This is a genomic window from Bartonella sp. AP150HLJHH (assembly GCF_042196385.1).
In the GTDB taxonomy this organism is placed as follows: domain Bacteria; phylum Pseudomonadota; class Alphaproteobacteria; order Rhizobiales; family Rhizobiaceae; genus Bartonella.
This window is the reverse complement of sequence record NZ_JBHIQC010000001.1, coordinates 288,358-346,028: the sequence shown is the minus strand read 5'-3', so window position 1 is coordinate 346,028 and position 57,671 is coordinate 288,358. Positions and strand designations below refer to the sequence as shown.

Below are 57,671 nucleotides of genomic sequence, written 5' to 3'. Positions count from 1 at the left end.
TTCTCATGACGCGCTACAAAGGCATCGGCTTCCTTGCTCCATAACAAAGAATCCTGTGCAACTCCTTCTGAGACTTCCTTAATCCGTGCATTCACATTTTTGATATTCTCATCAAGACCAGTAAATGCACTACCAACATTATCAAAAGAGCCATTTGTTATATTACCAGCTGTATCAACCTTGGATAACTTGTAGGTTGGTCCTGTAAACGTACCCTCAACAAATTTTGCATCGCCACCAAGGAATTTAGCTACATTCTGAGAAATCGTGTTGATCTGACTACCATTAATCGCATCATGTGAACTCTCACCAATGGCACCATCTTTTACATTATGAAGTGCAACTGGTCCTGCATCCTTACCTTTACCTAAAGTCACACTCGTGTAATCAATGCCGCCATTCTCACCCTCTTTTTTATCGTAATGAACAACAGCCGAGCCATCTGACTGAAGGCTGGTAGAAAGATCCTTCAAACCTTTATCAAGCTGACCTTTGTTAACAGCTTCATTATCCTTTGTTGCTTCACCAACACCTGAAAGTGTCCGATCCGTACCAGTCTTGTTGGCTATGTTGATTTCACTGCCTTCTACTTCTTTACCAATAGTGATAACTTTTGTCTTTTCATCCTGCTTGGCAAGGCTATCACTGACTACATTGGTCACATCATTGTGAACATTCGTAATAGAACTTGCAACACCTGCAAGTGCTTCCGCTACACTATTGTAAACCTTTTCATCACCAGTGCTACCATCATCATTGACAGTTTTAAGTTTGAATGTGGGTGCAACCCATTCTCCATTTTCATAGCCAGCACCTCCACCAAAATACGTCGCAACTGTTTGATTCATTGAATAAAGTTGGTTGCCAGTGATCGCTTCTGTTGAACCTTTAGAAATTTCTCCATCTAATAGAAACTTCAATTTGCTATTGTTTCCTTCCGTTCCATGCTTAGCTACAAATGCATTGGCTTTATTATTCCAATTCAAAGAATCCTGTGCGACTCCTTCAGAAACTTCCTTAATCCTCTGATTGACATTCTTGATATTTGTATCAAGTCCTTCAAAAGCTGAACCAACATTGGTAAAAGGTTTGGCTGTTATCTTACCATCTTTATCAATCTCCGATAAACTATAGGTCGGCCCTGTAAACGCACCATTATTAAAAGCTGCATTACCTCCTAAATAAGTAACAACCTTATCATTCGTTTCAAAAAGCTGACCACCCGTTACAGCATCCGTTGATTTAGCGCTAATCTCACCATTTGCAAGGAACGTAATTCTACTGTTTTCTTGTGTCCTTACAGCTCTGCCTTGTTCTTCTTGCTTCTTCTCATGACGCGCTACAAAGGCATTGGCTTCATCATTCCACAACAAAGCATTCTGCTCAATAGTCTGTGTAAGTTCATTGCTGTTCTTAGAAAGCTCATTATGAAGATCTGTCAGCGATGTATCAACACCGCTAAAGGCTGAACCAACATCATGATATGACTGACCACCAACAACATACGTCGGAAGATTGCCTACAAGCACATCAGCACCACCACCTAAATAGTTCGATGTATTTTTAGAAACACTGTCTAGATTAGTAGTCACTGTCGTAACATTTTTATTAGTCGCAAATAACTGAGAGCCATTTACAACTTCTGTCGATTCTGCTGAAAGTACTCCTGCCTTAACACCTGAAAGTATCCGGTCTTCTTTCTTACTGTTGGCAATATTGAGTTCTGTACCTTCTACTTCTTTACCAATAGTGATAACCTTCGTATTATCATCCTGCTTGGCAAGGCTATCACTGACTACATTGGTCACATCATTATGAACATTCGTGATAGAACTCGCAACTCCAGCAAATGCTTCCGATACACTATTGTAAACCTTTTCCTCACCAGCACTACCATCAGAATTGACAGTTTTAAGCTTGAAGGTAGGTGCAACCCATTCTCCCTTTTCATTATAACCTGCTCCTCCACCAAAATACGTCGCAAACTGTTTTTGCAGATCATAAATCTGTCCACCCGTAATCGCATCACTCGAGCCTGATACTATAGAGCCAGCTGCAAGTGATGTAAGCTTGCTGTTCTCTTTATTGTCCCCATGCGTCGCTACAAACGCACCTTTAGTCTTGCCCCATAACAATGCATCGCCTTGAACTGCTTGCGTAATATTACTTAGTTTTTCATCAAACTTTTTGACCTCATTAGACAGATGAGTGTTCACATTCTTGACACTCGTATCAAGACCCGCAAAGGCGCTACCAACATCGTTATGTGAATTAGTCGTTACTGTACCATCGTCAGAAACATTAGAGATTTTATAAGTCGGAACTGTAAAAACACCCTCTTTAAAGGATGCTTCTCCACCAAGAAACTTAGCTAAATCCTCACCGATTTTGTTAACCTGTCCACCCGTGATTGCATCACGTGAATCCTTGGCAATCTGACCATCAGCAACATTATGAAGACCAACAGCCGCCTTATCCTTACCTTTACCTAAAGTCACACTCGTGTAATCAATGCCGCCATTCTCACCCTCTTTTTTATCGTAGAGAACCACTGCTGAATCTTCTGACTGAAGACTGCTGGAAAGATCCTTCAGACTTGCATCAAGCTGCGCTTTATTGACTGCCTCGTCCCCATTTTGCGCTGCCTTAACACCAGAAAGAATTCGAGCATCACCATCCCGATTTAAAATATTGATTTTATTGCCGCCTCTTTCCGCACCAATAGTAATAAGACCCATCCTATCCTGCTTAACAAGGCTATCACTCACTACATTCGTAATCTCTTTGCTGATCTCATTTTTTACATTCGTAACAGAATTACCAACTCCAGCCAAAGCATCCGCCACATTGCTATAGTCTATCTCTTCAGATTTACCATCATCCTTAACTGTCTTAACCTTAAAACTTGGAGCTTTCCATTGTCCTTGCTCATCATAACCTGCACCTCCACCAAAATAGGTTGCAAGTTGTTCGTTCAGCGAATAAAGCTGTCCACCCGTGACAGCATCCGTTGAATCTTTAGAAACATCACCATCTAAAAGAAACGTAATTTTGCTGTTATCTTGAGTGGCTACAGCTCTGCCTTTTTCTTCTTTGCTCTTTTCATGACGTGCTACAAAGGCATTGGCTTCATCATTCCATAACAAAGCATCACCTTTAACTTGCTGAGTAATATTCGTTATGTTTTTAGTAAGTTCGTTAAACTTATTTGTTACATTATTATTGACATTCTTGATATTGCTATCAAGCTGGCTTTTGTTAACAGCGTCATTATTGTTCTTTGCTTCCCCAACACCAGAAATTATCCGATCCGCACCGCTTTCATTTGCAATATTGATTTCTGCGCCACCTACTTTTGCACCAATAGTGAGACGATGCGTTGTTTTGTCTTGCTGAACAAAGCTCTCGCTTTCCACTTTGGTAATCACATTATTAACCTGTTCAGTCAATTTATTCTGAACATTCGTGATAGAACTTCCAACACCGGCAAGTGCATCCGCTACATTCGTATAGTTCTTGTCAAAAGAAGTACCATCCTCACTAAACTGCTTGATCTTGAAATCCGGTTCTCTCCATATGCCCACTTCATCATATCCAGCACCTCCACCAAAATAGGTTGCAAGCGTGTTACCCATTGTATAGAGCTGACCACCATTTACTGCATCTGTTGAGTTTAGGGTAATCTCACCCTTTGCAAGGAACGTAATTCTACTGTTTTCTTGTGTTCTTACAGCTTTGCCTTTTTCTTCTTGCTTCTTCTCATGACGCGCTACAAAGGCATTGGCTTCATCATTCCATAACAAAGAATCCTGTGCCACTCCTTCAGAAACTTCTTTAATCCGTGCATTCACATTCTTGATATTTGTATCAAGACCAGTAAATGCACTACCAACATCTTTAAAAGAGCCCTCTGTTATATTACCCTTTGTATCAATCTTGGATAAGTTATAAGTTGGTCCCGTCATAGCAGAACCAGCAACTCCTGCACCTCCACCAAAATATTTTGATGTATTGGCCATAGCCGTTTCCAGATTTCTCGATGTGGACGAAAGACTCTCATTGGTTTTGCTTAACTGTGAAAAATTAACGGCATCGTTCGCTCCAGTGCCATCAGACACTCCTGTAATCTTTTTACCCCCTGCATCTATCCCAGAAATGATTATTTTCGGTCCACCTGTAATCACTAAGCCTGTTGCATCTAGGGTACTGCTTCCTGCAGTTACTTTATTGACTGCAATTTCCTTAGATAGATCAAATTTTACATTATTATCTTTATCGCCCTTTGTAACCGTGAGATTTGCACTTCCAGCGGAAAAATCTACCGCGCTGTCCATGATAACGGTCTTAGTATCCTTACCCCCAACAGATAGTTTCCAACCACCATTTCTTACGACACTTTCTAAGTCTTTTAACTGTACAACATTTACTGCATCAGTAAGTTCACTACCAGCTGCTACACCTGTAATCTGCCGCGTTATGCCCGTACTTTTATTACCAACACTAACCGCACCCTGCTTACTTTTCCATTGCGCTTCAGTGCTTTCTGTTGCCCCCTGCAGCGAAGAAGTATATCCTGAAACACCTGCAGCCCTATCAGCGATAGCATCACTTCCTATAGCAACACCTCCCGCAACCGTCACATTAGAGCTAGCGCCTATAGCAATTCCCTGCAACGCCTGCTCCTTTGCATATGCATTGTACCCCATAGCAATCGCTTCATTTGCATAACTATGTGCTTTACTACCGAAAGCTATTGAAAAATCACCAACTGAAACTGTTCTCTCTTTTTCATCATAACTATCGGTTAGAGAAGAGCCGATTGCAATGCTATTTTTAGTATTTCTACTACGACCAGCTAAAGCAGTTAAGCCGATAGCAATCCCTTGGTCAGCCTTCGTCTGCGCTACTTGCCCGTACACAATAGCATCATGAGATTTTCCCTCAGACCGTACACCATTGACAAGAGGATTACCCAACACCCCATCCCTAGTCATTTGACCGCCCGTTACAACTCCTGGAGTTAAAGCTGCTCTTGTTATTTTTTTACTTCCAGCATTCATATCAATTGAACGTATCGAATCGCTGGTTTTTGCCAAAACATTCACTATAGGACTATAATCACTTACACTAGTAAGAGTTTTGGTTAAAAAATTTGCATAGTCTTCAGAATCATTCAAACCAGCAAAAGAGAGAAGGCTTTGTGGATAAGACACACCGGCACTTTTTACACCTTCAAGAAACGTGTTTCTAAAATCAGGATTTGCTGAAAAAACAGGCGTAACATTCGATAAGAATGTAGCCGCTGTAGCCAACGAAAGAACTTTAACAAAAGAAAAACGAGAACGTTTTAATTCACTCGCAGCTTGTGGGGCATATAATTTTTTCATAACAAACTCTCCAATGAAAAAACTTAGAAACACCTCCAAAACATAAAAAAGACACATTTTAGCATTATCGATATCTTTGGAATTTAGAGTAGACGATCATTGCTTAGAGTGTGAACATTTTGAGTCTTTAGTCTTGTTTTGTTTGTGCTCTCTGTATTGAGACCTAAATGCTTGTCTTTTTGATTATGTTTTGTGGACATAAAGATGACACATTTAGAGTCTAATCGTTTTAGTGTGCTGTTTTTTTTAACTAAAAAGGGGCCTTGTATATTTAATATTACTTTTTACTTGGTAGTGATTACTATAAAATCCTTTGTACTAGGTTTTAGTATGTATTTTCCTAATTATAGACTTTATTTTTATTAGAAAGCATGGTTTTATTAATAATAAGTAAAGTAAAAAGAAATTGTAATATGTCCGGAATATAGTTTTCCTTGGATAACTGGCTTTTTAGTTGGATTTTTTCTTTTTAATATATCATATAATGATATATGTGTGGTCTCGTGATGTACCTTTTATCTTTACACATTACTTATCCTCCCCTTTGAAAGTTATTTTATCAAAATGAGTCTTACTAATATACAATTCCATATAGCTATAGACTGTTCAAGAAAATAGCAACATAAAAATATAGCTTTTTAGCAATATGGATTCTACTGTGATCTTTTTTCAACAAAAATATAGAAAAATCTTCTATAAAACCTCACAGTCTATAGCCTCATCAAATATTATGCTTATCTCTAGATAAATACTGTGCGTCTGTAAAAAAAATATCCACCCTTATTTCAATAAATAAGGGTGGATGTTTTGTTCTATTTTCGTTGTTCGTATTATTTTATTTTCAGAGTGATTGCACCACCTATGCCCCAATGACCACCAGCACTCGTGGCAGAGAGATTAGAGCGGATTTTTCCGTTTTCAGATGTATAACCAGCACCAAGAGCAAATGCGGATTGTCCACGCCATGTGCCGCTACCAAATGAGACACTCAAAGATCCTGGCTCGTCGAAGTAACGTAGGTTGGATACTGCTAGACCAACGGCGGCTGCTTGCCTTGCCTCTTTCCGTACGCTCTTAATATCATAACTTAAAATATTAAACTTCATATCTGTATATCGGTCAGACCGATCAACAGCATCATCAATGGCATTAATAACAATATTATCCACCCGACTATCCGTATATTTTTTTGCATCATCGAGAACAATTTTCATCTGTTGCTGAGTGTAATCATGCAGTTGACCACCATTCACCGCTTCTTTCGAGTCCTTCTCAATACGGCCATCCGCAACATTATCAATTAAAACAGGTTCACTGGAATCTCCACCCTCTAAAGTGATCCTATTAGTTTTGTTTCCTTCTCCATCTTTATCATAGTTAACCGCACCATCTGCGACTGAAATTTCAATATCTTGTATATGTTGATGGATATTATCTACTCTGTTTTCAATTGTGTCTACCCTGTTTTCAACTTCTGTGACCTTCTTGTTCGTCTCCCATAGCTGTCCTCCATTTACAACTTCTTTTGAGCCTTTTTCAACTTTACCATCAGATACATTATCAATCTTGCTCGCTTTACCTTTATGACTAGCGTCATACATTCCTTTCTGTTCATTCCAATTTAAACCATTGGACGAGACATTGTTTTCAACATTTTGAATGCGGTCGTTTATCTTAGACATACTCTCACTTACGCCGTCAAAAGCACTGGCAACGTTATGATAATTCTTCTTTTCACCAGAGCTCCCGTCAGCCTTGAATTGTACTATCTTAAAAGTAGGAGCAGTCCATTCTCCATTATTATAGCCAGCGCCACCACCAAAATACGCAGCCAATTGGTTGCTCATAAGATAAAGTTGCGAACCATTTATAGCATCGGTTGAATTTTCAGTAATATCTCCATTGGCAAGAAACTTAATTTTGCTATTGGTTCTTCCCTCTCCATGCTGTGCTACAAATGCCTGCTCATCACCGTTCCACAACAAGGCGTCCCCTTTAACTTCTTGAGTAATATTCGTGATTTTTTCATTGACATCGTTTACCACATTCGTCAGATGCGTATTCACACTCTTCACATTTGCATCAAGACCTGTCAAAGCTGAGCCAACGTCATAATAGTTGGCTTTTGCCATCTGACCATCTTCAACAATAACAGATAAACTATATTTTGGTCCTTTAAAGGCACCATTTTCGAATGAGGCATCACCACCAAAATAATTTGCTATATCTCCAGATATTTTATTAATTTGGTTCCCATTGATTGCATCATGCGATCCTTGCGCAATTATGCCATCTTTAACATTATGGAGAGCAACAGGGTCTTGGTTATCTACCCCACCTAAAGTTACGCTACCATAATTAATGGCACCGCTTTCTTTATCGTAGAGAACTGCAGCAGCACTTGTGAGATTAATATCATTAGAAATCATCTCTATACTTTTATCAAGCTGGGCTTTGTTAACAGCGTCATTAGCATTTACAGCTGCCTTCACACCAGAAATCGTCCTATCGTTGCCTGCATTATTTGCAACATTGATTTCTATACCACCTGTTGACTCACCAATGGTGATAGCACCTTCATTCTCTTCCTGCTTAACGAGGCTATTTTTTGTTGCATTCGTAATCTGATTTTGAATATTCGTGATAGAAGCATCAACAGCATTAAAAGTAGATTCAAAACCATTATGTGGCTTACCCTGAATAGTGTAAGTGGGAGCCTTACCGTTAGATACATCTGCACCACCACCAAAATATTGAGATGTATTTTGAGAAATTTTTGCTAGATTATTCGTAACAGTGGTAACATTCTGATTAGTAACAAAAAGTTGTGAACCATTTACCGCATCGGTTGAATTAGCAGAAATGTCTCCATTGGCAAGAAACTTAATTTTGCTATTGGTTCTTCCCTCTCCATGCTGTGCTACAAATGCCTGCTCATCACCGTTCCACAACAAGGCGTCCCCTTTAACTTCTTGAGTAATATTCGTGATTCTTTCATTAACATCGTTTACCACATTCGTCAGATGCGTATTCACACTCTTCACATTTGCATCAAGACCTGTCAAAGCTGACCCAACGTCATAATAGTTGGCTTTTGCCATCTGACCATCTGTATCAATAACAGATAAACTATATTTTGGTCCTTTAAAGGCACTATTCTTGAATGACGCACCACCACCAAAATAATTTGCTATATCTCCAGATATTTTATTAATTTGGTTCCCATTGATTGCATCATGCGATCCTTGCGCAATTATGCCATCTTTAACATTATGGAGAGCAACAGGGTCTTGGTTATCTACCCCACCTAAAGTTACGCTACCATAATTAATGGCACCGCTTTCTTTATCGTAGAGAACTGCAGCAGCACTTGTGAGATTAATATCATTAGAAATCATCTCTATACTTTTATCAAGCTGGGCTTTGTTAACAGCGTCATTAGCATTTACAGCTGCCTTCACACCAGAAATCGTCCTATCGTTGCCTGCATTATTTGCAACATTGATTTCTATACCACCTGTTGCCTTACCTATGGTGATAGTACCTTCATTCTCTTCTTGTTTAACGAGGCTGTTTTTTGTCGCATTCGTAATCTGATTTTGTATATTCGTGATAGAATTATCAACAGTACTAAAAGCAGATTCAAAATCATTATGTGGCTTACCCTGAATAGTGTAAGTGGGAGCCTTACCGTTAGATACGTCTGCACCACCACCAAAATACTTTGATATATTTTTAGCAATTGTTGTCAGATTATTTGTAACAGTGGTAACATTCTGATTAGTAACAAAAAGTTGTGAACCATTTACCGCATCGGTTGAATTAGCAGAAATGTCTCCATTGGCAAGAAATTTAATTTTGCTATTTTCTTTGTCTGCTCCATGCTGTGCTACAAATGCCTGCTCATTATTACTCCACAACAGAGAATCTTTAGAGACACCATCAATTTTCTGAGTAAACTCATTAGCTACATGTGTTAAGCGGCTATTCACATTGTTGATATTGTCATCAAGCCCTGTCAAAGCATCACCAACATTATTATGGTCCTTAGTTATTGCTACACCATCTTCAGAAATTTGCGATAAATGATAGTGCGGACCAAACAAAATACCTTCGCTAAATTCCGCATCACCACCAAAAATGACTGCTACATCTCGGGATATTTTTTCAATCTGGCTACCATTAATTGCATCATGCGATCCTTGCGCAATCATGCCATCTTTAACATTATGGAGAGCAACCGGTGCCGTAGTCTTATCACCACCCAAAGTCACGCTATTATAATTAATGGTGCCATCTGCATTTTTATCATAAAGAACCGCAAAGTTATTTGCTTCTTTAATGACCTTAATACTGTCCGTGATATCTGCAATTTCACCATCAAGTTGTTTTTTATTAACGGCTTCATCATCCTTAACTGCTTCTTTCACACCGGAAATTGCACGAGCATCACCTGATTTGTTTGCAATATTAATCTCTGTGCCTTCTATTTCCTTACCGATGATGATACGATTTGTCTCTTCTTCTCGCTTAACAAGGCTATTGCTTTTTATAGTGTCAACAACATCTGCAATCTGACCATCGAGCTGTTGTTTATTAACAGCGTCGTTATTGTTTACAGCAGCCTTCACACCGGAAATTATCCTATCTTCACCCGATTTGTTTGCAACATTGATTTCAGAACCACCTGTTTCTATACCAATGGTGATACGACCTTCTTCTCCACCATCTTGCTTAACAAGACTATTTGCTGCTATTTGATTTTTTATCTCTTGTAGCTGCGCAAAATTCACTGCATCATAAGCTTCTTCTCCAGCTGCAACTCCTGTAATCTTTTTATTGCCAGCATCAATACCATCCACAGTTATACGAGCGCCATCAGCAAACAGAATGCCGTCATCACTTATAGAGCTTCTCCCAGCGGTAACTCGCTCCACTGTAATATTGTTAGCTAGATCAAATTTTACATTATTATCTTCCGCACCTTTTGTAATCTTAAGGTTGTCACCTGCAGCCGACAAATCTACCGTGCTCGTTATACCAATCGTTGTGGCATTTTTACCCCCAATAGATAGCTGCCAACCTTCGTCTACGTAAGTTTTTAACGCTTTTAGCTGTGCAACATTAACGGCATCAGTAGAATAACTACCAGCAGCCACTCCTTCAAGCTGGCGTGTTACCTTATTGTTATAATCACCAATAGTCGCTGCATTTGCAGTACTTTTCCATATCTCATTGTTTTTATCGTTTTCGCTTAGCTCGATAGGACTGTAACCGCTAGCGCCAGCAAGCGATTTAGTCGCAGAACCCTCCCCAAGAACAACATTGTTATACGCCCGTGTTTCAACCGCACGCGTTTCAGCATTCTTATCTATAAAAATAGCTCCATTACCATCAGCCCTCACTCGTGAAGAATAAGCATTTACGAATGCATCCCTAATATCATCTTGATTATCATATACAGAACCTATCGCAATACCGTCTAGCCCTGAAGTGCGAGCCATAGAGTTTATGGCAAAACTTTTCTCTTTTGCCGTATATTTCTCTGGATCTAAAACAACAGCTTTTTTAGTCCTCTTATCCCTTTTTGAATCAGAAACGAGCGCACCATTCGCTGTGAAGATGTTTTGCGCATCTTCCCATGCAAATCTTCCATCGGCTGTTAAAACATTTATTACAGAATTATAACCATCTGTACCACTGTTATAATCATCATACGCAGAGATAATGCTTTGCGGATAAACCACGGCAGCATTCTTCACATTTTCAAGAGATGCTTTTGTTAAATCGAGATTTGCTGAAAAAACAGGAGAAGCATTCGATAAAAACAATGCCACCGCAGTTCCCAACGAAGCCACTTTAAACAATGATGATCGATGATGTGAACGAGAAAAACTCAAATCACGCAGATTTTGTGTAGTATATAATTTTTTCATAATACCCCCTTCATAATAACAGATCAAAAACACAAAAAAGGTATGCTCTAGAGCTTTCTTATTTCCCTTGCATGTTCCTGCTTTTGCAGCGTGTTTTAGAACATAAATAAAATTAAGACATAAGCTGTTATTGCTACAGCGCCTTTAAAGGGGTAATTAGGGGCAAGTTCGTGAAAGTCAATTTAAGGAAGGTAAAAACACTTAATATTAGAATTGATTTCATTTTTCTATCAAAGGTTGTGTGTCGTTTTTAGTTTTGACCTCTTTGAAAGAGGTATAATTTTTTGTGCCTATTGATCATCCGCTTAGGCATCAGTTTATTTTTCGTGAATAAGATTTTTTTATTTCATAAGAGGATTTATGAAAGCTTTTTACTAAAATGCCCCATCTATATCCTTACTAATAGTAATGTGTCTCGTTGCTGTATCCTGTTTTACAAAAATACTCACTGCTACTTGTTCTTTTATTCCCTTCAGTTGTGAAAAATTTACTGCATCAGTATTACTAGTTCCTTCTGCAATATTTGTTACTTTTTTACTTGCCGCATTAATACTACCGGTGGTTATTTGCAAACCATCAGTAATTACTAAGTCTGTTGCATCGACTGTTGTTTTCTCTCCTAATGTTATGCTTTTCAATGCTATATCATTAGCCAAACCAAATATGAGCTTATTTTCATCGTCCTTATCTCTTTTAACCCTGAAGTTACTTCCTCCCGATGAAAAATTCATTGTACTATCTAGCACCCATATCTTTAGCTGCCTCACCAGAAATAGACAGTTTCCACCCTTTTTTTCTTATGACTTCTTCTAAATCTTGCAACTGTCTCAGGTTCACTGCATCGGCAGATTTGCTATCAGCTGCTACGCCTATAATTTGTCGCGTTATGTTCTTACTAGGAACACCAATACTTACTGAAACTTTCGTACTTTTCCATTGAGATTAGGTGTTTTTAGCCAGTCCTTGCAGAACAGACGTATCCCCAAAAACGCCAGCAGTCCTACCAGACACAGAGCTGTTCCCGATAGCCCCCCATCAACCATCACTTTAGAATAGGAACCTAAAGCGATACTTCCAACCCCTTTTGCTTTTGAATAGAAGCCCATAGAAATAGCTTCTTGAGCAAATGCTTATGTACGGAGTGACCAAGAGCAATCGAACCATATTCTAAAGCTTTAGAAACAGCTCCTACTACTGTTGAATAATCACTCTTCGAAAGTTGTATAATCATTTTCCCCGTATTCGCTCTTCTTATTATATTCACTACCTATTGCGATACTGCTTTTCTCTAAAGCGTAAGCCATATTGCCTACAGAAACGCTCCATTATTTTTCCGTTTGCGCTCCACTACCCTAAAGCAATACTTGTGTTTGGAGTACGTTGCATATCTGTAGAGCGTTGCATTATAAAGCATACGTTTAAAACTATACGAAAATAAAAGCTAAAACTGTCTTCTTTTAATAAAGGGTATATTCGTATTTACATTTCTTGAAGCATTTTAATAAATCAAAATAATAGCAATCAATTTTTTAAATCTTTACCATTAAGGTCTTTTATTCTCAACAAAAGTTGTCATAGGCTTTTTATATTCGGATTTTATATAATTACGGGAGTTTTATACATTTAGAATAGCTTTAGAGAGTTCTGGAAGAAAGTAAAAAATTTGCCCTTTTCTTAAATAAGAAAAAGGCAAATCAATTTTATGGATTTAGTCGTTTATTAGTTGAGTATCACATTAACCCCTGTACTTATACCCCAGTGACCTCCAGAAGTGGTAATTGACAAGTTGGAACCAATATCACCGTTCTCTGAAGTATAACCTGCACCAAAAGCAAAAGCAGATTGACTACGCCATAAACCACTACCAAATGCGATTGTTAATTTTCCAGGAATATCACTATAGCGTAAACCAGCTACCGCTAAACCAACAGCTGCTGCTTGTCTTGCCTCTTTTCGAACATCCTCAACAGCATAACTTAATGTCGAAAACTTCATATCCGTATACGAATTAGCCTCACTAACTCCATCTTTTACAAGATGAGAAACTTGCTCATCCGTATACTTATTGGCATTTTCAAGCACAAAATCCATCTTATCTTTTAATTGACCGCCATTAACCGCTTCTTTCGAATCCTTTTCAATCTTTCCATCGGCTACATTGGCTATTAATACTGGAGAACTGTCATCTCCACCAACTAATGTAACTTTATTGGTCTTTTTGCCCGTTTTTTTATCTTTATCGTATTGTACAGATCCCTCCGTAACTTTATTTTCAATATCCTTGACCTGATCTGTAATCATTTGCTGAGTTTCCCAAAGCTGTCCTCCATTCACAGCTTCTTTTGAATCTCTGTCTACCTTGCCATCCTCTACATTGATAATCTTACTTGGACTCTTAACACCCTGAGCATCAACATGAGATGCATCATAGCTTCCTTTTTCTTCATTCCAATTCAGACTATTCGAAGAGGTACTCTTTTCAACTTCTTTTATACGATCGTTGATAGTGCTCATGCTGTCATTAACAACATCAAATGCTTCAGAGACATTATTACGCTCCTCTTTATCACCTTTCGTACCATCCTTATTAAAGACCTGAACGGTGAATTTTGGTCCTTGCCAGTTTCCTTCCTTATCATAACCAGCTCCTCCACCAAAATATGAGGCAAATGTCTGTTGAAGTGTATAAATCTGACCACCATTAATCGCATCAGTCGAATCTTCTGATATCTTTCCTTTCGCAAGGAACGTGATCTTGCTGTTTTCCTTTTTACCTTCTTTCTCATGCTGTGCTATAAACGCACCTGCATCATCACTCCACAACAACGCATTTTGCTCAATGTTGCCTGAAATCTCATTATGAAGATTCTTGAAAACCTTATTTACACCGGCAAACGCGGCTGCAATGCTATCATAATCCTTCTCTTCAAAACTTCCATCTTCTTGGAAAGTCATTATCTTGAAACCTGGAAGCGCCCAGCCATCACCATCATACTTAGCATCACCACCAAAATACTTTGCTAGCGACTGATTCAGATCATAAATCTGTCCACCATTAACCGCATCACTCGAGCCTGATACTATAGAGCCAGCCGCAAGTGATGTGATCTTGCTTGCTTTTCTGTCTTCACCTTCCCCATGCAGAGCTACAAAAGCTTTGTCACCATCGCTCCAAGATAAAGAATCTTGTGCAATTCCCTCTGAGACCTCCTTAATGCGAGCGTTCACATTCTTGATATTGTCATCAAGCCCTTTAAAGGCAGAACCAACATCGGTATGCGGTTTATCTGTTACTTCGCCACCTTTATCAATACTGGATAAATTATAAGTTGGCCCTTTAAAAGCACCATCCTTAAATTCAGCATCTCCACCCAACAATTTTGCTATATCCATTGAAAGGATGTGAACCTGCCCTCCATTGATAACATCCGTTGAGTTTTCCGCAATCGATCCGGCGGCTACATTATGGAGCGCAACAGGTGTAGCATCCTTCCCTTTCCCAAAAGTTACATTTGTATAATCAGTTTGATTATCTGTTGTTTTATCGTAAAGAACAACAGAAGAACTATCAGACAGAAGGGTATCAGAAAGATCCTTCAAACCTTTATCAAATTGTTCTTTGTTCACGGCTTCATTGTTTTTTTCTGCCGCCTTTACACCAGAAAGAGTTCGATCCTTACCACCCTTGTTTGCGATATTGATTTCACTACCTTCTACTCCTTTACCAATGTTAATAACATCTTCATTTTTCGTAACAAGCAAATTACTGATTACATCGCTGATCGCAGTTTGAACCTTTGTGAAAAGTTTACCCACACCTGAAAATGCATCTGATACATTCTTATAGCTTGATTCAGCTTCAGTGCCATCATCATTGATAATTTTGAGCTTAAAATCAGGAACTTTCAATTCCCCATCCTTATATTCAGCGTCATCAGAAAAATATTTTGCAACCTTATCGCCCAGTGAATAAAGTTGAGAACCATTTACGGCATCCATCGATTCTTTCGTAATATCTCCTACAGCAAGCGATGTGATTTTACTTGCCTTTCTGTCATCACCTTCCCCATGCTGGGCAACAAAAGCTTTGTCAGCATCGCTCCAAGATAAAGAATCTTGTGCAACTCCTTCTGAGACTTCCTTAATGCGAGCATTCACATTCTTGATATTGTCATCAAGTCCTTTAAAGGCAGAACCAACATCGGTATGCGGCTTATCTGTTACAACACCTTTTTCATCAATATTCGATAATTTATACTCTGGTACTTTAAAGTTTTTGCCATCAAAGGATACATCTCCACCTAAAATTTTTGATAAATCCTCAGTGATTGCATGAAGCTGATCGCCATTAATCGCATCACTCGAAGCTGATATTATAGAACCAGCGGCAAGTGATGTGATCTTGCTGTTTTCCTTTTCTCCATCTTTTTCCCCATGCTTGGCTACAAAGGATTGTTCTTTACCATCCCACAACAGAGCATCGCCTTGGACAGATTCTTTGATATTCGTGACTTTGTCATTAAAATCATTAACGATGTTCTGCACATTCTTATTCACACTCTGGAAATTCTTATCAATTCCGTCAAAGGCTTCCGCTACATTATTGTAGTTTTTTTCTTCAACTTCAATTTCATTGCTCTCTAAGTTGAAAACTTTGAGTTTGAAGGTTGGTTTGTTCAATATGCCATTCTCATACGTAGCATCGCCGCCAAAATATTCTGCAACTTTGTTGCCCAGTGCATAAAGCTGGGAACCTGTTATAGTTTCGTGCGAATCTTTCTCTACCTTACCATCAGCGACATTAACAATCTTGCTCGCATCCTTCTCACCATGAGCAGCATTGTAGGCACCATCATCACCTACACTGCCATCCCAATTTAAACTATTCGAAGAGATGTCCTTTTCAAACTCCTTAATACGAGCGTTCACATTCTTGATATTATCATCAAGTCCTTTAAAGGCAGAACCAACATCGGTATGCGGTTTATCTGTTACAACACCTTTTTCATCAATATTCGATAATTTATACTCTGGTACTTTAAAGTTTGTTCCATCAAAGGATACATCTCCACCTAAAATTTTTGATAAATCTCCAGTGATTGTATGAAGCTGGCCACCATTAACGGCATCTGTCGAATTTGTGCTAAGATCTCCACCCGCAAGACCTGTTATTTTTTTACCTGCAGCATCAATACCATCCGCTATTACTTTGGGACCATTTTCAATGGTTAATCCCGTTTTATCTAAAGTGACGTCTTTTAATTTTACACTGTTCAATGTGACATCTTGTGCCAAATCAAATGTTATTTTTTTGTCTTTATTTTCTGTTGTATCACTATTTTTAATCTCAAAGTTTTTGCTTCCAGAAACCAAATTTAATATATCACCCGGCTGAAAGTTTGAAACAGCCTTATCATTAAGAGAAAGTGTCCACCCTTGTGCTACAAATTCTCTTAATTTTTTCAGCTGTGCAATGTTGACGGCATCAGTGTCTGCATAACCCGCTGCTACACCTGTAAGCTGTCGTGTTATCTTATTCGGAGTATCACCAACACTAAAAGCTCCTTGAGTGCTCTTCCATATCACACCATCATCCGTTGACTGGCTCCCTATGGAAGGATCATAGCCAACTGCGGACACTGAGTTACGAGAAACAGATTTATAACCCACAGCAACACCACCCTCAGGAAGTACTTGTACATTTGAACCTAATGCAATACTATTTTTAGCTGTTGCAGCTGAAAGTCCACCTAATGCAATACTATTTTCACCAGATGCATTTGCAAAACCACCTAATGCAATACTATTTTCACCAGATACATTTGCAGAACCACCTAATGCAATACCATTGTTGGCAGTTGCACTTGAAAGCTTACCTATAGCAATACTTTCTTGCCCACCTTTTCCCTCACTGGCAGCAATTGTAATGCTCTCCGTTTCGGCATGCCATTTAAAGACACTATCATCGGTAGCTTTTTTAATCTCATTGTGAAGATTTACATAAGACTTACCCACACCTTCAAAGGCTTTGGCTACATTTGGAAAACTTTCTTCTTCAATCTCATTCGTCTCAGGATTTAAAGTTTTAATTTTGAACTCTGGATTATCCCATTGACCATTCGTAAATTTAACACCACCGCCTAAATATCCAGCTATATGGGTAGCTACAACATTCAACTGACTACCATTTACCACCTCTTGTGAATCTGCACTAAGATCACCAGATGTAACACCCGTTACCTTTTTATTTCCAGCATCAATACCACCGGTGGTTATTTTCGGACCATCAGTAATTACTAAGCCCGTGGCATCGAAGGTATTTGTACCTGTCTTTACGCTCTCCAGTGCAATGTCTTGCGCCAGATCAAATTTTACTTTATTGTCATCTTCGCCCTTTGTAATATTTAGGTTGCTACTTCTAGCGGAAAAATCTACCGCGCTATTCATAAGAACAGTGGTAGCATTTTTATCTCCAACAGAGAATTTCCAACCGTTTTGTCTTACAACTTGTTCTAAGTCCTGCAACTGTCTAAGGTTCACTGCATCGGTAACATTAGAACCAGCAGCTACGCCTGTAATTTGTCTGGTTATACCCTTACTATAATCACCAACACTAACTGAGCCCCGCGTACTTTTCCATTGCGCCTCGATGTTTGTTGCAGGACCCTGCAACAAAGAAGTGTAGCCAAACTCACCAGCAGCCCTATCGGATATAGAATCGCTTCCTAGAGCAACACCTCCCGCAACCGTCACATTAGAGCTAGCGCCTATAGCAATTCCCTGCGTCGCCTGCTCCTTTGCATATGCATTGTACCCCATAGCAATCGCTTCATTTGCATAACTATGTGCTTTACTACCGAAGGCTATTGAAAAATCACCAAATGAAACTGTTCTCTCTTTTTCATCAGAACTATCGGTTAGAGAAGAGCCGATTGCAATGCTATTTTTAGTATTTCTACTACTACCAGCTAAAGCAGTTAAGCCGATAGCAATCCCTTGGTCAGCCTTTGTCTGCGCTACTTGCCCGAAAACAATAGCATCATGCGCTTCTCCCTGAGCTCGTTCACCATAGACAAGAGGATTACCCAAATCATCCCTAGTTATCTGATCTCCCTTTACAACTCCTGGAGTTAAAGCTGCTCTTGTTATTTTTTTACTTCCAGCATTCATATCAATTGAACGTATCGAATCGCTGGTTTCTGCCAAAACATTCACTATAGGACTATAATTACTTACACCAGTAAGAGTTTTGGTTAAAAAATTTTCATAGTCATCAGCAGCACTTACCTTGAATGTCAAAGCAACATTCAGCGCTGTTAAATAATTTTCCTGTGATGAACTAGAAGAATCCAAATCATTCGAAAAAACAGGGGAAACACTGGCTAAAAGTGCCGCTATTGAAGTCAAGGATAGGACTTTAATAAAAGGAAAACGAGAAAATTTTAAATTGCTCCCTGCTAATTTTGTATATAATTTTTTCATAATGAACTCCCCAATGAAAGAAATAACTATAAACACAAAAAAGACACATTTAAACGCTATTAGGTCCTCCAAAATTGGTTTTTCTAAACGTATTCAAAAATTTAGTACCTGACTGAAAAGATAGAGACGTTGTGTTTTAGGTTTTATGGTTAATGCGTTTTGCTCTTTTACATTTCCTAAGAAAGTAAATTTTTTTGTGGTGATTGGTTTTTTTTAACCTTTAAACTTATTTGTTGTTTTTTGCAAGGGGTAGAGTTAATTTAGCGTATTGTTTTATAGCTTCTTCCAGTAAAGTTGAAATACATTTGAATGGAGATTTTTGTCTTAGTAGAAAGCTTTTTAATAGATTTGTAGAGAGCAAAAGGTTTTTTTATCTGTAGAGTGCTACAGATTTTTCAGATTTAAAAATTAAAGAAGAAAATAATAAACTTATAATTTATGAAAAAACTCATTATCTTATTTTGAAATAAGAAGTTCATTTTGTTGAAAGCGTCCGGTTTTTCTGTTTTTTAAACCTGTATTTATCGTTAGCGCTTATCAATTTATATATATATATTTACATACCTAACAACAATTCACCCCTGCCTCATGAGACAGGGGTGAGAAGGAGTTTTTATGTATTTTGTTTATTATCAATTCAATGTCATATTGAATCCCGCACCTACACCCCAGTGACCTCCAGAAGTTGTTGCGGATATGTTAGAGCGGTATTTTCCATTTTCTGAGGTGTAACCTGCACCAAAGGCAAATGCAGACTGACTACGCCATAAACCAGTACCAAATCCAACGCTTAATTTTCCAGGTGTATCATTGTAGCGTAAGTTAGACACCGCAAGACCAATAGCCGCTGCTTGTCTAGCCTCTTTTTTCACACTCTCAATACTATAGTTTAAGACATCAAACTTCATATCTGTATATTGCTTAGCCCGATCAACAGCATCATCAATCGCATCAATCACAATATTATTAACCCGTTGATCTGTATACTGCTTGGATTCATCAAGAATAATCTTCATCTGTTCTTTAGTATAATCATGAAGTTGACCACCATTTACAGCCTCTTTCGAGCCTTTTTCAATTTTACCATCAGCTACATTATCAATCAGAACAGGTTCACTGGCATCCCCCCCCGCTAATGTGATTTTATTGGTTTTTTTGCCGTTTTCATCTCTATCATAACGAACAGCATCCTCTTCAATGCCGTCAACTCTATTATTGATGTTATCAACTTTGGCATCAATATTGATAACTGTATCACCAATATCAGCAATCGTATTGGAAATGGTATCAACTCTGTTGGTAAGATGCTTCACATCTTTTTCGACACCAGTAACACGTTCATTGGTTTCCCAAAGTTGCCCACCATTGACGGCATCTTTCGAGCCTTTTTCAACTTTACCATCAGCTACATTGATAATTTTATTCGGCTTTCCATCGCGACCAGCATCATAGGCCTTTTCTTTATCATTCCACTTTAAAGCATCTGAATCGACCTTGTTGATGACATCATCAATACGGTTATTAATATTTGACATATTTTTATTGACGTCACCAAAAGCATCAGCGACATTATGGTGCTCTGTCTCAACAGTCGTACCATCAGCATTGACTTGAACAATCTTAAAAGTAGGATCTGTCCATTTGCCATTCTCATATTTGGCACCGCCACCGAAATAATTCGCAAGTTGGTTATTCATGGAATAAAGTTGGTTGCCCGTAATGGCATCTGTTGAACCTTGAGCAATCTCACCATCTAAAAGATACTTCAATTTGCTGTTTGTTTTCTTGCCATCTTTTTCATGACGTGCCACAAATGCTTCTTCCTCATCATCCCACAGTAAAGCATCTTTAGAGAAATCTTCAATTTTCTGGTTAAACTCATTGGATACATTCGTTAAGCGTTGATTCACATCTTGAACATTTTTATCAAGACCTGTTAAAGCATCACCAACATTGTAAAAATTAGCCTTCCCTACTTCACCACCTACAATAGCGGATAAAGTATATTTCAGCCCTTCAAAAGCACCGTTAATGAACTTTGCACCACCACCAAAAAACTTTGCAATATCTGCTGATATTTTATTAATCTGACTACCATTGATTGCATCGTTGGAATTTTCAGAAATGCTACCATCTTTTACGTTATGAAGAGCAACTGGTCCGTTGTTCTTATCGCCGCCCAAAGTTACACTACCATAATTAACACTATTATCGTCATTCTTATCATAGAGAACCGCAGCAGCAGTTACTGTCTCAATATCTTTAGTAATATCCTTTATGCTTTTATCAAGTTGGTCTTTGTTAACAGCTTCATCACCCTTCTCTGCTGCCTTAACACCAGAAATAGAACGCGCTACACCAGCATATCCCGCAATATTGATCTCAGTACCAGCTGTATCCTTACCAATAGTGATAGGAGCAGAAACTCCGTCTTGCTTAACAAGACTATTTTTTACCACTTCGGAAATCTTATTATCAATATTTGTGATAGAAGTATTAACACCTGTAAACGCTTCCGTAACATTATGATAGGTCTCCCCCTGAATAAGGAAAGCTGGTTCTATACCGTTCAATACATCTGTACTACCACCAAAATATTTCGATGTATTTTGAGCGACTGTTTTGAGATCATTGTTAACAGTTGTAACCTTCTTATTCGTAGCAAAAAGCTGTGAACCATTTACCGCTTCCGTTGATGTTTGAGAAAGTTCTCCATCTTTTACACCGGAAAGTGTTCTTTCTTGCTTATCTTTATTTACAAGGCTGATTTCAGTACCACCGGTTGCTTTACCCACAGTAATAAGACTATCTTCTCCCTCCTGCTTTACAAGGCTATTTTCTGTTACATTATTAATCTGATTATAAATATCTGTGATAGAATTATCGACACCCTCAAAAGCATCAGCGACATTATGATGCTTTTTCTCAACAATAGTGCCATCCTCATTACGCTGAGAAACTTTGAAAGTAGGAGCATACCATTCTCCATTTTCATCATATCCAGCACCACCACCAAAATAAGAAGCAACGTCCTTCATTGAAAGGACTAAATGATGATTAACATGTCTGATATTTGTATCAAGCCCTGACAAAGCCAATCCAACATCATTATATTCCCGCTGTTTTACCTGACCATTTTCATCAATAGTAGTTAAATTATATCTCGGTTTTCTAAAGACTCCATTCTCGAATGAGGTCCCACCACCAAAAAATTCAGCAACGTTTTGGGATATTTTATTAATCTGGCTACCATTAATTGCATCATGCGATTGATCGGAAATCTCTCCATCTTTGACGTTATGAAGAGCAACTTGCCCGTTAACCTTATTACCTCCTAAAGTTACACTCTCATAATTGACAGTGCTATCATCATTTTTATCGTAAAGAACCGCAGAGGCACTTATATTCTCAATATTGTTGTTAATCTTTCCTATACTTTCATCGAGTTGTTTTTTATTAACTGCTTCATCATCGTTCTCTGCAGCTTTCACGCCCGCGATAGTCCGAGCTCCTCCACTGCCTGTAATATCAATTTTCGTTCCACCTTTTTCCTTACCAATGGTGATATCCCCTTCATTTTCCTCTTGCTTGACAAGGCTATTTTTTGTCGCATTGGAAATCTGATTAGAAATCTCCGTGATAGAATTATTGACAGAACTAAAAGCAGAACTAACATCATTATGTGTAGTGCCCTGAATCGTATAGGTTGGCGCTTTACCGTTAGCTATATCTGTATCACCACCAAAATACTTCGATATATTTGTACTTATACCGTCAAAGCCATTACCCAACTTACTAATCTTTTGGTTAGTTTCATAGAGCTGCGAACCATTTACTGCATCCGTTGAATCTTCAGAAATGTCTCCATTCAAAAGAGAGGTAAGCTTGCTGTTTGTCTTCTGTCCTTCTCCGTGGAGAGCAACAAATGCCTGCTCATCATTACTCCACAACAAAGCGTCCCCTTTGACTTCTTGTGTAATATTCGTGATTTTTTCATTGACATCTTTTACTACATTCGTCAGATGCGTATTCACACTCTTCACATTTGCATCAAGACCACTCAAAGCTGAGCCAACGTCATGATAATTGGCTTTTGCCACCTGACCATCTTCAACAATAACAGATAAACTATAGTTTGGTCCTTTAAAGGCACCATTTTCAAACGAGGCACCACCACCAAAATAATTTGCTATATCTCCAGATATTTTATTAATTTGGTTCCCATTGATTGCATCATGCGAATCTTCAGCAATTTTCCCATCTTTAACATTATGAAGAGCAACGGGGCCTTGGTTATCTACCCCACCTAAAGTTACGCTACCATAATTAACGGTACCGTTTTCTTTATCGTAGAGAACTGCAGCAGCACTTGTAAGATTAATATCATTAGAAATCTTCTCTATACTTTTATCAAGCTGGGCTTTGTTAACAGCTTCATCATTTCGCTCTGCAGCTTTTACACCAGAAATTGTACGAGCATCACCAGATTTGTTTGCAACATTGATTTTAGTCCCACCTGTTGCTTTACCAACAGTGATAGTACCTTCATTTTCCTCCTGCTTAACAAGGCTATTTTTTGTCGCATTCGTAATCTGATTTTGTATATTCGTGATAGAATTATCAACAGTACTAAAAGCAGATTCAAAATCATTATGTGGCTTACCCTGAATAGTGTAAGTGGGAGCCTTACCGTTAGATACGTCTGCACCACCACCAAAATACTTTGATATATTTTTAGCAATTGTTGCCAGATTATTTGTAACAGTGTTAACATTCTGATTAGTCGCAAAGAGCTGCGAACCATTCACTGCATCGGTTGAATTTTCAGTAATATCTCCATTGGAAAGAAATTTAATTTTGCTATTGGTTTTTCCGTCTCCATGCTGTGCTACAAATGCCTGCTCATCATTACTCCACAATAGAGAATCTTTAGAAACGCCCTCAATTTTCTGAGTAAACTCATTAGCTACATGTGTTAAGCGGCTATTCACATTGTTGACATTGTCATCAAGTCCTGTCAACGCTGAGCCAACATCAGTATGTACCTTCTGTCCTACAGTACCATCTGCAGAAACAGTAGATAAATTATATCTTGGTCCTAAAAAAGAACCATCTTGAAATACAGTACCCCCGCCAAAAAACTTTGCAATATCTCCGGATATTGTATTAATTTGGTTCCCATTGATAGCATCATGCGAATCTTTAGCAATTTTGCCATCTTTAACATTGTGCAGAGCTACCTGCCCACCAGTCTTACCGCCACCTAAAGTCACACTGTTATAATTAACACTGCTATCACCATTCTTATCGTAGAGAACTGCAAAAGCACCACCCTCCTTAATATTGTTAATAGTATCAGTAATAGTTGCAATTTCACCATCGAGTTGTTTTTTATTAACGGCTTCATTGTCTCTCTCTGCGGCCTTTACACCAGAAATACTACGGTCTCCCCCACTGCCTGCAACATCAATTTTCGTACCATCTTTTTCCTTACCAATGGTGATAAGTTTCTGTTCTTCATCCCATTTAACAAGACCATTTCCTGCTATTTGATTTTTTACTTCATTCAGCTGTGCAACATTAACCGCATCAGTCTCTGCACTCCCCGCTGCCACTCCATAAACTTGTTTATTACCAGCAAAAATACCGCTACCAGTCATACGCGGACCACCAGTAATCACGAAACCAAGGTCGCTTAATTGGGTTTTTCCTGCTTGTACACGTCCAACTGTAATGAAGTCATTCAAATCAAATTCTACTGTTTTATCATCTTTTCTTACAATTTTAATGTTCTTGTTTTCATAATTCTCAAGTTCAGCTCCAGCAAAATTGACTGTTTCACCAGGCAGAATATCCACAGCAGCTTCACCATTAACAGATAACTTCCATCCCCCTGCTTTTGATACCAATTGTCTTACCTCGCTCAACTGCGCATAATTGACTGCATCGGTATCGCTTTTCCCTGCTGCTACGTCTGTAATCTTTTTATTTCCAGCAGAAATACCATCCAAAATCATTCTTGGCCCATTCTCAATAATAAAGCCTTCACTATTCATAATGCTGTTGCCTGTCGTGACACTCGTAAGCTTAAGAGTATCATTCAAAGAAAATGTGACTTTATTATTATCTTTTTCAATCTTGATATTTTTGCTTCCGTCCCCGCTCACTGCCGCAACAATATCTACTGTACTTCCTGCCCCAACATCTGTAGCATTGTTACCATCAACAGAAAGTTTCCAGCTTCCTCCCGCCTTTGATATCAATTCTTTTACATCGTTCAGCTGTGCAACATTAACCGCATCAGTCTCTGCACTCCCCGCTGCCACTCCATAAACTTGTTTATTACCAGCAAAAATACCGCTACCAGTCATACGCGGACCACCAGTAATCACGAAACCAAGGTCGCTTAATTGGGTTTTTCCTGCTTGTACACGTCCAACTGTAATGAAGTCATTCAAATCAAATTCTACTGTTTTATCATCTTTTCTTACAATTTTAATGTTCTTGTTTTCATAATTCTCAAGTTCAGCTCCAGCAAAATTGACTGTTTCACCAGGCAGAATATCCACAGCAGCTTCACCGTTAACAGATAACTTCCATCCCCCTGCTCCTTCTACGACAGCTCTCATAGCTTTCAACTGTGCCACATTGACGGCATCAGTATCTGCAGTACCAGCCGCCAACCCAGTAATCTGGCGTGTTATACTACCGTCAGCTTTTCCAACACTGATTGCACTTTTTGTACTTTTCCATGCACCATTGTTTTGTTGTGAATTTTTGTTACTTACAGGATCATAACCAGCAACATTATTAACAACACTGGCAACGGAAGCTCCACCCAAAGCAACTCCGTCTCCAGCAATCACCTGTGCATTTGGACCAATTGCAATCGAATACTTTGTTTGAGCTTGAGCAGCATAACCTATCGCAATCGTATCTTGATCCTTCGCTTCTGCGTTATTCCCCATAGCAATGCCGTGGATACCGGTTGCAAGTCCACCAATAGCAACTGCTAATTCTCCTGATGCACTTGCCTTATAGCCTAGAGCCAAACTACTTTTACCAGTCGCTTTTGTACTTGAACCAACTGAAACCGCATTTTGCGCGCCGGCTTTAGCGGCATAACCTATCGCAATCGCATCTTGACCACCTGTAGCCGCGCTGCTACCAAACGCAATACTATCAATGCCATCTGCCTTTGAAAGCCCACCTATAGCGATAGACGATCTTTTTACCGTTTCCGATCCAATCCCTATGGCAACACTTGCCGCTCCATTCGCAAGAGCAGAAACACCAAAAGCTTGTGCTCCTCCACTCTTTGCAGTTGCACCCGCACCAAATGCTGTTGAATAATTCCCTGTTGCAGCAGATCCACAACCGGTTGCAAAAGAATACACACCATAAGCCTCAGGCATAGCACTCGTGCTACCACCTGTAAGCTTCCCCATATAACCAGTGCTGCTGTTGCTCGTATTACTATCACCACTCCAAGTGACCTTATCAGTGGTCACGCCATAAGGATAACGACCAGAAAAATTTGTATTTTTGGTAAATCTATCATATTGCTGCTCTGCGGTTATTTGATTAGTACTAGCAATTGACTCCTGTTGCTTGCCACCACGACCAATGACATTATCCACACCACAGTAATTATCATCACCCGCAAAAACAATACTGCCATGGCTACCATGGTCATAAGACACACCAGAACCACTCGTGCTCATAGTTTTGTCACCCGTTATCGCGAGATTCGAAGCAACAACAGGAGAAACACTCGATAAGAGTGTGGCCATTGCCGCGCTGAGAGAAAAAGCTTTAATTAAATTTGGTGGGGAATATTTTTTTTTCATAAGAATCTCCTCCTACAGAGTTCAACATCATCACAACGCGTGAAAACACACATGGCAAACCCCTTAGTTTGCGCACTTCAAAAACCAATAAATCAAGAAAAACCCCTCCCATCGACACCGCTATTTATTACGGCATCGACCTAAAATCTCTGCAACAACATCGAATCTAGAAAAGTCCCCAACCCTTTTAGCTAGAGGGATTCAAGCTAAAAAATAAATAAAAACACAAGACTTTGAAAATATACCGTAATCTCCATTCAAAAACACTGCGATTTATCTCTTAACAAAAATAGTTTCACTAAAGAGCAATTCTACTTTTCAAATAAAGCGCATCAGAAGAATGGCAAGAGTGTAAAAATAATTTTTTATAAATTTGTAAAAATACTTCTCAATAAATTAGCTGTTCTTATAAGCACAAATTTATGATTTTTTTAACTTATCGCACAATGTAATAGATAATGATTATCATCATAATCTCACTTTTTGTTGCGAGGTAAACTGTTTCAATATACTATACATCTCTTTGAAAGAAATCTGTCTTAAATATAATGATGCACGCTCTGTAAAAAGTTTTAACGTACTCATCTTATCATCTTCATAAAAAGACAAAAGCGCATCTATAAATAGTCTTTCGTTCTTCTCTCTTATATATCTGTTACCCTTCTATAGGAACAAAACATCGTCATTGTATTTTCACTATTGTATAAATTTTTTAATATCACAAACCGAAAAGAAGCTGTTTTCTAAACTCTTTCCTCTCACAGAACCCACTGTATTTTCACTGTTGTCCGTATCTTTTCTTCAACCAACAAATATTTCAGGAATGATGCTATACTCGCTTCCTTTTGAAGAAATTTTGTTTGTATCACTACTCGTCATTCTTTTTATGAACCGTTTTATTTTTAATCAGAACAGTCTATTGATTTATAATGATAGTTTCTCGTTTTTCAGATCGAATAAGAGACTCGAAGATCGTGAGATCTTCACATTCCAAACTTGGTTATACAGCAGAAAACCAAAAAAGTTTTATTTTTTAAAAGGCTGTTCATTCGTATCTTATGAAATTTCTAGATGTGCTTTTCAGTTTCGATTTTACGCTTTAAATGTAATTTTAAAAGTGGCAAAGTGGCTTCGACTTCTTCTATATCATTGAGGTTTTGAATAAGCTCTTGCAATCTTCCATAAAGCTCTGCTGCTAATTCCGCAACATCTTCAGGAGAAAGTGTTATTTTTGCATCATGATAGGTCGTATAAGCTAAATGTCCAAGCTTTTTCATCAGCCCAGTAGGAATCGCCTGCGGTTTAAAACCAGCTGCTTTTGCCTTTGCCATATCTGAAAACATCTCGCCATTTCCCGTTACTAGCCAATCTAATGAAACACCACAAATTTCTTGATATTTGGAGAGCGCAGAGGCTGTAGGCTCACTTATACCAGTTTCATAAGTTCCTATAGAGCCAGCAGTGATACCAAGATGTTCAGCAAACTGCTTACGCTCTGTAAAACCAAGAGCGTGACGCACTTTACGAAAACGTTTTGCCAACTCAGTTTTAGGTTTTGCTTCCGGACGAGCCAAAAAAAACACTCCAAAATCAATATAATTGTTGACTAAATAATTATATTGATTTACATCTATCATTACTGCCCCTTAAGAAGAGCAGTTATCACATACATAACCCCACAAAAACGGATGTTACAGCATCCATTTAAGCAGGAGCGAAAATTATGACAATTACAAAAAATGCAATCGCCGTGGTATTTTTCTGAGCTGCGCCCCTGTAATATAACCTTGGAAAAACTCAAGCCTATCAGAGGTTATTTTCCAGAGTCAAAAACATTTGGACACAGGCCAATGAAAAAACTAAATGCGCCACTGCCAACTCTATCAGTTTGCATGCCAAGCCAATTCTTGCCAACTGCTTTCTCAAAAGTTGCAGTCATATTCTTTCAAAAGCAAAAAGCCTAATACGATTCTCTTCATTTCATGCTGTGTAATATACCACTGAAATCTTATTACAAAAATATGCTAATGCATTTCCCATAGGTTTTTATAAGGTAAAAAGTTTATCAATGTCTAAAAATCAATATAAAATAGGCAAAATAATTGGTATTCTACAAAAAATGAGATTATCACTCGTTATTAAAAAGTTAGACGTTTACAAACCCTGTTTGCTTATTTTATATATTAATAGCACTGATTTAGCTGTAACTGGCAATAGAGATTTCAGGGTGTTTGGTTTATCGTCAGAATACTCTTCCTCTACGCATATTAAAAGCCTTTTGGCAATGTATTTTAAATGCTATAAATTCTATAGTAAACACATTGCCATCCATATTTACAATTGGGCGCTTCAAAATCTTGGAGTAATAAAATCTTTAATAGGCTTTGATTTAAAAGCGCGTATTTTACAGAAAATTGACAAAACCATGAGGTTCGTATACATGGCAATTTTAAGTGATGATAGTGGAGTGATACTTAAAAAAGCTGCATGGAAACCCGCAACGTTGAGGAATTAAGCATGACCTCTTTATGCGATAAAGAATTATCTGATACACTGGTTGGTCTTTATGACGACTATCAACGCGGTTTCGACATTGGAGAAGAGCTTAAATTGTGCGTGGATTTGGCGTTATCTCTTGAATTGGAACTCAGTATTCACCGTTTAAGTGAAACAGATGCTGTTTTTAAAAAAGAGATTGTGCAAACCTTGCATCGTCGTAGAAATACTCATTCCAGTGAAGATGAAATTGATACAATTTTTCATATGGATTTTGAAAAACAAAAATAATACAATACTCTCCCCATATGATACGATATTACCTCATTGCTTTACTTTCTACTACGCTTAAACAAAAAACTTTCAAGAAGATTTAAAGTGTTACGTTTTCGTCTTCTTAACAACAGTGAGATGAATTAAAGAAACGCATCAATTCTTTTAGATCATTATCAAAAAATAGAGAGTATTCTCTAGCATACATCAATTTATACTTTGTTCATTAAGCACCAACTTTTACATTTTCTCAACTCTCCTTTAAAAGCAAAATATGAAATGTGCTGCAGCGTAAATGTTTAAAAATAGCGTATATTGACCACTCTTAAACGTAATTTATTGTTTTTCATGTTTATAAAACAGCACTATGAGTATTCCAACAAACGCAACAATGCTTTGAAAAAAATATATCGATTGAGGTGATATGTTACTGTTATCGCTTGCCATGATGAGATAGACTCCGAGGATCAAGCATCCAGAGATACCATTAAAACTTGCCTGCAATCTTCCTTGGTATTCAGGATCACAAGAGAGTTGTGATAAAGAAATCGAAAGAGCCCAACTCGAAAGTCCAAATCCAATCATAAAGTAAACAGGAAAAACAACAAAATTGTGTGTATTAACAGATAGAATAGCAAGGCCAATAGCCATAAAAGCTAATAAAATGGCTAATGTTTTCCTTATGGATAAAACTTTACAAAGAAGTGGTGAAAAAAACGCACCTGTCAATACACCCATAGAATAAAGCACCTCAAATATTGCAAAGGTCCTGTTATCCGCATGTAAAACCTCTTGTATATAAGGAACGAGAATAACAGGAACGGTCATCAAAAGAGTCATAATAATCATCTGGCTTATATAAGGTACAACAAGAGCTGGATTCTGTTTAAAATAATGAAGGGATGCTGTATAATTTTCCCACCAATTTTGCTGGTTTTGTTTTTTAGATCTTCGGTTTTTAGGTACCTTCATTGCAAAATTAAATAAACCAGCAATGATAAAGAATATACCACCTATTAGAAGAGTTCCTTTTGTTCCTGCATAGGACAGTATAAATCCACTTAAGCCCATACCTACGATAGTGCCAAGTTCATAAACCATATCGATGGTTGCATTTGCATTGATGAGCTGTTCCTTCAGCACAATACTTTGAATTAAAGAAATAGCTGATGGCATATAAAAAGGGATAAAAATACCCAAAAGAGCAGATAAGACCATCAATTCAATTTCTATACCAAAATGCCAAAGCATTACCCAGCTTACAATTACCAAACCTCTCACAAGATTTGAAATAATAATCTGCGTTTTACGGTTATATTTATCTGCCAATATGCCAAAAATAGGCGCAAAAATAATGCCAGGCGTCCAAAGAAAAAGCATCATCAACGCTACACCACGGATTGAGCCCGTCTGATTGTAAGCGAGCCATGACAATGTAATATAATTTAGTCCACTTCCAAATGTAGCAAATAAGCCGCTCAAAGTAAAATAGAGAAAAGTTCTATTTTCAAATAAAGCAATGCGTTCCTTCAAATTTGAAGTGAACATAAATTATCCTCTAAAATGAATACCAGTCGATATGCATGATACATCCTGTTTAAAAACAGGCATTCTTACAATTTTTATTTTAGATCATTAAATTTAAGAAAGCAAAATTTCTTTTTTGAGGCTTTTACAATCTTTGTGCTGTTTTATGATTAATTCTTCTATGAAAACGGAACATTTATGGACAAAAACAAAATTAATATTTTATGTGCGTTTTATTCAGAAGCTACACCTTTATACATATGTGAAACAATTTTACGGTATGGAAGCTTCACTCACATTATTGTCCTTATTATTCTGTGCACTAAAATATGCTCGAGTATATTCCTCCATGTCGTTCTTCTATCACCACACTTCGTCTCTAAAAGAATAAACATACTATTATCCTCACAATAAATATTGCTAATTTTTCTACTCCCCTTCTCTAAATCTTTTAAAACAAGCCCATTACAGTTAGTTTTCTAATTAAAATATATAACGTGATATTTTTCCTGAGCAGTTAAATTATTGCAATCACATCTCTAAAGTTTCAGATTTAGAGTAAGAATACATAAAGGAGGATTTATCGTGGATAAATTGATTAATAAATGATTTTATTCATAATCAAAAAAACTTATCTATATGATGTCGTATTTGATGATGAATTAAAGAAACAGGAGTAGTTCCATCAATTGTTATAAACCGCTCATCTATTTCCGATAAAACTTTGTATACTTTGTAAATTTTTTCAATAAAAGAGAGTTTTTCTTCATATTTTAAGTTTAAACCATCCCTTTTCTGCGACCGTTCCAGTATAGTAATGGGCGGTAAATGAAGATAAAATGTAATATGAGGTCTTGGAATAGATTGATTTAATTTAACGACACTTTCAACAGAAAGCTCTCGAGCATAAAAATAAGCAAGACTAGAATAAACATATCGATCGCTAATTAATAAATTTTGCGATGACGTTAAGGAAGGTTCAATAATTTCAAGCGTATGTTTGCGTCTATCTGTCGCTGCTAAAAGTGCTAAAAGTAACGGATCAATTGCTTTTCCAGTATCTAAGTAATCTCTAATTTCTGGATTATTTCTATACCAATAACTGGGTTGAGAAGTTCTTATTATATGTTTTTCTGTTGAGTAATGGCGAGCAATTTCTTTGAAGACCACATGGAGTTATAAACTTTTTTATCAAGATACATTTTGTCTATATACTTTCCATAAGTTAAATTGTTTTATATCTGAAATCTCTTAATGTTTAATAAGGTGTTTTTTAACTCGTCTCTAAATAGAAAAACACAATACTCCCGCATTTTGTATAACTTATTAACTTTATGATAAATGGCGGTATATAGACTTAGTTTTAAGATAAGGTTATATTTTAGACAACTTAAAATGAGATTAAGTATTTGTAAAAAATATATTTTTTGATCACACTCCATAACCTGCCATTTTTTAACGAATTCTAGTAGAGTTTCTGAGGATTACTCCTATAGCGTCGTGTAAATGTATAGAAATGAGTTCGATCTCAGTATATTATTGTCCCTTAAGAGCTGGTACTGGATTGCACTACATAGAAATCTAATGAAATCAACTCTATCTTTTCTCAAACCACTGCCCTCGCTATAAGCATTTGATATTCAATTCCGTCAAAAAGCAGCAGAGCAATTCTTGGAAAACATCGCTGAGATATTGAAATATGCCTTGCAAAAGCGTTTAAATCAAATGTTTCACTATATTTTTCGGTATATTCATAAACTGAAATTAAGAATATTATAATAAGACCTCAAACAACGACGACGCCCAAATCAGCCGTAATAAAGCCTCCTAAAACTGAACCAATAATACCTCTCTATCAGACAGACTACCATGTAAAGGTTTTAATACAATACCTTAGCGCTAATGCCATAAATGTTTCTGATAGATAACGAAGTTTATTGTCACAACAACATCTAACAACGGTCAATAGAAAAACCTAAACCTTGAGTATAAATGGAGGAAATCTTAAGAGTGCAAACACAGCCCTCCCAAGAACATAGCTATACTGGTCATTTAGCGAAGAAACTCCTCATTGGAAAAGCACCTCACAAGAGATACAGTAAAAATACCAACCGCCTCCGCTCTCAGTTTCTCCAAAATTAGCTATCCCTATGATAAACGTTATCGTTCAAATCTGTATCATGCTTCTATCGAAAAAACTTGACATGCCTAACAACACATATATTAGCTTTTTGTAAAAATGTATAATGTATAGCATGTGTATTTAACATGGGGGGATAATGTGCACAAACAACTGATGTTTCGGTTTTATGGGCTTGTTGTCCTGCTGTATCTTTCTGATATGGTTTTATTTTTAAGTAATCTTTGGAATGCTTATCGCATAACATCCTCATCGGTTTTCCTGGGCGTAACCATGGCTTTGGGCACCCTTATGCCCTATCTTTTGAAAAAAAGCGGTCTTGTGCGCATTAAAGCCTCACTGCGGTTGGTCGATTTATACAAAAGGCGGATCATTATCTATAGCCTTCTTTTATTGATTGCTCTTTTCCATTACGCTGATTCCCCCTTTGGTTTTATCGCTGTCTCTATCTCTATCGGCTATCTCTCTTTGATTACCTTAAGCACACTCGAGACTTATAATACTAAACTAGCACTTAGTGGTTATATTAGCGCCCAAAAGGCTTCCCGCATTATGCAAACAGTGGTGCAAATTGGCGCATTTTTGGGAGCAGCACTAAGTGGTTATCTCTTAGAAGCGACCAGCCCTCGAGGGGCAGCGGCTGAAATCGGTTATAATGGTTTGATTGTGACACTTTGTGTGTTTGACATCATTATAAGCCTTATAGCCGGATATATTATATTTTGCGATGAATACAACGCTACAGATACCACAGCACTTGCAACTGGTAAGAAGCCAGCACCTACACCGCAAGCGGATGGACTCTCCCGTGAGCTTAAACTTTTATGCGTCTGCATAGGACTTATTGGCTTTCATATTTGCGCTTATAATACGCTGGCAACCATTCTTTTTCAGAGTGTGAAAAATTTTGGCTCTGAATACTATGGGCTTTGCAGTGCGGTTGCGGGCATGGGCGCTTTTTTGGCTGCTTTTATCAAAATCCCTCGTTTTGAATTTATTCTCCCAGCCCTTATATTGAGCGTGGCTGATCTTATTTTTAGCACCACACAATCGCCCTATTTGGCTGTGGTCTTTTGCTTTTTTATTGGCTTTTCAATGAATACCATGCGAATTAATGCCCGCAAACATACGATTGAAGCGACCAAAACAGAGGCTCAAGCAGAGCTGGTGGGAAGCTATAGCGGCATGCTTTATACTCTCTCCCAATCGGCAGGTTATGTCATTCTTGGTCTTCTTACAAGCTCTGCCCTTATGGGTCCTCAAGCAGCTGTTTATCTTCTGCCCCTTATAGGGTTGATAATCTTTATTTATGTTCTTTTCCTTTTATCGCAGCGGAACAAAGTATGAGAAAACCTATTCTTATTGTCGACCCTTTCTCCACGGGTGCCCTCTATGGCCCTGCTTTGCAAAAATTAGGCTATGCTTGTTATGGTGTTGTCTCTCAAGCAGCTCCTTTTTCACACTATATGCTTTCTTATCAGGGAAAGGGCATGGCAGAAGCGAAGCTTCATAGTGTCGATGAGATAAAGAAACGCTTTCCTATCGGCACGATAGAGGCTGTAATAGCGGGTGCCGAAAGAGGTATCTATTGTGCAGAGAAATTGGCGGCTTATTATGGTTGTCTTGGGAATAACCCCTTGACTACCGATTGGCGACGGAAAAAAGCAGCGATGCAAAAACGCCTTTGTGAAAATGGTTTATCTTACATCCGATCAAAGATTCTTACAAAAAACGATTGTACTTTCGATGGTTTTGAAAGCCACAGCGGCTATGTGGTAAAGCCAAATGATTCTGCAGGGAGTGATGGTGTTTTATTTTTCTCTAATCTTGAGGAAGTAGTAACGTGGACCTCTGAAATCGACTGGAAGAAAAAAAATATTTTTGACGCACCTAACGAGGCTTATTTGCTCCAAGAAAGATTGGAGGGAGAGGAATACATCGTCGATGCCGTTGTAAAGGGAGAGGCTATAAAAATATGTAGTTTGTCACGATATAAAAAAGGTATTCATAATGGAAGTACTTTTGTTTATGAAACGCTTGATGTACTTGATTCTCAAGATCCCTCTTATGCCCCTCTTATCTCTTATGCAAAACAATGCATTCGCGTGCTGGGAATTGAATATGGACCTGCGCATATGGAAATCATGCAAACAGCTCGTGGTCCAGTGATGATTGAAGTAGGAGCCCGACTCCACGGAGGAATTGCACCCACCTTGTTCGCACATTGCTATGAAGATGATTTACTTGAAAGCTCCGTTAACCTTATTGCAGGCGTGTTTTCGCAAACACCAAGTCGCTTTAAGAAAAAAGGGCGTATTATCTTCCTTATCAACGAGATCGACGGTCATATTATAAAAGATGTTAATGTATGGCGGCAAAAGCTTCATTCTTGGGAAAATGTGGTTCATTTTATGCTCTTTTTTAAAGAAAATGAGCCCCTCCCCCTAACCATCGATTTAAATACCTGCCCAGCTATTATAGCAATTTGGGGACACAGTGATGATGAATTATCAGCTTTGGAGAGGATCATTCGTAGCAATTTCTTATAAAATACAGCAATTGGGAGGAAAACATGGATTCAGAAGCGCAGTCAATTGAAAATATAGACAAATATGAAAAATGGAAGCAAGTCATTTTTAAAGAATTCAATGCAACCATGAATAACACAATTAGGCCTTTTCTGCCTATTCGGTGTAAATGGATACTCAAAAAATATGCTTAGATTTGGGTTCTACAATAAGTTGACCGCAAAAAATATGATGGAAGACCTGATAACTTATTGCGATAACTATAAAAGTTTTGGAAAGAACACATCTTTTGTTGCATTCGAGAAGCCTGCCCCCATACAAAGTATCGAAGTTTATAGAGAAAAATTCTGGTCTATACTTAAAGATTTGCGAACTCTTGATGACCAAGAATGGCCTAAGCATATACCAAAAAATATGTACAATCGTCTATGGGAGTTCTGCTTTCATGGCGAACCTATGTTTATAGTTTGCAATATCCCGTCTCATATAAACAGAATAAGTAGGAGAAGTTCTACATTTATGTTAACTTTCCAGCCTAGGTGGGTTTTTTCTGATCTGCTCGATACAGAACAAAAAGCAAAAAATGCATTCTCCGCTGTAACAAAAAGACTTGAACCTTTTGATATTATCACAAAATCTCCTTTTTTAGGAAAATATGGCGAACCCCAAAATAGAGAATGGACGCAATACTTCCTGCAAGATAATAATATTGAATCCCCACCTTGCCCATATCATATAATGGAGCACGATAATGACTAAATTTTCTAAAATTAAATTAAATAAAAATATCTATGATATATTCAAAATGATGCTTCCAGAGCAAGGATCAATAGAGATACAAAGAGATTTTCCAAAAAAAAATACACGATTGGCATATTCACCAGGTCGATGAAACTCTCTTAATTATAGAGGGTGAGTTAGATTTTTTCTATAGCGAAAAACATATAACCTGTACACTAGGAGATATTATACATCTACCTGCCAATACAAGGCACAAATCAATTGCGGCAGATGTAGGATGCATATATGCAATTGCTACAGAAAATCTCACTATTGGAGATATTAGAGATGGGTAACCGCACGCTCTTTAATGGATTCTTTCTCATACAGGATTTTATTCTTTTACTCCTGCCTCCCATAATGCACCCATAGATTCTGCGGAAAATAAGGCTATGAAGTTTACGTCCTCTACCCAAACCAACGTGGAAACTTTTCAGAAACCGCATTTTACAGTACAAAATAGAACGTTATTCTTTAGGAAAAAAAATGGATCAAGCTTAACGGATTAAACAAAAAGGAAATAATTTTGTTTACAGCTTTATTGTCGAGCATTCACGAATGGATTCTGGTATTATCTCTATCTGAAATTCCCTACAAGCATGAAGCAGAAAAGTTATCAAGCATATTTAGTATACCTAATGAAAACTGCTATTACCATGCGTGATGGCTCTAAAATGTAGATGGATTTGAATTTTTAAATAATTTTTAACTCTTGCATCACTTTATTTCCATACTTTTTAAATAATATTCAATAACTTAATTAAAATAAATATTTTTATTTTGGGTTTTGTTGTGTTGTTAATCTAAAGCATGTGAAGAGAATATATTAAAGAATTAAAATATTTATATATCGAAATTGAAGATGTCCTATTTTACCCAAAAAAGAACTATTATGACATAGGTGAATTTAGCTATTAATCTTTTGTTGCCAACAAGTGGTAAAATGATGCTGAATGTAGAAAAAATTGCATAAGAACCTTTAACAAAAATGATTAAAATTTAGATAGAATTACAAGGTATAAAATAGAATTTATTCCATCAGCGCTGCAATTTTTTCTGGTTAATTTATTCTACCAATATCATTAAAGCTTTCTTCTAATGACATCGTCTATCATTGGAAGGAGATATATGATTGTTTTTCGAATTGTGACAGCACAGAAATTTCGTGATTTATTTTGTCCATTAAAAGATGTTTGTTAGTTGAGTAAGTTAAAAAATACATAGCATTCCGTATAATGTAGTGTGTATGTATAAAACTTCTCAGGATGATCGTGTTATTTAGGAAAGATTTTACAGCAATTACGAGTATCTCTAGAATGAAAAGCACTGATTTTTAGAACAGAGAAAAACATTGATTATAACAGTTTATTAGGCTAAACGCAGAATATTATTCTAATAATTGATGGTTAATTGTAACGGGATAGTTTTTTGATAATCATAAAGAAAAAGGTATAGAGCGTGTTTCTTTTAGTTAAGGAAAAGTATTGCTCATTTTTCTTTCTAAAAGTAAGCAAATTCAAAGATAATTTTTTGTTCTTGTAGTGGTGAGAAAATAATTGTCGAAGTCAGTGAAGGGGAGATTCTAATAGATTGTTACAACGTTTAATAAAAGTTGGAATACTTAAAAATTCTTAGTTCCTATGATGATTTAAGAATACCAGATTAGGATACGGAGAATTCAAGAGCTCAAAACTTTGTGATAATATTGGTTTAGAATTACATCTTGTTCATTCAGACGAGATGAGCCAATTATTATATGTCACAGAGACATATGGGTGGAAAATTTAAAAAAAGCTTATCCAGAATCTGACTTAAAGGTTATTGGAACTTTAGTAGTAAGATTGGCTTGGTCTCATGTTTCTCAAAAATTAGCAACCAATCTTGTTGTGACTAGACTAAATTTGGAAGATCTGCTCACTGAGCGTTTTTATAATATTATGAAATGATAAAAATATTAATATTTCTTCTTGTCTGGGACATGAAGCCGGTGCTATTTGTATTTATTATCCGTTACACCATTGTCCGAAATATATTTTAAGTGGTTGTCACTTGAAATATGCCTTGGAAAATTATTTGGCAAGAGAGCGTACCTATATGTATTGGAAAGTAATTTCCTATTATTTGTCTCAATCTATGGGTACAAGGTTGCCAAGTATAGAATTCATGCTGACAGATGACTTTCAAAAAATAAGTGCCTATAACGCATTTGAACTAAACTTTTATGAAAAACTGGAATTTAGTACCGAACCATATTCGACAATGGAGAAAATCATAAAATGCCTTGAGTCTCTGTTTAAGAGGGAGGAGGCTATTGCGTAATTCTGTTTTTCTTATGATTATGATTGGTTGTTTGACGAGTTTTTGTGCTAGTGGTGTATTATCTATTGGCCTTTCTTTGTTACAATTCCAAGATACAACGGGAGAAGCGTCTGCTACTTTAAATGTCGTTAATTTAATCGCAATTGGAATTGCTGGCTTATGTTTGGGAAACGTGTTGGCGCACTATCAAGGCTTTATAATTGGGTTTTATAGTCAAATTATTTGCGCTTGTTTATTGTCTTTCTTATTATTTATGAACAATCCAGTACTTATTTTGTTTGTATTTTTTTTACTTGCTCTCTTGATGGGGGCTGATAACCCAAATAACAATAGTGCCTTGAATCAGCTGATTCCAGCTCCCAAACAAAAAGCTGGAATTTTTGCATTTTACACTAGTTGCTGTCAGTTTTTTGTTATTATATCCCCATTGCTTATATATTTTATAATTGCGCATTTGGGGCACAAAATAGCCATAGCCTTTATTGTATTTATCTATCTTTTGAATGCCAGCTTATGGTTTCGTATAAAGTCTATACAACAACTAAACAGAGCAAAAGAGCTATTAAAAAAGCCATCTCAAAAAGCTTATGGAGTTGGGTTCAGGTGCCTTTGGCGGATTTCTGCGTTGCGTTTTTTAACGATTAATCGTATTTTGAATAATTCTCTCTATACGGGGCCTATTGTTTTATTGCCACTTGTTCTTGCTTCTATAACATCAGATAATATAAAATTTACAGCTATTCAAAATTCTATTTTTGCTTTGTCAGCACTGGGTTTTGTGATCAATGGTCTTATCTCATCTTATTATTTACGGAAATTTCCATCTTTAATTCGTTTTTTTGTATGGGGGGCACCAGCTTTTGCCGTGATCGCAATCTCTTTTGTTTTATATTTAAATTTTACTCAATATTCCCTTTATATTATGGGATTTTTATTAGGTATTGGGCAATTTTATTTTAGGGTATCGGGCATAACAATTGGACAAGCTATCACACCTAGTGAAAATTTAGCCGAGGTGATTTTGGCAGGCGATGCCAGTGTACGCATCATAACAGCTTTATTCTCTATTGTGCTTTTATATGCAGGAAAATTTTTTTCATTTTCTATATTATACGTCCTGTGTGTATTTATAGGCTTTTGCGCCCCTTTATTTATTTTGCACGGACTATCTATTTACATACAAAGCTTAGAGATAAAAGAAAGCGCCGCATGAATGATGTTCAATTATTATATTACGTCAGCCTTTTTTTGATTATCGTATAGATAAAAATTTTGTACAAATATTCATGACATTAATTTTAAATAAACACATTGCGTGAGAAAAGCTGAGGTATTCGTTACCTCTCATGTGGATAAAACGCATTTAGCCCGTTAATCAACGAAATTGCAAATAGCACTATGATCACCATTAATTCTAAAAGCTCTACCAGAAGTTAGTGATAATGGCAAAAATCCTTTAATGATATTTGAAGAGATCGTTTATGCTAGATCAGGTTATCTAAGATCGAGAGGAGAGGAGCTTAAAAAGTATAAAATTCATGGAAATTCAACAGCAATTTCTAGGTGTACATAATGATAAGCATAGATCGACGCGAACTGGTGAATTGCAAACAATAAAAAATCCTGCAAATGCTGGGCTTTTGAGGCTATGGCATATAAGGCATATGAAAGTTCGTTTTAGGTTAATGGCGGAGAGAGAGGGATTCGAACCCTCGATATGGTTTCCCATATACACGCGTTCCAGGCGTGCGCCTTCAACCACTCGGCCACCTCTCCAGAAGTTCGCACTATACCCAGAAAGAAATAACGTGCAAGTCTAAACTATACATTCAAAACCCAAAAAACAAATTCATTTATTAAAGTAAGAGCTTTTATCTGTTGAATAACAAGCACATCCCTTCTTTTTAAGAAAAAACTTTTTTCGTGGATAGGTTTGTAGAATACAATAATGAGAATAAAAAGATTGTCACCAGTTATAAACTTTCATGCTCATTTACGCACTTTCTGCTTTACAAAAAAATACTTCTCTTAAAATTAGCATACAGCCCATAGTTTTACACAACCAAATAATTAAAATCACTTACTTATACGTCATAGGAAGGGATGGTATGTGGGGGAAGAACATTTTAAGAGAGGATAAGCGGCTCTTATGCATTTTCTTAAATAGCACGAATTTTTGCAACATTGAGAGCTGTAAAATAGTGTGATGGTATCAGTTTTCTCTTTCATAGGATTACATAATAAGCCCTATTCTAAATCCTCTATTCAATTTCACACTTCTATATTTAGTTGATACTAAAGAAAATAAAATTCAGAAAAAACTTTGTATTTTTAATTTAATATGTATGAATATATCTTATTTTCTGAAATGAAAAAATAGTCTCATTTTGATCAAATACAAAATCATAAAAATGCAAACCTGTTTTCATTTTTACCATATACTTTTAAATCCAGCTTTACAGTTTTCAAAATATCTAAAGTAATCTCAATTATTTAAAAAAAATTATGTATTACTTCATACTTTTGATTATCGCATTCTTTAAGCGTGATATGGTCTCATCACAAAACAGAATACTCTAAAAATACTATTTTCTTTCCCATCCACACGTTTGTAAAAAAACATCTCTTAAAGCTTGCTACATCTACCTCATACGGTATCTATGAATGGTATAAAATCTATTGGATAACATCATCTTTCCTTAAATAAAAAGTAAAAGCCAAGTACTATCACGCTATTTGTCGCCTAATGTTACAATATCTATTGCTATTTGAGAGAATGCATAAAAGGAATTTATTCTTTCTTAGAGTGTTTTTATCCATACATTACTCCTCCTTGTAATGTATAAAAGAGTAATTTTTATTAATTAAATATAGAGAAATTTAAAACGAAAAAACCCTACAATATTCAGGGTTCTCATTATGTAAAACGATAAATTACCATTATAAATTAATATACTGTATTAATGTTTTACAGCACTAAAGATCTGATTAGTCTGCAAAATGAGCTCGTTCTTTCCCCTTAATGTTCTTTATTACCTTATATCCTTGCTTAGAGCACGTACAGCTCGTGCAGTTTCACATTGTAATGCTTTTTGTGCTAAAATTTTCATATCTTCAAAACTATGAGTCTGTAAACACGCCTTTACTGGAGAAATATCGCAAGATATCATAGAAAGCTCATTAATTCCCAATCCAGTCAAAATCATTGCACCAAAAGGATCTCCAGCCATACCACCACATACACTAACCCAACACTTATGTTGTGCAGCTCCCTGAATAGTATGATAAATCATACGCAAAACTGCTGGATCAAGGCTATCAGCTTCAGACACAAGGTACGGATTTTGCCGATCAACAGCCATTGTATACTGTGTTAGGTCATTGGTTCCAATTGAAAAAAAATCAACATGGGCGCTTAATACATCTGCCATAATGGCCGCTGCTGGAACTTCGATCATAATACCAAGTTTTAATTTTGGTGCATCAACATCGTTGCGGATTTCCTCTGCAATCTTTTTTATAGCGACAATCTCTGAAACAGACATGACCATCGGAAACACAATCCATAGATCTCCACCCTCTTTTGCCGCTCGATATAAAGCACGTAATTGAGGCACCAAAAGATCACGTCGACGTAACAAAAGCCGCGTTCCTCGAACACCTAAAAAAGGATTGTCCTCTTTAGATAAATGTAAATGCGTAACCTGTTTATCTCCACCAATATCAAGTGCACGAATAATTAATGGCTTATCTCCTACAGCTGTAATCATCGCCCGATATATATTAAATTGTAGCTCTTCATCCGGAATATATGGATTCTCTAAAAACAAAAATTCCGTGCGCATGAGTCCAACACCTTCAGCCCCTAAATCAAGCGCAACAGGAACCTGATTTGCGTAATTGACATTAGCCATGATACGAATTCTTTGACCATCTGTCGTTTGCGCTGGTAATCTACATGCATTTATTTCACTGACACGTTTTTGCGCAACAGTATCAATATGCCTTTGAGCATCTTCAACGTCTTCAAGCGTAGGATTAAGGTAAATAAACCCGTTATCGCCATCAATAATAGCCTGAATATCAGACTGAATTGCTAAAATATCATCACCTGCAGCAACAACCATTGGAATACCAAGAGTACGCGCCAAAATAGCTGTATGAGATAATGGACCTCCCCATGCTGTTGCTAATCCTTTTACCCTTGTACAATCAAGTTGTGCTACATCAGAAGGAGAAAGGTCATTTGTAACCAGAATTACACCATGTGGAATATCATTTAAAAAGAACGATCTATAGGATGGATTGATTTCACCTAAAACACGTCGACCAACATCAACTAAATTAACAGCACGTGCTGCTAACAAAGGATTATCTACCTTAAAAAACATATCTGAAAATTGACGAACCGCTCTATCCCAAGACCAAGCGACACCATGACCTTCCGCTATAAAACGACAAGCTTGAGCTATTAAATTTTCATCTTCAAGCAAAACCATTTGCGCAGAAAAAATCGCAGCAGAATCTGCTCCCATACGCACTGTAATATCAGAAATCACAGATGCCATTTTATGTTTTGTTTTTGTAAGAGCATTTTCAAGACATGCTGCACCAGCTGCAAAATCAATTGGCTGATCTATTATGGAAATATCATTTTGCCTTAAAACAAAAATCTTACCAAATGCTAATCCTGAACTCGCTCCAACACCAGAAATGCCTTTTTGCATAGAGCGTGGATACCAACCATGAAAAGCCTTTGTTTGAGATTCCATTGCTCTCATCAGACATTTTTCACTAATACTCACTTTTTTTGCAATAGCAATGGCATCATTGAGAAGTTGTGCTCCTTCTGCAGCATCTGTAGAAAAAATCAGAACATCACCGTTTTTTGCTCCTAATTGCAATAAACCAACCAAATTTTTCATTTCAACGGTATATTGACCATGGCGAACTCTGATAGAGTTTTGAGCCTTTTTCGCAAAATCAACCCATAGAGAAGCTGGTCGTGCATGAAGACCACTTGGATAATCTAAAGTCCATTCCTGACACACCGAAAGGTCACCAATAAAAGTTTTTTCTATCTTCATCTCTTGGTCAAACAAAGTTGTAACAATTTGCTGTTTGTCCATAGTTGTTGCAAGTACTTCAAGCTGTTTTTTATCAAATAAAAGAGACGTCAATTTTTTACAAATTTCTCTATAGCGATCTGGACACGCTGCAATGGCAATAACCAAATATGCTTTCTTGCCATCCTGCCACTCAACACCAGCAGGCACCTGTATAACAGCAACAGCATCCTTGATAATTAAATCACGATTTTCAGCCATACCATGAGGAATGGCTATACCATTTCCAAGCCAAGTATTGGTTGTTTCTTCACGTGCAAGCATACTTGCCAGATAACACTTATCAACTGCACCAACCTGCACAAGCAATTCAGCAGCAGCATAAATTGCATCATTTTTATGATCAAAAGCAGCTGCAAGTTGTACAGATCTTATAGACAAGATTTCACCATCAGTAAAATCTACATTCATTGCTTCTGCTTTCTCATATCTCATCATGAATTCAAATTGCCTCACATTTGAACACCAATATCTCTGATACATTCCTTTTCAAAGCTGCATTTCCCAAAATACAAGCTATAAATACCACCACAGCTCTCTTTATATTTTACAGAATATAGCTAAGTGAGGTGCTTAAATACCTCAATATAACCGATAAAACAATTAGATATTATTATCCACCTCAGTGCTTAAAACCATCATAAACAAGTCTGCCTCTTACTCTTTTACTTTACAAAGACAAAACCCCGTTTTTTACAGCACCAATCACCTGAAAAACTATGCTTTCAAAATGCTCTCATTATCCTAAGTTATCCAACATAACTTTTCACTATTCTCCCTACAAGAAAGCATCCTTCCCAATCATCCGTAACTTCAGCTAATATTTTAATTGATTCCTCAAAGTTTATTTAACCTATTATCCCTCTTTATAAGTTCATTACATAATTACAAATTGCTCCATGCAACTTATCATCTTTAAAATTCCGTGCTACCCATCTTATGATATCAAACTCTCGATATATAATATTTATATATTTTAAGCTACACCTTTACTTCAATCAATATCGCAAATACACAATACCCTCTGTCGCACATTTGCAAAGTACGACATCCCCTCCCAAGCACCATCACCAACTACTAAAATCAAGAAAAACTCTACAAATAAGATAAATAAAGTAAAAAATGAAAAGCAATTATTGCCTTAACCCTAGCTCTTATGCTTGTCTATTTTCAACAATACACAATAATAGTGAAATCAGAAAAAATATTCTTGAAGGGCGCTGATTGCAAGTTGGTTATTTTTATATCTTTAAACACCGTACTCCTTAAAAATATAATTTCACTCTCGATTTACCGAAAATTCCTTAATGCACGTCACTTTCAAAGTAGTTTTGACTACCTTCTTATGGATTTTTTATCCCTATGTCTTTTTAAATGAATAGCCCCACCTACCCACACTACCACCTAAAAACAGTATGACAACTCATCAATACCACAATGCCGATAAAAAGATCCATCTTTATCAAAATGATTACATCAATAATGCTCTCATTAAATTTCTCATAATTTTCTGAAAACAAACTGCTTCTCTTATAAGAAATTACTCGACGCTTCTTCATACATAAAAAGAAAGTCTCTCCTCACTGATTATTATACAGAAACTTATCAACAAACTCTATCATAATATCAATATGTTCAGTACTTAAATACTAACATAACAGCGCACAAACTTTTTCCCTCATTGAGAAAAGCCATTTCCCCGATTCTACCTTTTTATCTTCTACATTTATTATAGTACCAACGCAAAAAGAGAAAGATGAGATTCATCTTTCCCTTTGAATACTTATAAAACCACAACTACAATTCAATGAAATCCCGTTGATGGCTAGAGAGTGTTACAGATTACTCTGCTGCCTCCACCATAGGAATGACTGAAACATAGGAACGATTACCCGCTTTGCGTTGAAAAGAAACCTTTCCATTTGATAATGCAAAAAGCGTATGGTCTTTTCCAATGCCGACATTGTTTCCAGGATGCCAACGTGTACCACGCTGGCGAATAATAATATTTCCGGCAATAACGGTTTCACCACCAAATTTTTTAACGCCTAGACGTTTCGATTCTGAATCACGACCATTACGCGAGGAACCACCAGCTTTTTTATGTGCCATAGATGCTCTCCTTTAATCTTTCTTACTCTTTGATGCTACAGATGCTTTCTTCTGCGACGCAGTCTTTTTTTCAACCATTTTTTTAGCCGTCTTCTCAACAGAAGCAGCAGCTTTTGTTTCTTTTGGTGTAGTTTCTTCTTCTTCTTTTATAGGTTTCGCAGCAACTTTTTTAGGTTTTGAACCACCCATTAAAATTTCTAAAACACGAAGCCTCGTAAATTCTTGACGATGGCCACGCGTGCGTTTAGAATTTTGACGACGGCGCTTCTTAAATGCGATAACCTTGCGCCCACGTGCCTGTTCTAAAATCTCAGCTGTCACCAATGCATCAGCAACGACAGGGGTACCAATAACCGCATTACCTTCTTGCCCAACCATTAATATATCATTGAATTCAACCACATCACCCGCATTTCCACTAACTTTTTCAACTTTTACCACTTGATTAGCAACAATGCGGTATTGCTTACCACCAGTTTTAATGACTGCGAACATTTTTTATCCTTCCGTTCACTCCAGCTCTTATTTAATTTCTGCCTTGAAATAAGGGAAAATAGGCTGCTTTTTATCAGTCGTAATAGGTCCCAAAGAAGGATAAAACCTTCTTCAACACAAATATGCGCAGATTTCCCCACGCTTATATTTTGTACATATGAAGGAATTTCTATTCTCTGTCAATAAAGTCCCATAAAAAAGAAAAAAAGGTTGTACCAAAAACAATTGAAGGTTATCTACCCCTTATACACTCAAATAGTGCCGATTTTTGTTTCACTTTATTATGGAGAGATGGCTGAGTGGTTGAAAGCACCGCACTCGAAATGCGGCATAGGGGCAACTCTATCGGGGGTTCAAATCCCTCTCTCTCCGCCATTAATTTATAAAGCGATATTATTAAAACTGTCTTTAATCGTAGCTTGTCTGTAGCTTGCCAGCGGGGTTTGTATATTTTGCCACTAGGTTTTGTACCAATTTATTTTTTTCTCAAAGAGTTTTTAAGAGGTTCTCAAAGGATCTTCAAAGACCTTTCAAAGGTCTTTATCGTTTTTGCGAATAAATTCTCATTTTTACAATTTTTGCACTTTTTTGATTTTCTGTTACATAAATCTAGTTCAGATAACAAGAGAACGCATAGTAAAATTAAAGAATTATCTCATATTTCTCTCTCATTCTACTTTTGCTTAGTTAGTACAAAACCTACTGTCAAATTATATTTATTTTGCACGTCTTGCTTGAATATGTGCTAGCAACCCTAATGTTGAACTATCGCGATTATCCGCTTTACTTTCTCCACGAAGAATTGGTAGTAACTCGTTTGCTAATTCTTTACCAAGTTCAACACCCCATTGATCAAATGAATTAATATTCATTAAAATCCCTTCAACAAAAGTGCGATGTTCATAAAGCGCAATAAGACGACCGAGTGCAAAAGGCGTTAATGAATCTTGAACCAGCGTAATGCTGGGACGGTTTCCTTTAAAACTTCTATGACGTGCTAAATGATCTGCTTCACCCTCATCAACTCCATTTTTTATCAAGATATGCCGAGCATCTTCAATACTACGCCCCTTCATCAAGGCTTTTGATTGTGCTAAACCGTTTGCTAGCAACATCTCATACATAGAATGTAATTTTTTCTCATGCCCTTTTATAAATAAAATAAATTCTACAGGAATAATATCTGTTCCTTGATGCAGAAGCTGAAAAAAAGCATGTTGACTATTTGTTCCTGAATCCCCCCAAACAATTGGACCACTTGAAAAACTTAATGGTTTTCCATCCAGCGAGACTTGCTTACCATTTGATTCCATATCAAGCTGTTGTAAATAAGCTGGAAAATGTATTAAACGCTGTGCATAAGGAATGATCGAACGTGATGAATAACCACAAATAACACGATGCCAGAATCCTAAAAGAGCAAAACGAATAGGAATATTTTTATGCAAAGGCATAGTTTTAAAATGTTGATCCATTTGCAAAGCACCATTGAGAAATTGGCGAAAATTTCCACCACCTATTGCAAACATAACAACAAGTCCAATGGCTGACCAAATTGAATAACGTCCTCCAACCCAATTCCAAAATTTAAAAACTCTTGTGGAATCTATGCCAAATTCTGCCACTTTATCAAGCGCACTTGAAACAGCAACAAAATGCGTACAAACGGCTTCTTCTCCTAAATGTGAACAAATCCACTGACGTGCAACTTGAGCATTGACCATTGTTTCAGCCGTTGTAAAAGTTTTAGAAGCAATGACAAACAGCGTTGTTGCTGGATTCAAAATAGAGAGAGTATCAGAAATATGGGCACTGTCAGCATTCGAAACAAAATGACACTGTGGACCATCATGATAAGGTTTTAAAGCATACGTGACCATTGCAGGACCAAGATCAGAACCACCAATACCAATATTGACAATATCACTTATTCTCTCGCCACTGCCTCCCTTATAGCTTCCATCACGCACCTTTTCAGAAAATCTTTCCATATCGTCAAAGACGTCTTGAATATCGCGAATAAGATTATGACCATCCAACATGAAAATTTCATCAGCAGGTAAACGTAATGCAATATGAAGAACTGAGCGTTTTTCAGTTGTATTAATCGCCTTACCAGAAAACATTGCATCACGCCGGCCTAACACATCTGCTGCGACCGCTAAATCATCTAGAAGTTGCAATGTTTTAAATGTCACACCACATTTTGAAAAATCGAAAAGAAGATCATCAAGTCTGAGGGAAAAATGGGAAAAACGCTGTTCATCTTCTACAAAATGCCGACGAATATCATAGACCCCATCCTTTGCGGCATGGTTTCTTAAAGCTTTTAATGTGGCTTCAAAAGCCATTTCATTTCGAATCGAAAAGCTATCTCCCATAAGCTTATCCTATACGGTTATTGATAATGAAATCTATGCCCAAACAATAACAAAGCAGAAAGCATCTCTTTTATTGCTCGCTATTTTCACTGCTCACATAAAAATGAAGGAATATACAAAATATAAAGGATAAGATCCGAAAATGATATTTTTACAAGAATAAATTTTCAAATCTTTTCTATCATATACATCATTTAACTTGATTGAGTTCTTTTGTTAAACGTAAATCTTCTTCTGCTTTTGGTCTTATAAAACGCCCTAAAAAAAGATAAACAACCGGTGTAACATAAAGCGTAAAAATAGTTGCTAAACCTAAGCCACCAACGATAACCCAACCTAAAGCTATACGAGCTTCTGCGCCAGCACCTTTGGCTAAAACCAAAGGAATACCTCCTAAAATGGCACAAATCATTGTCATACAAACTGGACGAAGGCGAATGTTTGCTGCTTCTTCTACGGCTTCACGCACGCTTCTTCCCTGATCACGTAATTGATCTGCAAATTCAACAATGAGAATACCATTTTTTGCCATAACACCAATTAACAAAATTAATCCAATTTGGCTGTAAATATTAAGACTCACACCACTTAATAGCATAGCAATTACAGCACAACCAATCCCTAATGGGACAGTGGCCATGATAATGAATCCTGAAATAAAGCTTTCAAACTGAGCAGCCAAAATCAATAAAATAATCAAAAAGGCAATGCCAAAAACAATCATAAAATTGGAAGATGTTTCATTAAGCGTTTCGGCTTCCCCTAAGGGAACCAAATAGGTTCCTTTTGATAACAAAGGAGAAGCAATTTTCTGTACAGTTTGGTAAGCTTCCCCTAAAGCGATATCTGGAGCAAGATTTGCGCTTAAAATAACAGCACTCATGCGTTTTTCCCGTTTTAATTGAGGAGCAATAGCTTTTTCATGTAAACGCGCAATAACCGATAAAGGAACATATCGATTGTCTTTGGTTTTTAAAAAAATATTTTCTAAATCGCTAGGACTCTTCATAGAATTTGTACGCGATATCAATTTAACATCGTAAGAATGATCATCCACGTTAATGGAACCAATCTTTTTACCATCCAACATTGTTTGTAATGTATCGCCCAAATTGGTGATATCAATCCCTAAATCGGAGGCTTTTTTTCGATTGATTTCAATAAAAAATTGCGGTTGCGTTGCATCAACAGTAAGGCGTGGGCGAATAAAACGCGGATCATCTTGTAAAGCACCTACCAGCTTATCAGCAATGGGTTGTAATATTGCATAATCATTGCCAAGAATTGCAAATTGCAACCCTTGCCCAGTTCCGCTCACACCTAGAGAATTTCCCTGCGCAGCAAACACAAAAACTGCGGGAAACTGTTTAACCTTTGCATTAATATCTTTCACGATTTCTTGCTGACTCCGTAAACGTTTATCCCAAGATGAAAGCAATAAAATCAAAAAAGCAGTATTGGGTGAACCGCCAGCACCCGCAATAGAGTAACTGTTAGCAATCTCCCCTGCATCACGTAATGGCTGTAGACTTGCTTCAATTTGCTCTATTTGCTCGTTCAAATATTGTGTTGAAATACCTTGTGGTCCATTAATAACCAAAAAGATCACAGCTCTGTCTTCTGCTGGCGTTAATTCCTGTTGTAGCTTCGTATAGCCTCCAACACAAAGACCCGCAAAAATAAGTGAAGCAAAAACAACAGCCCAAGGCTTTTCTAAACACTTATGCAAACTGTAAGTATATGCCTTATGAAAAAAAGTACCTAATTTATATAAAAAAGCAAAATGATGGGACTTTTCCTCTTTTTCCTCAATATGTTCTTTGAGAAAACGCGAAGCCAACATTGGACAAAGCGTTAAGGCAACAACTGAAGAAAGCAAAATAGAAATTGCCAAAACAAAACCAAATTCTCTAAAAAGACCTCCAACTTGCCCAGGAAGAAAGGAAATAGGAACAAACACAGCCACTAAAGTCAATGTTGTTGCTAAAACAGCAAAAAATACTTCACGTGTTCCTATCACCGCTGCTGCTCTGGAACCTAAACCCATGTTGCGCCACCGAACAATATTCTCAAGAACAACAATGGCATCATCCACAACAAGCCCTGTTGCTAAAACAAGTCCTAAAAATGTGAGAATATTCAATGAAAACCCTACAAGATAAATAGCCGCAATGGTACCAATCAAAGCGACAGGAAGAGATAAAGCAGGTATCAGCGTTACACGAATGTCTCTGAGAAAAAGAAAAATGACCAAGATAACGCTCAAAATAGCAATACCCAACGCAACTTCAACCTCATGAAGAGCGCTTTTAATAAAAATTGCATCGTCATTAATAACGTCTATATTTACAGAAGAAGGAACAATACTTTTGAGATTATCAACAACGGCTCTCACACCTTCAGAAATATTAAGAGTGTTGGATTGTGCTTTACGCACGATACCTAATCCAATACCTGTCTTTCCATTGATACGAAGAATAACTGTTTCTATATCCGGCGATAAAGTAACATGCGCAACATCACCAAGATGCACATGAGGCTTTAAAACAACTTGTTCAAAAGATTCTGGTGTTGTTAAACGTGCAGTAGCACGTACAACTAAACTTTGCTTAGAATTGCGTAATGACCCTACTGGCACATCTGTTGTCATATCAGCAAGAACACGTGAAATATCTGCTACAGTTAATCCATAACTTGCAAGTTTTGCTTGATCTATATCAATCTGAAAAATCTTTGTGCGAGCACTATCGACCTGTACATCACCAACACCATCAACAGCAGAAATAGCATCAACAATCTGATCGTTTACAATCGTGGTTAAATCATCAACACTCATTGTTGGTGACGTCACAACCAAATACATCATGGCAGCAGCATTCGAATCTGCTTTAATAATCAAAGGCGAATCCGCATCTTTCGGTAAAGAATAGGTAACACGAGAGAGAGCATCACGAATATCAGATGCTGCAACATTCAAATCAACACCGACATTAAAGTTAATCTTCACACGGGAGCGTCCAAAAGAAGACGTTGAAGAAATCGTCTTAACACCTGAAACACGAGAAACAGCATCTTCTATAACTTTTGTAACTTCACGATCAATTGTTTCTGCCGATGCACCAGAAAACATCGTCACAATCGTTGTTACAGGAGTATCAACATCGGGTAATTCTCTTACATCAACATTTAACCATGCTGCAAATCCTGCAATGATGATCATAGCATTCAAAACAAGAGTAAAAACCGGTCTGCGAATAAATAAGGTAATGAGACCACCTTGCTCCACCTTTGACATAGGCTGTTTTGTGCTCAATTCTTGGCTCATTGTATATCCGTTCCATAACCTACTGATAATTGCTGTTGATGAGACTTTGGATCATCAATAGTTACTTTACTTCCTGGATAAAGCATTTGCACCCCTTGAATGACAACTTGATCACCATTTTCTAGGGGAGCTTTCACGAAAACCTGATCCGCTTTATGCTGAATAATTGTTACGGGTATAGACTCTACTTTTCCTTCTCTCACACGCCAAACGAATGACCCTTTACTATTCCATTGCACTGCAAGAGGATTAACGACAGGAAAAGAACCACCATGAAACTGCAAGGAAACAGAAAAGGACATACCAGACATGAGCGTATCTTTTTCATTGTTGATTTCAACCTGAACATGAAGTGTGCGACTTTCTGGATCAACGATATTATCAATCGCATAAATATGACCAACAAAAGATCTATCTGGCTGCGCGATTAACGTTGCCGTTACCTCATCTCCTTTATGGATGCGCGACACATATCGTTCAGGGGCCCATATATCGACCAAAATACGTTCTCTATTCTCAATACGGCCTATTACAGTATTAAGGGTCACGTTATTCCCCGCATCAACGGGCAAAATACCAACAACTCCAGGAATCGGTGCTCGAATTGTTCGCCGATCGAGATCTAATTCAGCATTACGCAAAACTAAATTTGCGTTATCCAACTCTAAGCGTGCCATAATTTCTTGAACTTCCGTTGCTGTATTGCTGGCGCGTAATTTAAGAATACGCGAAAGCGTCAATGCATTGTTATCACGTTGCACTTTTGCTTTTGCAGCCGCTATTTCTTCTTTTTTAGAATCAAGCTTTGCAATCACATCATCAGCTTGTACTTTTGTACCCGCTGATACAAAAAGCTTATCAATAACACCTGAGGATAAAGGGGTAAGCTCGACTTCTGCAAGAGCTTTTCCACTCCCAAGAACGTTAAGTTGTTCGTAAAGATCTTGAACTTTTACAAGATCAACGACAACATTTACCGGTGGCCTTCCCATTTTTTCATTTGAAGCTTTATCCGATACTCTTGTTTTATCCACCATAGAAATGGGTTGGTCTGCACTCTTTTTTCCAGCCCAATAAGTAACCGTTAAAACAACGATTAAAAACACTAATGGAAAGCTCTTTTTTAATAACGCCATACATCCGCCCTTGCTGTGTCATGTTCATCTGAAATAGTTTTCAACAGTAATATCGGCGTTTTACACAAAAACCCAACAGCGGGTGTATATATCTTACCCCCACCGCAAAAAACACATCTCACCTCTGCTTGACTATCTTTCATAGATTAAAACGTCAAGTTAACTATCGTTCATATTGCTTTGTATGGTCATGACAAAAAAATGTTCATATCAAAACCAACTGAAGCCATAATATATTATATCCTTTTTTAAAATATATCATAAAAAAAGAGAGATTTTTTTATGACGACTCAAGTTTCACTTGCATTTCTTTAATGAAACGATTAGGAACCCTTTGTCTTAGACAATGTAAAAAATTGAAATGTATGCACCCGTAGCTCAGCTGGATAGAGCACCAGACTACGAATCTGGGGGTCAGGAGTTCGAATCTCTTCGGGTGCGCCATCTATCAATATCTTACTTATAAAGTCAGATTTTTTAAATTCTTTATTTTGTGATTTATTTTTACCTATCTTTGTATTTTGTTATTTCATTCTGTTGTGAGTCGTTTCTTTAGCCATTTTGCTAGAATAAGATGTTATGAATCCTTCAATTCAGCTCTAAGGTGCTTTTATTAGCTTATAATCGTAGCGATTGCATGAGTAGCGTATGTTGTTGTTTTCTTTTTTCAATCTATGCGCTTGTTTTTGGTCTCTTCCGGATTATACTCTCTACTCAGTTAGGTAATTTTTTACGTGCTTATTTCTAATTGTTCCATAACTGGATGTTTCTGGATATTTTATTCCTAGCAGTCCCATCTTAAGAGGGACTTCAGATGTGCCGCCATAAATTCCGGTTTACCACCATGTGAAACTTTTTCAGTGTGTTGTTGGAAAGAATAAATAAACTACTTCTCAAACGTACTACTATGAAACACTTATGGTATCCATTAATATCATCAGCATTTGTTGCAAACCACAGCTTCTTTTTGTAACATTTTTAATTGAATTAAACGTATTTTTACTGCTTAAAAGCAAAGTGATTCTTTTTCCTAAAAAACAATAAAACTCTTCTTGTGCTTCTTTAGCATTATCTCTTGCATGGCATATCAACGATTTCTATGATATCTTAATATTTTTCTGTTCTTTATGAATTTTTCTAATTAATCCATGGGGTACAGATCCCAAACATTAATAAAAGCTGAATTTAAAGAATTTTTCCATGCCTAAAACTGATATTGAAATTGCTCGCACTGCTAAAAAGCAACATATTATTGAAATTGCACAAAAAATTGGTATCTCACATGAAAATCTCATTCCCTATGGTCATGATAAAGCTAAAATTTCTTCTGAATACATAAAATCGCTTAATAAAAATCCAGATGGTAAACTTATCCTTGTCACAGCTATCAATCCCACACCTGCCGGAGAAGGCAAAACAACAACAACAGTTGGACTAAGTGATGCTCTTAATCTTATTGGTAAAAAAACAATAGCTACCTTGAGAGAACCATCTTTAGGTCCCTGTTTTGGTGTAAAAGGTGGTGCTGCTGGTGGTGGTTATGCGCAAGTCATTCCAATGGATGACCTTAATTTACATTTTACCGGTGATTTTCATGCTATTACAGCTGCTCATAATCTTCTTGCCGCAATGATAGATAATCATCTTTATTGGGGAAATACTCTAAACATTGATCCACGTCGCATTGTTTGGAAACGCGTTCTTGATATGAATGACCGTGTATTGCGCGATATTGTCATTTCATTGGGGGGCATAACAAATGGTTTTCCACGTCAAACAGGTTTTGATATTACTGTTGCATCAGAAATTATGGCGCTTCTTTGTCTCTCTGAAAATTTAGAAAACCTTACACAAAGACTCAAAAAAATTATTGTTGCTTATCGTTATGATAAAACGCCCATCACCGTTGCTGATCTCAATGCGGAAGGTGCAATGGCAGTTCTTCTCAAAGATGCTATACAACCCAATCTCGTACAGACAATTGAAAATAATCCTGTTCTCGTTCATGGAGGACCTTTTGCCAACATTGCTCATGGTTGCAATTCAGTTATAGCAACAAAAACTGCTTTAAAACTTGCTGATTATGTTGTCACAGAAGCAGGGTTTGGAGCAGATCTTGGAGCAGAAAAGTTCTTCAATATCAAATGTAGGCAAGCAGGTATTGTACCAAATGCTACAGTGATCGTCGCAACTATTCGTGCATTAAAAATGAATGGTGGTCTGGATAAAAATAACCTGACAGAAGAAAATATCACCGCTTTAGAAAAAGGGGCAGCCAATCTTTTACGACACATAAAAAATATGAAGCACTACGGTATTCCTTGTGTTGTGGCTATCAATCATTTTGACAGCGATAGCGATGCTGAAATAAAAACATTACAAAAAATAGTTGCAACAACTGGACACAAAGCTATTATCTGTAAGCATTGGGAACAAGGTGGAAAAGGCGCTATAGAACTTGCACAAGAACTCGTTACCTTGATTGAAAAGCACGATTCTGATTTTAAAGTTCTCTATCAAGATGATATTCCACTCGTTCAAAAAATTAATTGTATTATAACAAAGCTATACGGTGGACGTGGCGCCATCATCTCAGCCCCTATTCTCAAACAACTTGAAACTTGGGAAAAAGAAGGTTTTGGCGTCTACCCTATTTGTATGGCAAAAACACCTTATTCTTTTTCTTCTGATCCCACGCAATACGGAGCTCCTGTTGATTTTGAAATTCCCATACGAGAAGTTCGTCTCTGTGCGGGAGCCGGTTTTATTGTTGTCATTTGTGGAGATGTTATGACCATGCCGGGACTACCCCATTATCCCACGGCTGAAAAAATTCATCTTGACGAAAATGATCAAATACAAGGACTTTCATAAATTTATAACCGTAAATTCTATCATTCATTATAAAAAGCGTTTTTATTGTAAAAAAAATAGAATTTTAAAAAGCGATATAGACAAATGTCTCATTTATATGATATAAGTGCTTGTCCTTTTGGATATGCCTTTAAAAGGACGTAGGTTTTTTCCTATCATTTATGACACTGAAAAAAGCAGGATAGATAGTGCAAGTACTCGTTCGTGATAATAATGTTGACCAAGCGCTCCGTGCGTTGAAAAAAAAGATGCAGCGTGAAGGTATCTTCCGTGAAATGAAAATGCGTAGTTATTATGAGAAGCCATCTGAGAAGCGTGCTCGTGAAAAAGCTGAAGCTATTCGTCGTACACGTAAGCTTGCTCGTAAGCGTGCACAAAGAGAAGGTTTTGTTAGTAACGGACGAACTGTTGCGGTAAAGTAATATACTTTATGATATTATATAATTGCATAAGCAATAGATAGTAAGCTACTAGAAAATTTTATCTTCATAGGCGATTGCGATGAATTGCTTGTGTGTAGTTTTTTATGTACAATGTTATCTAATATGTTAGTTATTTGAAAATAATAAGGTTTCTATCATAGAGGTGGTTTTTATTTCACTCTTATATTTCAAAAAATAGATAACAAACTACACTTTAGATATTTAAGCGACTTTTTCCTATGTAAATTGAGTGCGGGATGTTTTGTTATCACTTCTCGCTATAATTTTTTCCTTCTGGATATCTCTTAAATAACCGCTTCTTATGTATAAATTTCATGATGAATTTCTTTTTTGTCATTAAATATTCTACATCTTTCGATCATCCTAGGTCTTTTTACAAAACAAAAACAACTATCGCCATATGCGATTGTGTGTAAATATATGATATTAAATGCATAATCCTCTTTACCTTCAGTTATGTAACAAAACGATATAATTCCATAACTTTTATATCCCTTGATTCTGTCTCTCTAAAGGATGACGAATTTCAACCACTGCACTACAGATTCTTTTTTCTTGATAAAATTCTTCTATTCATCACTTATGTAATTACCCTCATCAGTGTATCGAATAAGCCTTTCTATTTCATTCAACTTTCTTCTATACTGAGTTAGAGAAAAGAAAATTGATAATAAACAGAGAAAACACTATTTTTTAATATGGATGAATGTGCCTTTTATTACCATTTTTGATGGAAATGTTTTTAAAATTTAAATAACGAGTTAAAGTTTTTAACGCGTAGATTTGTTATTATAAGTAATCATTTTTCATATTAAGTAATAATTCTTAATAACATAAAATTTCTCAACACCTTCTCATATTGAATCAATGAAGATTATTTTCTTGTACATCATAAGCGGGATTCGTACGCAAATAGAATAAAAGCTATTTAAGAAAAAACAAAAAGGCTTCCTATGAACACCATAAATAATAGGAACTGCATAACATTGAAAGCTGGTAAATAGAACAATGGAGCCAGCTTATCTACTAATACGGATAAGCATTATCATGGCATAAGATTA

24 protein-coding genes, 3 tRNA genes and 1 pseudogene (1 of these 28 running past the window's edge) are annotated in these 57,671 nt (G+C 37.0%); 12 read left to right on the top strand and 16 right to left on the bottom strand.

Going from position 1 to position 57,671, the window contains the following annotated elements; genetic code table 11:
- From ACFING_RS01235 to ACFING_RS01205, 7 genes and pseudogenes are all read right to left on the bottom strand, one after another.
- Window positions 1-5,387 (bottom strand): annotated as a pseudogene (locus tag ACFING_RS01235) (hypothetical protein) (its annotated part extends 52 nt beyond the left edge of the window); the annotation flags it as partial.
- 830 nt (window positions 5,388-6,217) lie between these two features.
- Entirely contained in the window at window positions 6,218-11,323 is a 5,106-nt protein-coding gene (locus tag ACFING_RS01230; protein ID WP_375629305.1) for a Vomp family autotransporter, read from the bottom strand.
- Window positions 11,324-11,697: 374 nt separating this feature from the next.
- The gene (locus ACFING_RS01225; protein ID WP_375629302.1) at window positions 11,698-12,054 is read right to left on the bottom strand and encodes a hypothetical protein; all 357 of its coding nucleotides are present in this window, start codon (window positions 12,052-12,054) and stop codon (window positions 11,698-11,700) included.
- Between the two features lie 329 nt (window positions 12,055-12,383).
- Complete coding sequence (locus tag ACFING_RS01220) at window positions 12,384-12,554, bottom strand: hypothetical protein (protein WP_375629299.1); 171 nt, start codon at window positions 12,552-12,554, stop codon at window positions 12,384-12,386.
- Window positions 12,555-13,042: 488 nt separating this feature from the next.
- The gene (locus ACFING_RS01215) at window positions 13,043-18,805 is read right to left on the bottom strand and encodes a YadA-like family protein (protein WP_375629296.1); all 5,763 of its coding nucleotides are present in this window, start codon (window positions 18,803-18,805) and stop codon (window positions 13,043-13,045) included.
- A gap of 632 nt (window positions 18,806-19,437) precedes the next feature.
- A complete protein-coding gene (locus ACFING_RS01210; protein WP_375629293.1) occupies window positions 19,438-26,655 on the bottom strand; it encodes a Vomp family autotransporter in 7,218 nt (2,405 codons plus the stop codon).
- 1,067 nt (window positions 26,656-27,722) lie between these two features.
- Window positions 27,723-28,229: a helix-turn-helix domain-containing protein gene (locus ACFING_RS01205; RefSeq protein ID WP_375629326.1), complete on the bottom strand. Its 507-nt coding sequence runs from the start codon at window positions 28,227-28,229 to the stop codon at window positions 27,723-27,725.
- A gap of 494 nt (window positions 28,230-28,723) precedes the next feature.
- On the opposite strand from ACFING_RS01205, the gene ACFING_RS01200 reads away from it, so the two are divergent.
- Together ACFING_RS01200 and ACFING_RS01195 are read left to right on the top strand one after the other, a co-directional pair.
- Window positions 28,724-29,170, top strand: a complete 447-nt coding sequence (locus tag ACFING_RS01200) for a hypothetical protein (RefSeq protein ID WP_375612874.1) — start codon at window positions 28,724-28,726, stop codon at window positions 29,168-29,170.
- Between the two features lie 2 nt (window positions 29,171-29,172).
- On the top strand, window positions 29,173-29,442 hold the full coding sequence (locus tag ACFING_RS01195; RefSeq protein WP_375629290.1) for a hypothetical protein: 270 nt from the start codon (window positions 29,173-29,175) through the stop codon (window positions 29,440-29,442).
- 318 nt (window positions 29,443-29,760) lie between these two features.
- Here ACFING_RS01195 and ACFING_RS01190 read toward each other — a convergent pair whose 3' ends face one another.
- Complete coding sequence (locus ACFING_RS01190) at window positions 29,761-30,972, bottom strand: MFS transporter (protein ID WP_375629287.1); 1,212 nt, start codon at window positions 30,970-30,972, stop codon at window positions 29,761-29,763.
- A 600-nt stretch (window positions 30,973-31,572) separates the two neighbouring features.
- Window positions 31,573-32,121 carry a dTMP kinase gene (gene tmk / locus ACFING_RS01185; RefSeq protein WP_375629284.1) on the bottom strand — a complete coding sequence of 183 codons (549 nt, stop codon included), beginning with the start codon at window positions 32,119-32,121 and terminating at the stop codon, window positions 31,573-31,575.
- A gap of 1,126 nt (window positions 32,122-33,247) precedes the next feature.
- Between tmk and ACFING_RS01180 the strand changes: the two genes are divergently transcribed.
- From ACFING_RS01180 to ACFING_RS01155, 6 genes are all read left to right on the top strand, one after another.
- A complete protein-coding gene (locus ACFING_RS01180; protein ID WP_375629323.1) occupies window positions 33,248-34,438 on the top strand; it encodes a hypothetical protein in 1,191 nt (396 codons plus the stop codon).
- Window positions 34,435-35,640 carry an ATP-grasp domain-containing protein gene (locus ACFING_RS01175; protein ID WP_375629281.1) on the top strand — a complete coding sequence of 402 codons (1,206 nt, stop codon included), beginning with the start codon at window positions 34,435-34,437 and terminating at the stop codon, window positions 35,638-35,640. Before ACFING_RS01180 ends, ACFING_RS01175 begins: the two co-directional genes overlap by 4 nt.
- Window positions 35,641-35,805: 165 nt before the next feature.
- Window positions 35,806-36,378 (top strand): YqcI/YcgG family protein, encoded by a 573-nt coding sequence (locus tag ACFING_RS01170; protein ID WP_375629278.1) that lies wholly within the window; start codon window positions 35,806-35,808, stop codon window positions 36,376-36,378.
- Between the two features lie 86 nt (window positions 36,379-36,464).
- Complete coding sequence (locus ACFING_RS01165; RefSeq protein ID WP_375629320.1) at window positions 36,465-36,695, top strand: cupin domain-containing protein; 231 nt, start codon at window positions 36,465-36,467, stop codon at window positions 36,693-36,695.
- A 1,479-nt stretch (window positions 36,696-38,174) separates the two neighbouring features.
- Entirely contained in the window at window positions 38,175-38,345 is a 171-nt protein-coding gene (locus ACFING_RS01160) for a hypothetical protein (protein ID WP_375611449.1), read from the top strand.
- 365 nt (window positions 38,346-38,710) lie between these two features.
- Window positions 38,711-39,931 (top strand): MFS transporter, encoded by a 1,221-nt coding sequence (locus ACFING_RS01155; protein ID WP_375620827.1) that lies wholly within the window; start codon window positions 38,711-38,713, stop codon window positions 39,929-39,931.
- 473 nt (window positions 39,932-40,404) lie between these two features.
- On the opposite strand, the gene ACFING_RS01150 is transcribed toward ACFING_RS01155, so the two are convergent.
- The 4 genes from ACFING_RS01150 to rplU form a co-directional block, all read right to left on the bottom strand.
- Window positions 40,405-40,494, bottom strand: a tRNA-Ser gene (locus ACFING_RS01150).
- A 1,256-nt stretch (window positions 40,495-41,750) separates the two neighbouring features.
- Entirely contained in the window at window positions 41,751-44,282 is a 2,532-nt protein-coding gene (gene ptsP, locus ACFING_RS01145) for a phosphoenolpyruvate--protein phosphotransferase (protein ID WP_375629275.1), read from the bottom strand.
- Window positions 44,283-45,686: 1,404 nt separating this feature from the next.
- Complete coding sequence (gene rpmA / locus ACFING_RS01140; protein ID WP_273723965.1) at window positions 45,687-45,956, bottom strand: 50S ribosomal protein L27; 270 nt, start codon at window positions 45,954-45,956, stop codon at window positions 45,687-45,689.
- 12 nt (window positions 45,957-45,968) lie between these two features.
- Entirely contained in the window at window positions 45,969-46,451 is a 483-nt protein-coding gene (gene rplU / locus ACFING_RS01135) for a 50S ribosomal protein L21 (protein ID WP_375629272.1), read from the bottom strand.
- A 285-nt stretch (window positions 46,452-46,736) separates the two neighbouring features.
- Here rplU and ACFING_RS01130 point away from each other — a divergent pair.
- A tRNA-Ser gene (locus ACFING_RS01130) sits at window positions 46,737-46,826 on the top strand.
- Window positions 46,827-47,167: 341 nt separating this feature from the next.
- Here ACFING_RS01130 and pgi read toward each other — a convergent pair.
- The 3 genes from pgi to ACFING_RS01115 all read right to left on the bottom strand — a co-directional run bounded on the left by pgi (window position 47,168) and on the right by ACFING_RS01115 (window position 53,293).
- On the bottom strand, window positions 47,168-48,832 hold the full coding sequence (pgi, locus tag ACFING_RS01125) for a glucose-6-phosphate isomerase (RefSeq protein ID WP_375620830.1): 1,665 nt from the start codon (window positions 48,830-48,832) through the stop codon (window positions 47,168-47,170).
- Between the two features lie 190 nt (window positions 48,833-49,022).
- Window positions 49,023-52,157, bottom strand: a complete 3,135-nt coding sequence (locus tag ACFING_RS01120; protein ID WP_375629269.1) for an efflux RND transporter permease subunit — start codon at window positions 52,155-52,157, stop codon at window positions 49,023-49,025.
- The gene (locus ACFING_RS01115) at window positions 52,154-53,293 is read right to left on the bottom strand and encodes an efflux RND transporter periplasmic adaptor subunit (protein ID WP_375620832.1); all 1,140 of its coding nucleotides are present in this window, start codon (window positions 53,291-53,293) and stop codon (window positions 52,154-52,156) included. Before ACFING_RS01115 ends, ACFING_RS01120 begins: the two co-directional genes overlap by 4 nt.
- 367 nt (window positions 53,294-53,660) lie before the next feature.
- Here ACFING_RS01115 and ACFING_RS01110 point away from each other — a divergent pair.
- From ACFING_RS01110 to rpsU, 3 genes are all read left to right on the top strand, one after another.
- A tRNA-Arg gene (locus tag ACFING_RS01110) sits at window positions 53,661-53,737 on the top strand.
- Between the two features lie 756 nt (window positions 53,738-54,493).
- Window positions 54,494-56,167, top strand: a complete 1,674-nt coding sequence (locus ACFING_RS01105) for a formate--tetrahydrofolate ligase (RefSeq protein ID WP_375629266.1) — start codon at window positions 54,494-54,496, stop codon at window positions 56,165-56,167.
- Window positions 56,168-56,355: 188 nt separating this feature from the next.
- Window positions 56,356-56,589 carry a 30S ribosomal protein S21 gene (rpsU, locus tag ACFING_RS01100; protein WP_012754552.1) on the top strand — a complete coding sequence of 78 codons (234 nt, stop codon included), beginning with the start codon at window positions 56,356-56,358 and terminating at the stop codon, window positions 56,587-56,589.
- Window positions 56,590-57,671: the final 1,082 nt, after the last annotated feature.

Bases quoted from the DNA above. Each gene is read 5' to 3' on its own strand.
- ACFING_RS01225 (WP_375629302.1), bottom strand. From the start codon at position 12,054: ATGAATTTTTCATCGGGAGGAAGTAACTTCAGGGTTAAAAGAGATAAG.
- ACFING_RS01190 (WP_375629287.1), bottom strand. From the start codon at position 30,972: ATGTTCACTTCAAATTTGAAGGAACGCATTGCTTTATTTGAAAATAGA.
- ACFING_RS01220 (WP_375629299.1), bottom strand. From the start codon at position 12,554: ATGATTATACAACTTTCGAAGAGTGATTATTCAACAGTAGTAGGAGCT.
- ACFING_RS01180 (WP_375629323.1), top strand. From the start codon at position 33,248: ATGTTTCGGTTTTATGGGCTTGTTGTCCTGCTGTATCTTTCTGATATG.
- ACFING_RS01230 (WP_375629305.1), bottom strand. From the start codon at position 11,323: ATGAAAAAATTATATACTACACAAAATCTGCGTGATTTGAGTTTTTCT.
- ACFING_RS01200 (WP_375612874.1), top strand. From the start codon at position 28,724: ATGTCTAAAAATCAATATAAAATAGGCAAAATAATTGGTATTCTACAA.
- ACFING_RS01120 (WP_375629269.1), bottom strand. From the start codon at position 52,157: ATGAGCCAAGAATTGAGCACAAAACAGCCTATGTCAAAGGTGGAGCAA.
- ACFING_RS01210 (WP_375629293.1), bottom strand. From the start codon at position 26,655: ATGAAAAAAAAATATTCCCCACCAAATTTAATTAAAGCTTTTTCTCTC.
- ACFING_RS01170 (WP_375629278.1), top strand. From the start codon at position 35,806: ATGCTTAGATTTGGGTTCTACAATAAGTTGACCGCAAAAAATATGATG.
- ACFING_RS01215 (WP_375629296.1), bottom strand. From the start codon at position 18,805: ATGAAAAAATTATATACAAAATTAGCAGGGAGCAATTTAAAATTTTCT.
- ptsP (WP_375629275.1), bottom strand. From the start codon at position 44,282: ATGATGAGATATGAGAAAGCAGAAGCAATGAATGTAGATTTTACTGAT.
- rpmA (WP_273723965.1), bottom strand. From the start codon at position 45,956: ATGGCACATAAAAAAGCTGGTGGTTCCTCGCGTAATGGTCGTGATTCA.
- pgi (WP_375620830.1), bottom strand. From the start codon at position 48,832: ATGGGAGATAGCTTTTCGATTCGAAATGAAATGGCTTTTGAAGCCACA.
- rplU (WP_375629272.1), bottom strand. From the start codon at position 46,451: ATGTTCGCAGTCATTAAAACTGGTGGTAAGCAATACCGCATTGTTGCT.
- ACFING_RS01175 (WP_375629281.1), top strand. From the start codon at position 34,435: ATGAGAAAACCTATTCTTATTGTCGACCCTTTCTCCACGGGTGCCCTC.
- ACFING_RS01195 (WP_375629290.1), top strand. From the start codon at position 29,173: ATGACCTCTTTATGCGATAAAGAATTATCTGATACACTGGTTGGTCTT.
- ACFING_RS01105 (WP_375629266.1), top strand. From the start codon at position 54,494: ATGCCTAAAACTGATATTGAAATTGCTCGCACTGCTAAAAAGCAACAT.
- ACFING_RS01115 (WP_375620832.1), bottom strand. From the start codon at position 53,293: ATGGCGTTATTAAAAAAGAGCTTTCCATTAGTGTTTTTAATCGTTGTT.